Origin of the sequence: Owenweeksia hongkongensis DSM 17368, from assembly GCF_000236705.1 — a bacterium.
GTDB lineage: Bacteria > Bacteroidota > Bacteroidia > Flavobacteriales > Schleiferiaceae > Owenweeksia > Owenweeksia hongkongensis.
In genome coordinates this window covers 173,015-230,685 of sequence record NC_016599.1, presented here as the reverse complement: position 1 = coordinate 230,685, position 57,671 = coordinate 173,015, and the positions used below count along the sequence as shown (strand labels likewise).

Below are 57,671 nucleotides of genomic sequence, written 5' to 3'. Positions count from 1 at the left end.
ACTATCTTGCTTATCGCGAATTTTAGATTCCAATGTATTGAGCAAAGAGAAGTTTACATTACCCTGCACCCCCTCACCAGCAGATCCATAAAGCCCATAATTGTACATGTTTCTCCTTTCAGTATTCCCTAAAGTATCTACCTGTACATCCTGATAATATCCCCAAAATTCTGTAGAAAAATCAGGGCGATAGGAAAGCCCTACTGTAGGTGTCATCACATGCCTTATGGCTTTTACAAATCCTTTATAATTCCATTGTCCATATAGTTTGGTACTTAAGTTGGCATTCACACTAAAGTCACGTACACCATAAAAACCTTTTGTCGTATCAACCACCCGTGCCTGATTCACAGCTCTTCCATCGATTGAGTCTACAAACCCCCATTCTGAACGCTCAAAATACCAGCGCTCCGTATAATTAATACTTGGGTTCAATACAAAGTTTTTAAACACCTTGTAGTTGGCACTAATAGGAATACTGTGGCGAACACCATTACGAGCACTATCAGCAAATACAGTTTCAGTAAAAAATGGCTTACCCATTTTAGTACGGATTTCGTTTTTCCCTGTCACGTTATAAGAATACCCAATTTCTTCAAACCACTTTTTACTACCTACAGCATTTTTTCGCTTGAAAGGAAATTGACGGTTTACCGAAAAGTTTACATCCGGCAAGGTTACCGTCATATCATTGGTAGTATTATTTTGAGAATGATTTAATGTAGCTGTAAGGTTATAAGGCTTACCAACCCAGCTTTTATTTAAACTAATACTTGAATTGGCTGTATTTTGAAGCACCTCGTCTCTATCCGTACTATTTAGTTTGAAATAATTAGCCGAACTCAAGTTTACATTAGCGGAAAAGCGCAAACTTGGATTAGCCTTGGCATCTTGCTGATGACTCCAGTTTACAGCAAACTGAGAATTATCGGCAAAAAACTGGCTCCCGTAATCCAGAAACTCCTCTCTTCCATACCTTACCTTGCTGTAACTCATTCCAAAATTACCCGAGTATTTATAGCGCTTACGATAATTGGTTCGCCCATTTAACCCCCATCCCCCTTGGCTATAGGCATCTCCTGTAAGAGTAAGATCCAAATAATCGTTTATGGCCCAATAATATCCACCATTGGTAAGAAAGTATCCACGGTTTAAGTTTCGCCCATATGCAGGAATTATTATCCCAGACTTTCGAGTTTCGGTGGTTGGAAAAAATCCAAACGGAACAATCAACGGGGTAGGTACGTCCAAAACTTCGAGGTATGCAAACCGGGTAATAATTTTATCTCCCGCTACTACCTTTGCTTTGTTGGTTTTAATTTCAAAATGTGGATGTTCATGACTGCATGTGGTGTAGGCTGCATTTTTTACATAAAATACATTGTCATTAATTTTCTTAACATCCTCACCATGTAAAAAGCCTTCACCCTCTTTAGTGATCACACGCTTAATTTTTGCCTTTTTAGAATCAAAATTATAACGCATGGTATCGGCTCTGTACGACTTTCCCCCTTCTATAAAAATGGGTTTTTGAACTACTGCACCCGAAGTGTCGCGTAAACCTGTGGCGTACACCTCACTATTATCGAAGTTTATTTGAATGTAGCCGGCTGTAATTGTCATATTTTCATAAGACACTTTAGCTTCATTATACAAATAGGCTTCACCAATATCTAGACTACCTACAATACTATCTGAAGCTGTATATTCAACCTTTGATGTTAAGAAACCTCCATCATCTGAAGGACGTGAAACTGGCGTGCTGTAAATAGAATCAGTGCTTAACCTTACCTTGTTTGAGACAGGAGTATCCTGGTAAAGAGAATCCAGAACACCCGTGGCCGTTGTAGAATCCAAAGCTTGTGCAACCGAATCTATAGCCGGTAAACTATCGCTCGGAACTACCTGACCAAAGGAGGGCACAACAAAGCCAACAATGACCGTTAATAAAATGATAAATTTTAGCACCCTTTTGCTCAAGATGACTTATACCTTTGCTTCTTAATTTTTTGGCTCCCAGTTTGAGTGGCCAAAGCTAATCAAAAATCAGTCCATTGAAGAAAAGTATAGTATTTATAATACTTTCGGCCCTAATGTTGACGGGCATCACAGCCTATGCACAACCCTCTCAAAAAGAAGGCGTGCATACCGTAGTAATAGATGCCGGCCATGGTGGCCATGACCCAGGAAACCTTGGCACAAGACGATATAAAACCACAGAAAAGGACATAGCTCTACTTGTTGCACTAAAAGTTGGAGGCTATATTCAAGAAAACTTTAAGGATGTAACAGTGATTTACACCCGTAGTACTGATGTATTCGTTGACTTGCAGGAACGTGCTAAAATAGCCAACCGAGCCGAGGCCGACTTATTTATATCCATTCATTGTGATGCCTTTACCAAATCATCAGTGTCAGGGGCTACATCTTTAGTAATGGGGCAAAATCATGACGATGATAATTTACGGGTAGCTATGCGTGAAAACTCTGTAATTTATTTAGAAGAAAATTACGAAGAAAAATACGAGGGCTTTGACCCGAACAATCCTAGCAGTTATATAGCTTTTAGCGTTTACCAAGGAGCTTTTATGCTCCAAAGCGTAACCTTTGCACAAAAAGTACAGGATCAATTTAGAACCCGAGTAGGTCGTAAAGACCGTGGCGTAAAACAACAACCGCTTATGGTTACCAAAATGGCGGTGATGCCATCCGTGCTTATCGAACTTGGTTTTTTAACCAACCCTACCGAAGAAGATTTTTTAAATTCTGAAAAGGGTCAATCCTATATGGCCAGTGCTATTTATCGTGCTTTTAAAGAATATAAAGAAGAGCGTGAACAATTTCACCTTGAGATAGCCCCAGCTACCCCACCAGTACAAACAAAACCTACCCCTACTCCTGTTCAGCCAAAAATAGGAACGGAAAACAAATCGGTAGAAAAAACTCCTTCTTCTGAACCTACTATTAAACAAGTTGATACAAAAGAGGTTTACTACTGCGTGCAACTTGCTACAAGTGGTATCAAAAAAGAACTTATTCCTCAAAATTTTAAAGGTGTGGAAGGTGTACGTTTTTATGAAGATGGAGGGCTCTACAAGTACATTGTGGGGCAAACCACCAATTTAAAAACAGCAGAAGCATTAAAAATGAAGATGAAGGATGCAGGCTTTAAGGATGCCTTTGTTGTAGCTTTGGCGGATGGTAATAGGATATCAATATCTGAAGCCAGCAAATTGCTTGAATAAAATTTACAATATTTGTTAAACTCAAACATTACACCTCTTGAAAATCAGTAGGGAATTTAAGGTCGGTCTCGTATCCATAATAGCAATGGTGCTCCTTTATTGGGGCTTTAGTTTTTTAAAAGGCCAAGACGTTTTTGAAAATAAAAAAGTACTCTATGCAGTATATGATCGTGTAGAAGGACTTACTCCTGCCAAAGCAATTTTGCTAAATGGCTACAAAATAGGAACCGTTGATAAAGTATATTTCCATCCTGATGGTTCAGGAAACTTGGTTGTAGTACTAAACATCACCAGTGATTTTGATATTCCAAAAAACTCAGTAGCTGCGATTCAAAGTACAGACTTGCTGGGAGATAAGGCTATCAACCTCACACTTGGCAAAAGTCCTGAGTTTGCACAAAGTGGTGATACCTTAAAGTCAAATATTGAGCTGAGCCTTACCGAAGAAGTAAATAAGCAAGTTGCTCCTTTAAAGAATAAGGTTGAAAAGCTTTTTGGATCCATGGATACCGTACTTTTCCTGCTTACCGGTTTTTTGGATGATGATTCTAAAGATGGATTTGAAGCTACTCTTAAATCCTTAAGGCGAAGTTTTACGCATTTAGAAAGTACAATGAGTTCTTTAGATAGAACCGTTACTACTTCGCAAAATGACTTAGTAGGAACTTTCGCCAATCTAAATAAGATAACCACTAATCTTGAAGAAAATAGCGAAGAACTAAGCGGTATTTTCTCTAATCTAAACTCCCTCAGTGATTCACTTTCAAAAGTGAGATTTAAGGAAACTTTTGAAAGCCTAAACAAAACATTGCTAGTAGCGGAAAGTGTACTTTCTAAAATAGATTCTGGTGATGGAAGCATGGCCTTACTGGTAAATGACCCCGAGCTTTATAATAATTTAGAAAGCGCATCAGAGCAGCTCGACCTCCTTCTTTTGGATATTAAATACAATCCGAAAAGGTATATCAAGCTTTTTGGTGGGAGAAAGGATTATGACGAAGAGGAGCTCCTTAAGCAGGAGAAAAAAGATGCAGCCAAAAGAGAGGAACTAAAGGACTAACCAAACAAAAAGACCTATGCATTTCGGTATTCAAAATATCATTTTCATTGTTGTGTTGATTGCGGCATTTGCCCTATTTGGTAGAAGCTTCAGTAAAATATGGCGCAACATAAAACTGGGCCGTGATAAAAATCGATCTGATCGCCCGAGTGAGCGTTGGGCTCTTATGACTCGCGTAGCCTTTGGTCAATCAAAAATGGTAAAAAGACGTGCCGTTGCTGGATTCTTCCACGTAGTTATTTATGCAGGCTTTTTACTTATCAATATTGAAGTAGCCGAAATACTGATTGATGGAATATTTGGAACGCACCGATTATTTGCTGAACCTTTGGGAGGACTTTATGATGTAGCCATTAACTTCTTCGAAATTCTTGCAGTTCTTGTAATAATTGCCTGCCTGGTGTTTCTATATCGTAGAAACGTTAGCGTTGTTCCTCGCTTTAAGGATCTTACTGGTTGGGCCAAAAAAGACGGAAACAATATTCTTATTATAGAATTGGTGTTGATGACCGCACTTTTGCTTCTTGGAGCTGTAGAAGCTAATTTGCCTGATGCTAAAGCTGGCCCATGGTTGGTTAGTGGAATGTTGGCTCCAATGTTTTCAGGTTTTTCTGTAGAATCGTTACATATCATGGAGCGTGTATTTTGGTGGGCGCATATCCTTGGTATACTTGCTTTCCTAAACTACCTCCCCTACTCCAAGCACTTCCATATTATTTTGGCTTTCCCTAATGTGTGGTATTCCAAACTTGAGCCAAAAGGCCAGTTTACCAATATGGAAAGTGTAAAGAAGGAAGTAGAGTTAATGATGGATCCAAATGCCGATCCTTTTGCTGCTCCTCCAGAGGGTGCTGAGGCCGCTGCGCCTGAACGATTTGGTGCAAAAGATGTAATGGACTTAGATTGGGTTCAACTGATGAATTCTTATGCGTGTACCGAGTGTGGACGATGTACTGATTCTTGTCCGGCAAATATTACTGGTAAAAAGCTTAGTCCTCGAAAGATTATGATGGATACCCGCGACAGACTAGAGGAAGTGGGTAAAAATATAGACGCTAACAATGGTGAGTTCAAAGAGGATGGCAAGACCTTAATCGATGACTACATTAGCCGCGAAGAACTATGGGCTTGCACCACGTGCAACGCTTGTACGGTTGCCTGCCCGGTAAATATTGACCCTCTTTCCATTATTATGGATATGCGCAGATATCTGGTAATGGAAGAGTCTGCTGCTAATCAGGCATTAAATGGTATGATGAGCAATGTGGAAAACAACGGAGCTCCATGGGCTTACCCAGCAGCCGATCGCGGAAACTGGATAAATGAAGCATAGTCGGCTCGCCATTTAAAAGCTTTTTTCATGAGAAATACACTATCACTTATCGCGCTACTTTTAGCATTGCAAGCCTGCAATAAGGATAGCTATTTTACTCTTACTCCCACTAATGATATAGTGCAATTTATACCAAATAATACCACAGAAAAGCGCTACAGAAGCAATACCGATGATACCCTTAGCTTTTTGCAAGCTGGTATTGATACCAACTATATAAAGAGTTCACAGGATATTGGCTCTACCGGAAATGTCGGCACCTTAGACTATGTGGAAGTTCGCGAACATACTGCTACTTTAAGAGGTGTAAACAACCCCTATAAAGTAAACTACAGAGTCTATTCACAGTATGATCCTTCATTAGGGTCACGCTCCAGAGATTTTTTGGACATTACCTTTTTCGAAGATAATGTGGAACAAGGTAAGCTGAGCTTTATATACACTGATAGCCTGATCTGTGTAAGTGAAAGATGTGGATTTGAAACCACCCTGAAATTACAAGAAAAGTCTTTTAGCAATGTGTACTTTTTAAAAAGGGATAGCATAAGCCGTCAATCTTTTTATATTAATGCCACTAAAGGTTTTGTAGGCTTTAGAACTACGGATAACAAAATTTTTGAACTGATAGATTAAGATGGAAACCGAAACTATAAAAGTGCCAACCATGGCCGAAATGATGGCCTCCGGAACCAAACCAGACGTACTATTTTGGGTAGGTTGCTCCGGAAGTTTTGATGATCGAGCTAAGAAAATAACCAAGGCTTTTGTAAAAATACTCAACAAGGCCAACGTAAATTTTGCGGTGCTTGGCGCAGAAGAAAGTTGCACAGGAGATCCTGCCAAACGTGCCGGGAACGAGTTTCTATTTATGATGCAAGCCATGGCCAATATTCAGGTGTTGGATGCTTATGAAATCACCCAAATTGTAACCACTTGCCCTCACTGTTTTAATACGATGGCAAACGAGTATCCTGAGCTTGGCGGAAATTATAAAGTGATGCATCACACTACTTTTATCAACAACCTGCTTAAGGATGGGAAAATTTCAATTTCTGGAGGACCTTACAAGGGCAAGCGCATTACATATCATGACCCATGCTACCTTGGTCGTGCTAATGGCATATATGAAGCACCTCGCGAACTAATTCAAAAATTGGATGCAGAGCTTGTAGAAATGCGAAGATGCAAAAGCAATGGTTTGTGCTGCGGTGCTGGTGGTGCTCAAATGTTTAAAGAACCAGAACCAGGTAAAAAAGACATAAATGTAGAACGTACCGAGGAAGCCATCGAAACAAAGCCTGATGTAATTGCAGCTGGTTGCCCATTTTGCAACACAATGATGACAGATGGTGTGAAAAATAGTGAACTTGAAGGATCGCTACCCGTACTTGATTTGGCAGAAATGATTGCCGAAGCCCAAGACCTTTAATCTAATTATACCTATACTTTCTATACTATGTACGCTGACTTTGACAATATGCCTGATAACTCCAGAGTTTGGATCTATCAAGCCACTGACTTTATGCCCTTTGAAATAACTGAAAGGGTGAGTGCTCGAATGATCAACTTTATAGAAAGCTGGCAAGCTCATGGTAAGGATTTAGAAGCCTCTTTTCGTATTTTTTACGATCGCTTTGTAGTAATCATTTTAAGTGAGGATAGCTACCAAGCTACTGGATGCTCCATTGACAAATTGGTGCATCAAATACAAAGCTTAGAAAATGAGCTTAAGATTTCGCTGATGGATCGCACCCAAATTGCATTCCGTGACAGCGAAAATACCATGATCGACACTATGCATATGGTAAATTTCAGAGCGGCATTAGAAAGTGGTGATTTAGATGAAAACACAACTGTGTTCAATAATTTGGTGGAAACCAAAGGGCAATTCAATACCCAGTGGGAAGTACCTGTACGTTTAAGCTGGCATAAACAGTGGCTCCCGATCGCGTAATTTTTTCCTTACCTGCCCCAACTATTTCATACCTTTCATCGTTAGGAAATTAGAAACAAATTAAACTAAACGATGAAGAAACTTTTTGCTCTTCTATTTATCACCTCTTTAGGTTCGGAAATAGTGCAGGCACAATCCTCTAATGAGTCAGAAATGGGTTTTTTACGACTAGAGGCTACGGCAGGCATATACACTACTAAAGATATCTTTACAGATATTGAATATCCCACCAGTGGCGTATGGGGCAAAAATGCCACAGGAACTTACTTTCTGGGAATTTCGTTTTTTAGATACAAGAAACTCGAAGTAGGGGTTTCCGCTGGCTATCAAAAAGCTTATATCTCAAATCCCGTGTATAGTTTTGATTATAATACTGGGATAAACATTGAAGACAATCTGGATGTGACATATCTTACCTTCATTCCCAATGTGCGACTAAATTGGGTCAGCTCGGAGGATAATAAATTTGAAATGTACTCTTCATTTGGATTAGGCCTCACTAATGTTAGGGAAGATTATGAGGTTCAAACCTTTAGAGATGACTCCTATCTTATTCCAGCTTTTGATATTACAGGATTCGGAATTCGTTTAGGAAATAAGTTTGGCGGATTTATGGAAGTGGGCTTTGGTACCAAAGGCCTCATGCGTGCAGGGCTATCCCTTAGATTGTAATTAGCTAACCTCAAAACTATAGTATTATGAAAAAGCTTATCACTCTAGGCATCCTTACTATTTCTGCTTTTCCACTATTTAGTCAAGTTACTGAAATCGGCTTCTTAAGAGCGGAAGTTTCTATTGGAGTCTTTAGTCTCAATGATAAATACATCGTTGGTTTTGAAGATAATCCTAATAATTATTATTACAACCCATCAACTACCACTACTACAATTGGCTGGGAAACTAGTGATAACTCATCTCCAGTATTTTTTGCCGATGTATCCTTTTTTAGATACAAAAAGTTGGAAGTTGGTGTAAACCTTGGTTACCAACAGCTATCTACCAACAAGGCATTTTATGGAAACCCCGACCCTAATACAGGAATTTACCCCCTTGAAACTGTAACCATTGATGTGTTCAGTTTTATGCCAGAGCTAAGAATAAACTGGCTTACTGCTGCCGATGGTAAATTTGAAATGTATTCAGGCGCCAGCTTTGGTTTGAGTTTTCTTAATGAAGAACATTCCGTAAATACCAGTGAAAATGAATCTTACAAACAGCCTACCATTCATGTAAATGGATTGGGTCTTCGCTTTGGAGATAAGTTTGGAGGATTCCTTGAATTAGGTTTTGGTGCTCGAGGCTTTATGAGTTGTGGACTTTCGTACCGATATTAACTTTCTAAATATCGATTGATCAAATCAGATATTTCTTTCGGATTATTCAATACCATTAAATGACCGCCACCTTTTATCAGGGTGGCGTTTTTTATGTTTTTGGCGGGAAGTAATCTTTCAGCCGTACCATGAATGTGCAAATATGGAAAGTCACCTGCACCATCCCAGTTTGCCATTTTATCTATTGACCATCCAAAAACCTTTTTGTCAATTTGAGCAACCATACTTTTAAATTTTACATCTGCATTTTTGCCAGTTAAGGTCAAAATCCGGCTCAAGCTAAATGCCAGTTTCTTGAATACAACATTGGGAACAAGTTTATACAATCCAGTCCTGAAGGCCAATCTAATGCGTAAGGGAAACTCATTTTGATTTTTGACAGTTGAAATCAAAACCAATTTTTCGGGTTTAAGTGTTTTAGTAATTTCCTGAGCGCACACTCCCCCAAAACTTAAACCACCCAAACAAAAATCTTCTGAAGTGTCAATTTTAGAACTAAGTCTTTGGACATAACTTGAAAGAGACTCATTATCTAATGGCATTTTCCAAGAAATGTGGATAACATCGGCATTAAGTTTTAGCCGCTCAAAAACTCGCCTATCAGCACCTAGTCCACTAATTAAATAAAGCTTCATGAATCACCTTGCATGTGTTCACTCACCTCTGTATATAACTCATCAAACATTGCCGAAGAGCAGGCTAAAATTTCACCTCCAAATAGAAAGTTATCTCCTTTGGAATAATCAGTCACTTTGCCACCTGCTTCGGTTACTAGTAGTGCACCTGCCGCTACATCCCATGGACTAAGTCCATATTCAAAAAAGCCATCAAAACGGCCGCAAGCCACATAGGCCAAATCGGTAGCAGCAGAACCTAGTCGCCTTACTCCTCTTGTTTTTGTAAAAAGCTGGCTCAGTAAATTCAGAAAGCTTTTCATTCTGTCAAAATCATAATAAGGAAAACCTGTAGCCAAAAGTGTATCCTTTAGCTCAGCGGTTTTTTTCACCTGAATGGGCTTACCATTTAAGGATGCCCCTCCTCCTTTTGTGGCGCTAAACATTTCCTTTTGGCCTAGCTCGTAAACAACACCAAGCACTACCTCATCACCATCCATTAAAGCTATGGAAATAGCAAAAACAGGAAGATTGTGTAGAAAGTTAGTGGTGCCATCTAGTGGGTCAATCACCCAATTGTAGCGCTTACCGCGAATAGATTCCGTGTCTTCTTCAGCAATAAAACCAGCTTCTGAAATCAATGGCTTTACACCATCCACGATCATTTTTTCGGCAGTTTTATCTACATAACTCACCAAGCTATTCAGGCTTTTAAGCTCCACTTCTTCTGCAGAAACACTATTTCTCTCCTTCAAAATAAAATCACCAGTGCTTCTGGTAATATCTTCTACAGCTTGTAATAGCTCCTTAAGTTGCAACATATGGTTTGGGTTTATTGGCTTAGGCATTCACCATTTCAGGAATAGCTTCCTCAAATCGAACAATACCATCTTCACCAATATCTTTTAGAATTATCTTTTTACGTGTGTTTACCAATTCAGGATCCCAATGTGTTTTTACCTTCACATAGTTTTCAGTAAAACCTGTAATGTAACCATCTTTAAAGTTCCCTTCAAAAAGCACTTCACGACTTGTGCCCAGCTGACTTTCGTAAAATGCTCTTCGCTTTTTGGCCGAAAGTACACGTAGCATTTTGCTTCTTTTTTTGCGAACAGCATAATCTACTGCTCCATCCATTTCTGCGGCAAGCGTATTATCACGCTCGCTGTAGGTAAATACATGAAGGTAGCTTATGTCAAGGTCATTTAGAAAATTATAGGTTTCCATAAAGAGTTCCTCTGTCTCACCAGGAAATCCGGTGATAACATCAACTCCTATGCAGCAATCAGGAATGAAGCTTTTGATTGTAGCCACACGTTCTGAATACAATTCAGACTGATAGCGTCTACGCATTTTTTTAAGCAATTCGTTAGAGCCACTTTGCAGTGGAATATGAAAATGTGGTACAAATCGCTTGGACTGCCCCACAAACCTTATGGTTTCATCCTTTAGAAGATTTGGCTCAATTGATGAAATCCTAAATCTATCTATTCCTTCCACTTCATCCAAAGCTTGAACGAGTTCTAAAAAGGTATGTTCATGGCGTTTATTGCCAAACTCTCCTTTTCCATAGTCACCAATGTTTACTCCAGTAAGTACAATCTCCTTAGCACCTTCTTCTACAATCTTACGAGCGTTTGAAAGTACATTTTCCAAGGTATCACTCCTTGAAATTCCTCTTGCCAACGGTATTGTACAATAGGTACATTTATAATCACAACCATCCTGAACCTTTAGAAAAGCACGGGTACGATCGCCAATAGAATAAGATCCAACATAAAAGTCGGCCTCATCTATTTCGCATGAATGCACCTCGCCCAAATCATTTTTGGTGAGATCATTCAAGTAATCTGTGATTTTGAATTTTTCGGTAGCTCCAAGTACCAAATCCACCCCTTGAATATCCGCAATTTCCTCGGGCTTCAATTGGGCATAGCAGCCAACAATCACTGTAAATGCATCAGGATTTGCCTTCAAAGCTTGCTTTACCCAATGCTTGCATTCTTTGTCAGCATTGTGTGTTACCGAACATGTATTAATCACATAAACATCCGCAGGCTCCGAGAAGTTAACCTCTTCAAAACCATTCGCTTTAAAATCACGCGCTATGGTGCTGGTTTCCGAGAAATTGAGCTTGCAGCCCAAAGTATGAAACGCCACTTTTTTTCCATTCCACTTCATGGCCGCAAAAGTAGGTAGTTTTTAGAGAGTTAAAAAGTCAGCTAATGCTAAAGTGGCGTTTCATAAAGGATATTGATAATCGGGCTTATTTCATTTCATTGCCCTCTTTTGGAGAGAGGTAATTATATACCAACCCTAATGAGTTAAATAATCAATAAAGCGCTGGGCAACACGTAAGGCTTAATAACCTTTTCTCTCCATTCTCTTCACTACCTTTTTTGCAAGGTCTTCTCCCCACTTTCTGCCCACATTCATGGAATCTTCTAATATCCCAGATTGCACCTGTGTCATCTTTTGACCAATATCAGATTTGTAAAATTCAATAAGTGCTAGTATGTCTTCGAGAGTATAATAGTCATCGTAAATAGGCACTATCATATCTACCAAATCATTTGGGTTAACCTCTTGACGAACCTCTTCCCAAAACTCGGTAGGCACATTAGGGTAAATATCTCTAAATGAAACTAGCATTTTATCCAATGCCTGAATGCCTAGCTTGGCAGATCCTGTAAGCTCCAGCAAAGTTCGAATATCTTTTTCCTTGTCTTTCTTTTGTCCAAAACCAATTTGTGAGGTCGCGGTAATCAATAAAATAAAGAGGTATTTTTTCATTTCAGGAATTATATGTTCGTTGATGTTGTGAGCAAATAAACAAAAATGACCCATATTTTTAGGTAAACAATCCCACCACCCAATTCACAAACCATACAAATGCATACACTATCATTACCATTGTAATAATGAAAAGTGCCAAAACGGATAGCCAAATTCCTTTTCCACTTCCCCGATGCTTATCTTCCAGCAAATACTCTTGAGTAAGCCGAAGGTTGCGCTCATTGGCTTTGTAAAAGAAATCCCAAATCTGGCCAATAAGTGGAATGGCCCCAATGGCTGAATCCAAAAGTACATTCAAAATAAGCTTAGCGCGAAGCTCACCGCTAGAGCCATTCCTCAAAAGAGAAACTACCAGCAGAAATTGAAACCCCATGGACACGGCATCACCTAATCCGGGTATGAGTCCAATTATTGGGTCTAGCCCAAAACTAAAATTAGTGCCGGGTATTTTGAAATTCGAATCCAAAATTTGGGCATAACGTCTGGCCCATTTTAGGGAGCTTAGTTCTCTTTTATGTTCCGTCATCAGGACTATTTCCCTTCTGCAAAATTCATAATCTCCTCATCCAAAGGTGAAGTCTTACTACCATAATGCGCCACCCATTTTCCGTTTTCGTCTACCAAAAACTTGTTGAAGTTCCAACTCACCTTGGCATCATCCACTCCATTTTGGTCCTTGTGGGTAAGCCATGAATATACTTCATGTTGGTCATCTCCCTTTACCGGAGTTTTGTCCATCATAGGAAAAGTAACCCCGTAATTTTTTTCGCAAAATGTGGCAATTTCCTCATTGCTTCCCGGCTCCTGCTTTCCAAAATCATTTGATGGAAATCCAATAATGGTGAATTTCTCTCCACCAAACTCTTTATAAAGTTCTTGAAGCTGTTCGTACTGCGGAGTAAAACCGCACTCACTAGCGGTGTTTACAATCAGTACACGCTTACCTTGTAGATTAGAAAAATCAAACTCCTCACCCGTCAGGGTTTTGGTTTTAAAGTCATAAAAACTCATTTCTTCCATCGTGTTTTCAGTGTTTATAGCTAATTCTACAGTTTCCTGACTTGCGCTTGCCGTTGGTTCAGTTCGATTGCAAGCTGTCAAAATTCCAAATCCTGCAAAAGCCAATACTATATTTCTCATGGTCTGTTTTATAAAAGATGTAATGCAAAATAACCGCTTTACGCGGAATATGTTTTGACAATCCAAATCATTATTTCTAACCGACAAGCTACAATCTGGAGAGATTCTAAATAATATCATTATGCCCATCCTAATTTGTAATCTACCTTTGCCCGATGCTGGTACAGATAGTGGAAATATTTAAGCTCAACTTTACGCTGGAATGGCGTAGAAAGCAAAGCTTTTTGGGTGTAGTACTTTATGTGCTTACCACTGTATATCTGGCTTATCTCGTATTTAGCGGTGTTATCACTCCCGAAGTTTGGAATGCTCTTTTTTGGGTGATTTTAATCTTCGCCTCGCTACAAGCGGCCTTCCGTAGTTTTCAAAATGAGGCCGACCGCAGATTCCTACTTTACTTTGGGATGGTAAAGCCTCAAGTACTCATTATTGGCAAAACGCTTTACAACTTCTTTTATATGTTCAGTATTGGCCTGTTGGCCACTTTGGTATTTACCTTTTTGTTGGGAAATCCCATTGCCAGCCCGGGCGCCTTTATTTCGATATTATTGATTGCATCCGCAGGGTTTTCGGCTATCCTCACTTTTGTATCAGGTTTAGCGGCAAAAGCCGGAGATAATCCAGCCTTGCCTGCAATCTTAAGCATACCTCTTTTGTACCCACAAGTACTTACCCTTAGCAAGGTGAGCATACGGGCACTTACAGGTTTTGCATGGGACATTAATGCCCCGCTGTTATTGGTTTTATCGATGTTGGCAGTAGTTACTTGCCTTCTGTCTTATTTGTTATTTGCCTACCTTTGGCGCGACTAAAAAAATGGAATGAAAAAGCACTGGTGGAAAGCCCTTGGCGTCCTTTTAGTACTCTATACAATCGTTTTTGGTTTTACGGGTGAAGTACCCCGTTTACCTATCCTAAACGAAACCATTCGAAACCTTTATTTTCACGTTACCATGTGGTTTTCCATGGTGATTTTGATGACCAGTTCTTTGGTGTACAGCATCAAGTATTTGCGCAATGGAGATTTGTATGCTGACCTAAAAGGAAAAGAATTGGCCATCACTGGTTTTTTTATGGCGTCACTCGGACTGCTCACAGGAGCTGTTTGGGCAAAATTCACTTGGGGAACCTGGTGGACCAATGACCCAAAACTCAATGGTACTGCGGTAACCATGCTGATATATTTGGCCTACTTTGTGCTAAGAGGGTCGGTTGATGATCCTCAAAAAAGAGGGAGACTTTCGGCTGTGTACAACATATTTGCCTACGTAATGATGATTGTATTTATTGGTATCCTCCCAAGGCTTACCGATAGCCTTCATCCTGGCAATGGCGGTAATCCTGGTTTTGGTGGCTATGACCTTGACGGAACCATGCGCATTGTGTTTTATCCGGCAATTATCGGGTGGACACTTATTGGTTTATGGATTACCAGCTTGAAAATCAGATATCAAAAATTACTCTGGAAAAAAGATGTTTAAAATGTCAAAATATTGGTTAGGTTTTTGTGCTATGCTTTTTAGCGGAATGCTGGCTGCACAATCGCAAATGCCCGAAGTAGAAATGGCGGACGCCATGCGTGCAAATGGTAAAATATATGTAGTAGTAGCGGTGCTTTGCGTACTGTTTGTTGGAATTACACTTTACCTCATCAGCATCGATCGCAAATTGAGAAAACTGGAAAAAGAAGCTTAAACATGAAACGTTCACACATTGCCATCATCGTAACTATTGCTGTAGCCATCGGAGCTATTATGGTTACTATTAATGATGCCTCCACTTACGTGGGATTTGCTAAAGCAGATGAAACTCCCGGCACTAAATACACCGTAATCGGCTATCTGGACAAAGAAGCGCCAATGAATTACGATGCTCGTGCCAATAAGTTTGAGTTTACAGCTATTGATAAAGAAGGTAAAAAACGTACTGTGTTTTACTCACAACCTAAGCCTCAGGATTTTGAACGTAGTGAAGAAATTACCATGAAGGGATATTCTACCGATAGCGCCTTTGTGGCTGAAGAAATTTTGATGAAGTGCCCTTCAAAATACAATGAGCAAAATGAGGTAGCCGGATACGGCACTTACTAGGCGAAGACCAATTAAAAGTTGAAGGTTATAAGTTTAAAGTTTTTACAACAGATAACCCCAATAATTTAACGTATTCTTCCCCCTTATTTTTTTAAAAAAAAATTTGAATTTTCCGGTTTAGTGCTTGTTTAGAGTTTAGCATTTCGGATTTAGAATTTCCCCGCCCTTAGAAAATATTACATGGAGTACGTAGGAGAACATTTATTACCCGGTCAGTTAGGACGTCTTTTTGTGAGCCTAGCTTTTGTTGGTGCCGTGGTAGCCGCAATTGCTTATTATTTCTTTATACAAAACAAGCAGAACTCTTTTAAGAAACTAGCACGTGTTAGTTTTCTGGTTCATGTGGGCTCTGTGTTTGGCATCGTTCTTACGCTCTTCTACCTCCTGCTCAGTCACTACTTTGAGTACGATTATGTGTGGAAACACTCCAGTATGGAACTTCCGTTCAAATATGTGTTTAGCGCCTTTTGGGAAGGCCAGGAAGGAAGTTTTATCCTTTGGCTTTTCTGGCATGCTGTATTAGGCACAATCCTAATGTTTACCGCCAAAAAGTGGGAAGCTCCCGCCATGATTGTATTTGCGCTTGTGCAGGCATTTTTGGCCAGCATGATTTTAGGTATCTATCCTTTTGGTTTAAAAATAGGAAGCAGCCCATTTGTGCTTATGCGAAATGTGCCCGAAAACATTGGGTTACCGTGGACAGAAGTTTCGGATTACCTTCTGCGCTTCCCTGGTTTTATGGACGGTACCGGACTTAATCCTTTGCTTCAAAACTATTGGATGACCATCCACCCGCCAACCCTGTTTTTAGGGTTTGCCTCTACCCTTGTGCCGTTCGCCTTTGCAATGGCAGCTTTGTTCAATAAAGAGTACAAAGGATGGGTAAAGCCTGCTATTCCGTGGGCTTATTTTAGTGTACTTATTTTAGGAGTTGGTATTTTGATGGGTGGCGCCTGGGCTTATGAAGCATTGAGCTTTGGTGGATTCTGGGCTTGGGATCCGGTAGAAAACTCATCCCTCGTTCCTTGGATTGTGATGGTAGGTGCCGCTCACCTTTTACTTATCGTAAAAAACAGAAAGACAGGACTGACCAGCGCTTTCTTCATGACCTTGCTGTCTTTCCTATTAATTCTGTACAGTACATTCCTAACCAGAAGCGGTGTTCTTGGGGATTCATCCGTTCATGCTTTTGTGGATTTAGGATTGAGCGGCCAGCTCCTTATTTACCTCCTATTCTTTATCGTTATCGCTTTCGGTATGTTCTTTTACAGATACAAAGGCATTCCAAAAAGCAAGAAAGACGATGAACTGAGCTCTCGTGAATTTTGGATGTTTATCGGTAGCCTTGTGCTTTTAATTGCAGCTTTCCAGATTATCTTCAGTACTTCTATTCCTGTGATAAACCAGCTTATAGGCCCTGAAGGATTAGTACCTATGATGAGTGATAAGATGGCTCCACCTCTTGATGCTATTGACCATTACAACAGCTTTCAGGTTCCTTTTTCTATTGTAATTGCATTGCTTATCGCCTTTGGTCAGTTTTTGAATTACCGCCATACTTCAGCCAAAAAGTTTTGGAAAAATATCAGCCTTTCTATTTTGGTAGGCGCTGGTATTACTGCCCTTTTCGCTACAGCGTATGACTTTTGGCAAGAGCCACTTTACCTTATTCTTCTCTTTACAGGAATATTTGCCACGGTGAGCAATATCGATTATTGGTTGCGCATTGGTCGCGGAAATATGTCCATTGGAGGTGCTAGTATTGCTCACGTTGGTTTTGCGATGATTCTTATTGGCTCTTTGATTTCTAATGCCAAAAAAGAAGTAATTAGTGAGACCAATGTTTTCCTTTCTGAAGATTTACCATCAAATGAAAATGCACTACTTGAGCTTGCTGACACCGTAAAGCTGGGGCAATACATGGCCATTTGGAATGGAATGCGTGATGAAGACAACAAACAGTTTTACGATGTAACCTATTACGATACTCAAGCCGATGGCAGCCTGAAAGAGACTTTTGCCTTGGAGCCTTTCCTGCAAATGAGCGACCAAATGGGGCCTACACCAAACCCCAGCACCAAGCATTATTGGAACAAAGATATTTATACCCACGTTACCTATTCTTCTTACTTAGAGCCCCGCACTGATGATGGCTACTCTGGTGAAGTAGAAGCTGAGTTTAACCGTGGTGATACGGTAATTTATGAGCAGCACTTTATAGTGATGGACAGTTTGCAGGTAAATGCAGCCATGAATGAAGAAACGGGTGAAATGGCCTTCCTTAAGCTTACCGCCAAAATGCGCATCATAAACGTACTTGGCGAAACGTATGAAGTAGCTCCGGAATACATTCTGGATGGAAACATGCTTTCGCATGAAGACGTGTACATGGAGCAACAGGGTTTCAAAATTCGCTTTAGTGATGTAAACACCGAAAACAACAAAATCAAAATCACGCTTTGGACAAAAGTACCGGAAGATGAAAAGCCTTTTATCGTAATGAAAGCCATCGTTTTCCCATTGATTAATTTGCTTTGGGCAGGATGTATCCTAATGGCATTTGGTACAGGTATCGCTATTTGGCAGAGGGTGAAGAGGGAGAAGTAGTTGACTTGTTAATTGGTTGAATAGTTATTCGGTAGCCTGTCTGGCACGGAAAATCTGTAATTAGATTCTAAAAAGATCTGCTCTGTAAGCCTAGTTTTAAAATGGCCTTTTGATTTTTTTTGTAAAAACCAAGTGCAGCGAAACGTAGAAAAATAAGCAGCCGCAGGCCTTTTATTTTTCAGTGAAGCGAAATGTAGGTTTTAGAAAAAATTCAAGCAGCCTAGACCTTTTGGTTCGTTTTGGGGCAATGCCAAAATGAACAAATCATTTCAATCCACCCTCCCCCTGCGGGTACTCCCGCCAGCGGGAGATATTCCTCCGAATTACAATTTCACTATACCCCTACTCCCTACTCTTTTTTCTCTTCCAAGCTTCACTTCTTTTGTATATCCACTCCATTACAAAACAAATCAGCACCACCGAAACAGCCACAATCACCCCCGTTGGGTTATCTCCATATTGCTGAACAATAAGAGCTACCAAAGCAAAACTGCAAAAAAGAAAACCGCTAATTGGAATTACTTTATTTCCATTGATCGCTGAAGCTTTTTTGAACCCCACAAAATTTACCACCGCAAAAATGAGCAGGAAGCCCACACTACCTGCGGTGGAAATACTTTTCAACTCCAGCGTGTTTACGGCTATTAAGGTTACTACTGCTGTAATCATCAAGCCAACCGGCTGATTCCAAAGATTACTCGTGAGTTCATGCGGAAGCTCATCATCCTGGGCTATTTCGAAGCTCACACGGGTGCCGCCATACAAGGATGCATTGATTGCCGAAAAGGTGGAAATAAGCGCGGCTACCGTAATTATTGTAAAACCTACTTGGCCCAAAAGCGGTTTTGCAGCTTCGGCTAAAACGTAATCTTCGGCAGATGCTATTTCGCTAAAAGGCAATGAGCCCACCGTAACTATTGCTATGATGATGTATAGCAAAATCACGAAACCCACCGAGTAATAATACGCTTTGGGAATATTCTTTTTAGGGTTTTCAATATCAGGGGCGGCATTGGCGATAAGCTCAAAACCTTCATAAGCCACAAAAATCACCATTCCGCCTACCAAAAGATTAAAGGGTGCTTCCCAGCTTTCGGGAGACAATTGAGGTAAATTTTCATTGCCCAAAAGGCCATAGGCACCAATCACAACAAAGCCCAGAAGTATCACCAGCTTAATGATTACCGCATAAGATTCGATGGCGCCAACCACCTTTATACTATAATAATTGATTAGTGTAGCAATAATGATAATTGCACTTGAAAATAAGTGTGCATCCAAAGCTCTATCGCCTGTAAGGCTAAGCAGATTGGGCGCATACGAACCAAAAGCCGATGAATACAAAGCCAACATAATGATGTAGCTCACCCACAGTAAGTTGTTGATGGCTCCACTAAAAGTACTTTGCCCAAAACCTTCGTTTACAAACTTCACCGTGCCGCCTCTATCGGAGTAAGCCAAAGAAAGTTTTACATAACTGTAAGAAGTAATCAGCGCAATGAGCCCCGCAAAAAGAAACGCTACCGGAGTGCCTCCTTTAGCAATGGATACCGCCAAACCCAGCACGGCAAAAATACCACCACCTACCATGCCTCCAATGCCGATTGACATGGCTTCGCGCAAACCTATTTTGTCACTCATACTTTAGCTTTAGTTTTCGAATTTAAGATTTTGGGAGATGTTAACTGGTTGAATGGTTAATTCGTTGAAAAGTTATCGTTACGCACTTATAAGATTGTTACGGAATGTATATTTACCTTTAATAAACATCACTGATTTTACTTGGAATTCAATCCCCCTATACAATCCAGATCTACAACTGAGCTAATTAAAATTGCCAATTATCCTGAAGATTGGAATCCCTTAGCGGTGAAATTCGCAAAAAATGAACTGGCGGAAAGAGGCGTAAGTACTGAAGAACAAAGGATAAAAGTTGAAGCTTGGGATAGACAAGCCAAAATTGAACATTACAAGGAACTACAACGAAGGGCTGTTGAAAGCTTCGGAATTTTGAATTTGATCTGGATGGCTCTAAGATGGCCCAAAACCGTATTGTCAGATTGGAGCTTAAAAAAGGAAGGCTATCACCGTAAACACAAAGAGCGGCTTTATGCAATCGGAGCCGGATTGCTATGCACATTAGCATTTATAACATGGCTTAAGCATGAATCAAAAATCTCACAACAGAAATGGAGGAACAAAGTCAACAGCCAAGATATCTACGAATGGGAAAAAAGCCAATATACCGAAGAAGAAATAGTAAACTTCAGAAAAGAAGCCATCGAACAAGCTATAATTTTGATTCAAGAAAATGAAGCTAAAGGCATTACTACTTTCCTTGTTATGGATAATGATACTCTTTCAAACTTGAAAGTTGAAACATTAAAAGAACTAAGCCCGGGTTCGGTCAAGGATATTATTTTCCAAGATCCCGTAGGTTCTAGCTCCACTGCGTGGATAATTATTAAAACGTTTAAGCAAAAATCTACTTAAGGTAAACTCATGGCTCTAGAAACCCTAAAAACTTTTGACAACTCAGTAGAAGCTCACATTCTAAAAACGAAACTGGAAAGTGAGGGCATCCCTTGCTATCTCTTTGATGAACATACGGTATCTATGAATCCGCTGTACAATGTAACGCTGGGTGGAATAAAACTAAAGATCAATTCGTATGACGCGGTTGATGCATTGGAAGTTCTCCAAAGCATAGAATCGAATCCTGTGACTGATGATGACGACAAAACAATTGTGTGCCCTAAATGCGGTTCAGATAATTATTATTCTGGTTTCAAGTCTATGAAAAGTGTTGGCGGCATTTTAATGGCCACTATTTCCTTATTACTTTCAGTATTTCCCATATTTCTGAAGAACGTTCATAAATGTAAAACTTGTGGAACCGAGTTTTAAGCCTCGCTATCCTATAATTATTCTCAACTAATTATTGTTTCTTTTACAAATGAAAAAACCCGTTCCCGCGCGTTTCCGAACGCGTGGTAAATCAAACTAAAAACTCAATGAAAAACCTCCTTACTCTAACTCTTCTATTTGTCTCTCTCCTTGGCTTCAGCCAAAATGGAGCAATTACAATCAGGCACATTGCCAATGCCGGGCTATACATGACGGACGGGGATTTGAATGTGTATTTCGACTTTCCGTACAAACCCGGTGCTTTTGGCTACACCATTTATGATGAGTCAGAACTGGACAGTATTAAAGAAAATTCCCTATTTCTCTTTACACATAAACATGCAGATCATTACTCCAGAAAACTACTTAGGCAACACGAGGGCGAAGTATATGGCCCATGGAAGTTTTCTAAAAAAGAAGGAAATGGTGGAGAAATTATCAATAACCCAGAGCACAGCTTTTCTGTAAAAGCTTATAAAAACAAACACCGCTTTTCGTTGAGCCATTGCTCCTATCTAATTACCTGGCATGGTAAAACAATCTTTGTTTCAGGTGATGCTGAAAGCCCCGAAACTATTGCTAAAATGGAAAACATGGATTGGGCTTTTGTTCCAGAGTGGCTTCTATATTACGCCAAGCTTGGCAATGTAAATATTGATGCAAATAGGATTGGCATTTATCATTTATACCCTAATGATACCGTGGAAGATGACTACGGAAATAATGTGGTAAACCTTCGAGACCATCAGGAAAAGATCACTTTAAAGTTTTAATATGAAAGACCTTCAACACATCACCCCTACCTCATCCCAAGAATGGCACGACTGGCTAGCAGCCAATCACCAGCGCGAAGAGTTTGTTTGGGTAATTTTCTACAAGGTAAGCTCCGATGTTCCGTCCCTCACTTGGAGCGAAGCGGTAGATGAAGCGCTTTGTTTTGGATGGATAGATAGTACCAAAAAAACCATAGACAAGGAGAAGTATAAACAATACTTCAGCAAGCGAAAAGCAAAGAGCAATTGGTCAAAAATCAATAAGGATAAGATAGATAAGCTCATTGCGGAGAACCGAATGATGGAGGCCGGTTTACAAAGCGTTGAAGTTGCTAAGCAAAATGGTTCATGGACAATTTTGGACGAAGTAGAAGCGCTAATAATGCCAAAGGATTTGGAAGCTGAGCTGATAGCGATACCCGATGCAAAAGACTATTTTGAAGGTTTGAGCAAATCTGCAAAGAAGATACTACTACATTGGGTAATGTCTGCCAAGCGCCCCGAAACGCGCCACAAAAGAATCATTGAAATTGCAGAAAATGCAGCTCAAGGCAACAAGCCTAAAGCTTTCAGATAAAAACAACAAATCAATACCTCATTAAAGTGATCGGCCCTTTGTACCTTATTTCACTTCCACATTGCAGAATAAAATAATAAGTACCATCTGATAATTCATTTCCACCTCGGTCTACCCCAGTCCAGTCGTTACCATAATCATCTTCGCGATAAACCTCTGAACCCCATCGGTTCATTATAAAAATTGAGCAATCGCCATCAGGGTTCAGGTCACCCAAGTCCAAATATTCATTCAATCCATCGCCATTGGGCGTCATAAAATTGATGGGGCCATCTTCGCTAAAAACAATTACCGTCATAGAATCCAGGCCTTCACAGCCCAAGGGGTCAGTTACCTTTACGTAAAGTTTCACCGTATCATCACCTTCGGTGAGCAAGGCGGAAGTTGACGCTTTGAACGGATCACTAAAATCCACCGCTCTGTTGGAATACCAATAATAATTAGTTCCACCAGTAGCATTTACATTCACAAATTCACCTTCTCCAATAGTTTGGTCAGGCCCAGCATCTACGCCTACCGATAGGTTACTCAGTTCTAATGAATCCCTTAAAACCTTCACACAGGAGCCATAGGTAAGCGTAAGCGTAATAATGTGTTTTCCCGGAGAAGTCCAGGTAATAGGGGGTGGCGTTTGCAAAAGTGAAGTGGGGAAATTAGCGTCAGCTCCAAAGTTCCAATCAAAAGTGGAGTTGGCAGGATAGTTACCCAAAGTTTTAAAGTACACCTCATTAGCTTCAAAACAGTAAACACCACTATCGCTGAAATTGGGAATGATCTCATATTTCACCGGGAAAACAATATCTAAGGTATCGCCACAAGGCAGACCTGGGTTGGCGATAAGGCGTACTGTATAATTTCCAGGAACAGTGTAGGTGTATGAAGGGTTAGTTTGGGTAGATGTATCGGCCGTAGTTGATGGATCTCCAAAATCCCACAACAAATCGAAGGCCCCCACACTTTCGGAAGTAAACTGAACGGTAAGGCCATCGCACAATATGTTTGGATCTTCAGCTGGAGTAATCATATCGCTCACCACATTAGTAATACAGGAAGTTACGTTGAACTGATAATCTAAACGCGTGGTGCTCATAAATACCCCATTGCGATATTCGCTTACGCAAACCCCAAAAACGTACTGGCCAATTTGATTAGGTGTACCTGTGAGAACTCCAGTTAGTGGATCAACAGCCATAGCTGGCACTGCCGGTATCGGATTACTACTAGTATATGGCGGCAAAAAAGTAACAGGTGTATAAGGTGGCGGACATGGTGGATTTGGAATTGTAGTAGCACAACCAGCACCTCCTACTGACCCTCCTCCTTCTAGTATGTCGCAAAGCTCAAAATACAAAGAATCTCCATCTGCTTCATTTACATCCAGTTTCAAATTTTGAGGTTCATTGATGCACAACACAATCGGAGCCACGCTGGTATATTCAGGTGAACTATTACAAGTGGTATCCATACTGGGTATGGTGGTGGTGTAAGTATTTCCTACCGCAGCCGCATTTATATTACTAATGGAAGCATTGCGACAACAGCGTTGATGCGAAATCGTGTAACCCCCTACTACTGGTGGAAGTGTAGCCGTGGCCACATATTCTGCATATTCGGTACACAGGCCCGGAGGTGGAGTTATACAAGGATTTCCGGTAGAGTTTGCAGGAACAGGAATAGTAGGCCCCTTGGCTGGATTTAATACTACAAATGGTGAAGCCGTATTATTGGTTTCATAGATGGCAAATCTTGCATTGGCATCAAAGGCGGCACCACCACTGGCACAGTCTCTATATATTCTAAGACGTATTTCGTAATTATTACCGCCTAGGCAGGTATAACTTATATGCCCCCCTACCAAGTGGGCGGAATTGGCTTTAAAAGCCATAATACTTAAAAGGACAGTTAAAAAAGCAAAAACATTACTTCTCAAAATGTTGGGCGTTATGGTATTCAATTTATTGCAAACAGTAAAGATATAATTCTTTACATAGCAATAATACCCTGATTATTTGAACCTCCACTTCATTGAGATTTCGAAAAGCCAAAACAGCTACCATCCTATTTATCCTTCTAACTTTGCCCACATGAAAATCATTCATAAAATTGGGATAATAGGTACCGGCAATGTTGGCTCCTATTTACATTCTGTGTTTGTGGCGCATGGCTTTGCAGCCAAATTGTTTGGTAGAAAACTGAACCCACATGCGCTTGAGGAAGTATATCAAAACTCAGGTGAATTTGACCTCATTTTACTTTGTGTGAATGATGAAGCTATTGCCGAAGTGAGCTCACAGATTGAGCCATCGAATACTATTGTAGCGCATGTTTCGGGGGCCACTCCTCTTTCAGCTATAGCTAAAAAGCATACGAATCGCGGTGTTTTTTATCCTCTTATGAGCTTAAAAGGACATAGTGAAATTGATGCTTCTACCATTCCCTTTTGCCTGGAGGCTAATAATGAAACCACACTCGATGCACTCAAAAAAGTAATTGACTTTATGGGTGCAAAGTGGAATTTGGTAAACTCTGAAGAACGTACGCATTTGCACTTGGCAGCTGTTTTGGCTCATAATTTCAGCAACCACTTACATTACCAAGCCCAGGAAGTGATGAATAATGCGGGTTTAGATTTTAGAATACTTTTGCCACTGCTTGAAAATGCGCTGCAAAGTTTACAGCATACTTCAGCGAAAGACATGCAAACTGGCCCCGCCATTCGGCATGATGAATCGACCATAAACCGACATCTGGACTTACTGCAAGACAATACAACTATTGACATTTATAAACTGCTTACCAAAAGCATACAAGATACTTATGACAAAAAATTATAAGGAGCTTCTCCACCATATCAAAGCCTTTGTATTTGACATTGACGGTGTACTCACCAGCGGCATTTTTCAGATTGGCCCTGATGGCGAACCTATTCGCAACTTAAACAGCAAAGACGGCTATGCCATGCAGCTTGCCGCAAAAAAGGGATTTATTGTAGCGGTAATTTCGGGCGGAAAATGTGAAGGTGTAAAAGCTTCTTTGAAGCGCTTGGGACTTACTGACATTTACATGGGCTCCAGCCACAAAATGGACTCGTGGAAAGATTTCCTTGCGGTATATGAGCACACAGGATTGAAGCCTGAAAACATTTTATACATGGGAGATGATATTCCCGATTATCACGTTATGCTTTCGGCAGGAATCGGTGCTGCACCAGCTAATGCCGTTCCTGAAATTCGGGAAATAGCACAGTATGTTTCTCCAAAAAAAGGTGGCGAAGGCTGTGTGCGTGATGTAATAGAGCAGACGCTTAAGCTGCAGGATAATTGGATGTTGGACGAAGATTTTTCATGGTAATGCTGGCCTTTTTCAAAATAATCCGCTGGCCCAATTTGGCCATTATTGCATTGGTGCAATATCTCATTCGGTTTTTTATTATCGAAAGCCTTAATGTGCCTCATGTACTCAATCACACCTACTTTTTTTTGGGCGTATTGTGTAGTATTACTTTGGCTGCAGCCGGGTATGTAATCAATGATATTTATGATGTAGAAGCAGATACCACCAACAAGCCGGAGCGCATGGCTATTGGGAATGGGCTTACGCTGAATGGTGCCTGGACAATTTATGGTGTGCTCAATGTGATTGCCATTATTTCTGGTTATTTGGTGGCCGGAGCAGCTGGTTTTCAAAGCTTATGGATGCTGCCTGTGGTAGCCATTGCATTATTGTACTTGTATGCTATTGATCTAAAAAAGCGTGTGCTGCTTGGCAATATTTTGGTATCGCTACTTACGGCATTACCGGTTTTTCTGGTGGCTCTGTTTGATGTGTTGCCTGCTGCCAATGCCGAAACAGCCGAAATCATTCAGCCTATATTTTACGTGATTAGCGCCTATGCAGGTTTTGCATTCTACACCAATTTTATTCGAGAAATAATAAAGGATGCCGAAGATGTGGAAGGCGATGACCAGGAAGGATATCGCACATTGGCCATTATTGTTGGTCGAAACTATATCCGCTATGTAATTACCCTCCTTCTGGTAGTCTTGCTGTGCTTTACCGGGGCCTTTAACGTTTACCTTTTTCAAAGCGATGTAGTGTCTTCCGCTTACTTATTGTTGTTTGTAAACGTTCCGATCCTGCTCACCATTCTTAGGGTACTTACCGCAAAAACTAAGGTGGACTTTAAAAAAGCCAGCATACTGATGAAGCTCATTATGCTCACCGGAATTGTAAGTATGGTGGTGTTTACACTGGCCCTGAAGGCGCAGTTTTAAGAAAACCTCAACCTTAAAAAAAATATAAAGCCAGCCAAAAGGATGCTCTCTTTCGGCTGGCTTTTCTTATTATTGTGTAGCTTTAAAACTAACTGCCAACCATTGGTGTACTCTCCATTTCTGATTTTAACCCCAAATCGGAAATAACCCCACCCTAACCCTTGGTATCCCCAGTATTTATAAGGCTTAGAGAATAATTATGTAATTGGATATAAACTCATTAATGTTTAGCCCCAAGTTACTCACTGTAAAGTAAAATATGGATTTAAAAGAAATACAAAAGTTAATTCGATATATCGAGGAAAACACAAGGGCTGATAAAGTATCTGGAATCGAGTTTATTGACCCTAGAAATTTCAAATCAAAAATTCATGGTAAACAAAACTATGTTGTTTTTGGAAGAAGAGGTGCTGGTAAAAGTACCCTCTTAAAGACATTACAATCAGAGAATGACAATTTCACTATCTATGTTAATTTAGAGGACTATAAGGATATCACCTTCCCTAATATCATCATTAAAGTACTGATTAGATTTTTTGAAGGTACAATCAGTAAACTTGACAAAGACATTTCATTTTGGTCATTTGGACAATGGTTAAACAAAAGGAAGTTAAATAAAGACCTAAAAAATTTAATTACCGAGCTAAAAAAGAAAATTTCTAGTCCTGATTCTCTTGACGAACAACGGAAATATAAAGAAACCAAACAAGAAGGTGGATCCGCGGGAACTAAAGCAAAAGGCTTGGAAGCAAACCTAAATTATTCGGACACCTCAGAAAGTGAGATAGCGCATCAATGGAAAATTGATAAACTAAACGATTTAAAAACTTCCATAGATGATATAAAAGCTTTAATTGAGCGTGCTTCTGAATTAACTGATAAACAAATAATACTCGTTTTGGATGACTTTTATTTCATCCCAAAGTCAATTCAGCCTTACCTAATTGACTATTTCCACCGTCTATCTAAATCCAATAATTTTTATTTGAAAATTGGTACTGTTAAACATAGAACTAATCTATATGTACAAACAGATCAAAGCTTTATTGGAATGGAGTTAAATGCCGATGTCTATGATATTGACCTCGACTATACTTTAGACAAATGGAATGAGCTAAAAAGATTTAAGAAAGATTTACTTGATGCCGCAATTAACTCTTCAGGTGCAAATATTGATGTAAACGAGATATTTAATGACCAAGCTTTTGAACAATTATGCATTGCCTCAGGTGGTGTCCCTAGAGACTTTCTAGTTTTATTCATTAAGTGTTGCTCAACACTTAATGAAAATTCTAGTCGAATCAATGTTCCAAACGTACGTGAGGTAGCAATTGAAAACTACACAAACAAAAAGAATGCTTTGGAGAAAGACTCAATTGAGGAAAGTAATATTTTAGAAAATACCATGTCAAGTATTAGAGATAGAGTCTTTACTGATAAACGTACAAATGTGTTTCTAATCGAAAATGAAAGTCTTGATAAAGATGAAACGGTTAAAAGAATAATTAAAGAGTTAATTGACCTTCGTTTTATCCATATCATCGATAGCAATACAAGTGCGGCTCCATCTGATGGAAAAAGGCATTCTGCTTATTTACTGGATGTAAGTTTATACACCAATGGTAGACCTCGAAACTTCAAGGAAATTGAACCTGATATTAAGAAAAGAAGAGATGATATTAGGAGTGCTCCTAGAATTTCTGTGCTGAGTTTAAATGAAATAATAACAGGAGGGTAAAACCCCGCCAAAGCTCCGCTTAGACCCCCCGCTGCCGCACGAGTCCTCTCGTGTGGTTTTCCACTTATAACCAATACATCCCCGTTAGCGCGGATTTGCAATCCCTGCTCCACAAACTATTCTGTAAGAATATCCTTATTCCTAACTCTACTCTTATTTTTGCATTACATCTTTAAGAGTCCCTCGTTCCCGTGCGTTTCCAAACACGTGGTTTTTTAACCTTCACCCCTGATGCCTCAAGCATTTCCCAACTCCTCAATCTAAAGCCATGAAACATGTATCATATTTTGTACATATATTTGTACAAAATATGCAAAACCATGATTTCCACAAATATCTCAGACTTCAGGAAGGACATAAAAAGCTATCTAAATAAAGTCACTCAAAACTTTGAAACCTTAATAATCAACAGAGGTAAAGAATCTGGAGTGGTGGTAATCTCACTTGAAGAATACAATTCTCTACAAGCTACGCAACACGAGCTTTCTTCTGCCAAAAATGAACAACGCTTAGATTCGGCTATTGCTAAATTTAGAAATGGACAGTCATTTTCCAAGGAACTGACGGAGGAATGAAACTGTGTTTTGTTGACGAATCCTGGGAAGACTATCTATACTGGCAGAAAACCGATAAGAAAATGGTTTCCCGAATAAATAGGCTCATCAAGGAAATAGCGAGAACCCCGTATGAAGGAATCGGAAAACCCGAACCTCTAAAATTTAAATACCGTGGTTTTTGGTCAAGAAGAATTGATGATGAACACCGAATCATTTACAGAGTAACTGATGATAATGAAATTTGGATTGTTAAATGCAGGTTTCATTATGATTGATCAAATACGTCAGTAATCCCCGTTGCCGCGTTTCCAAACGCGTAGTTTTATAATCCATGCTAACTACTTTTACCCCATGCAATTTTTACCCCCCAACAAAAAACTAATCCTTGCCAGCAAATCGCCACGCAGGCAACAATTATTACGAGACCTTGGCTTCGACTTTGAAGTGCGCACCATGGAGGTAAATGAAGAACATGATGCTTCGCTCAATGGCGTGGAAATAGCAGAACATCTAGCCGAAAAGAAAGCTCTGGCTTTTAAAGACAATCTTTCGGAGGATGAAATTGTACTAACATCCGACACCGTAGTTTGGTGCAAAGGCGAATCATTAGCCAAAGCTGAAAATGAAGAACACGCCCGCGAAATGCTGCAAAAGCTTTCCGGCACCAGCCATGAAGTAATTACCGGAGTTTGTCTGCTTTCAAAAGAAAAGTCAATTGTGTTTAGCGATATCACTAAAGTGTATTTTCAAGAAATCACAATTGAAGAGATAGACTACTACATCAAACATTACCGCCCATTTGATAAAGCCGGAGCTTACGGCATTCAGGAGTGGATTGGTATGTGGGCCATCGAGAAAATTGAAGGATCCTACTTCACGGTAATGGGCTTACCCACTCATTTGATACAACCGAATTTGATGAAGTTTTAAACTCCTCGCTAGTCCTGCCTACTCTATGTTTGGGTAAATCTTTGTAAACTGCGAACATTTTCCAAACAATTATGAAAAAACGCCCCAGCCTATTTATAGCCCTCCTTCCTATCATGTTTCTCATACTCATGCTGAGCATCAATGTTATTGGGGTGTATGGCGATGATGCACTTTCAGGGTCTAATCAGTTTATACTCTTGCTTTCCGGAGCTTTCGCAGCGGTAGTTGGCGTTACTCAGGGCTTCTCTTTTAAGCAAATCCTTGAAGGAATTGAAAAATCGGTAAAGAGTACCACGGGCGCTATCCTTATACTTTTGCTTATCGGCTCCCTTTCGGGAACATGGATGATAAGCGGAGTAGTTCCGGCCATGATATATTATGGCTTGCAAATTTTAAGTCCTGAAATATTCTTACCCGCTGCTGCTATTATCTGTGCCTTGGTATCATTGGCAACCGGAAGCAGCTGGAGTACCACCGCAACCGTAGGAATTGCCCTCGTTGGAATTGGAAAAGCCATTGGCATGTCAGAAGCTATGGTGGCTGGTGCGGTAATTTCTGGAGCTTATTTTGGTGATAAAATCTCTCCACTTTCGGATACTACCAATCTTGCTCCTGCTATGGCTGGTACCGATTTGTTTACGCATATCCGATACATGCTTTATACTACAGTGCCATCATTTCTGGTGGCACTTATCGTTTTTATTATTCTGAGTCTAAACCTTGAGACAAGTGGAAATGTGAATAATATTCAACCTGTGCTCACCGAACTTGAAGGCATGTTTAACCTCACACCTTGGCTATTTTTAGTTCCACTGCTTGTGGTTGGTTTGATTGTTGCCAAAATTCCAGCACTGCCCGCCATCTTAGCCGGCACTTTAGCCGGAGCTCTGTTTGCCCCTATTTTTCAGCACGACCTGCTACTCTCTATTGCAAGCACCGACCAACTTAGCTGGTTACAGACGTACAAGATTATTATGGATTCATTAACCGTGAGCATGAGCTACCCTTCAAAAAACCCTGTGCTTAGTGACTTATTAAGTAGTGGCGGTATGTATGGAATGCTTAGCACCGTATGGTTGATTATTGCCGCTATGGTATTTGGCGGAGTAATGGAAGCTTGCGGATTTTTAGCAGTTATAAGCAGTGCCTTGCTAAAGTTGGCCAAGGGAACCGCTTCATTGATTGCCACCACAGCTGGTACTTGTGTATTTATCAATGTTACCGCCTCCGACCAATATTTGGCCATAGTTGTTCCCGGCCGCATGTATGCTGATGCTTATCGCAAACGTGGCTTGGCGCCCGAAAACCTGAGTCGTACTTTAGAAGATAGTGGCACTGTGACCTCCGTGCTCGTACCTTGGAATACTTGCGGTGCTTACCAAAGTGGAGTACTTGACGTAAGTACTTTTGCTTATTTACCATATGCAGTTTTCAATTATCTAAGTCCACTGATGACATTGGTTTTTGCGATTTTCGACATCAAAATAAGAAGGCTATTAAATAGACCTGAAGAAACTTCGAACACATTGGCCTAAAGCTTGTTATCTTTGCAGCAATTAGATTTATTCACTCTACTTTAAGATGTTCAAATATATTTTACTTACATGCGCGGCAATCTCTTTTGCCGGTGGTCCTACTCACGATCCTGAGGATATTGATTTCAGCAGAGTTAAAGGAAAAAAAGTGGTTAAGCTTCTTCATGGCTATGACTTGGAATCAGCAGCTGATATTGCTGCCTTAGCACCAAGTTGTTACGAAGATAATGACTCTTTAAGCTATCAGTCACACACCAAAGTGATGGAGGTAGATGCTGAAATTGATGAAGTTTGGAGCACTTATAAAAGCATTAGCCCCACCGAGGATAATCAAAACAAAGTGAGGTTTGGTTTACTTTTCTCTCCTGACCCTAATAAGCTTTCCTACTCTGCAGATTCCTATGATGGAATTAAAGAAGGTCAAATTGTATTTTGGAATTTGAAGTTCGTAATGGGTTTAGTAAAAATACCAGTTGGGCAAAAGATAATGGAGGTAAATGATGAAGAGAAGTTTATCAAAATTTGCTACCTAGCTCAAGGCAAATCACATGGTACACAATACATACAGCTTTACCCAGAAGAGGATGGCAAAACTAAAATTATACATTATACAAGATATAAGAGTGCCTCAAAATTTAGAGACAAAAGATTATATCCCATGTTTCACAACAAGGCCATTACTGAGTTTCATGAAGATGTAATTCACAAAGTGATGGAAAAAAATGAAAGTGAAGAAGAGGATAACGAAACCCTCTCTTCAAAATAGCTTTCGAGTTAAACTAGCGTAATCTATCTGCAGCTCTTACCAAAGTTTCATCCTTCATTATTCCACGATTGGCTAAGGTTACAAGAATCACTACCGCCAATGGAATAAATGCTCCAGTACCTATTGCTCCGCCATCTTTGGAGAATGTTTCATAAAACATATACATGAGCATTCCGAAGAAGACAAAGTTGAGAATGATATTGATACGCCCAGAAACCACCTGTTGCTGGCGGTTTTTATATCTAAAGATGCTGAAGATGCTGATAAGGGTAGAAAGCACCGTCATTCCAAAAAAGATAGGATCTTGCAAAATCATATAATTTCCAGCTTTGGATTGAAACAAAGGCAAGAAAAATATAATGATACCTGATGAAACGGCCGCTAAAAGCAGATAAACAGATTGAATACGCTGAATCATTGACTTATTAAATTTGCTGCCAAAGGTCATAATTTTGCTACAAATCAGTTGACATTATTGAAATATTTGTATTATTGCCTTGCATCTGAGGCACTCTAAGCACCAGATTTACAATTCCCCGAAAATCATACTGCACTATATAGGCTCATCCAAAAAGCTATTTGACAGTTTTTAAAATTTTATAACAATCTTTTTTTATCCATGTACGACATCAATGAGTTGAAGGGCAAAAAGCTACCTGAATTAAAGGAAATCGCTGAGGCTCTTACCGTACCAAAATTTAAATCGCTGAACAAACAAGATCTTGTTTACCGCATTTTAGATCACCAAGCTGTAAACCCTAGCCTGGCAAAAGCTCCTGCCGCTGAAAATACTAAGCCAGAATCTAAGCCCAAGCCTGCTCCAAAACCTCAACCAGAGAAAAAAGCAGAAGCTAGTAACGATAAGGCTCCGGATACGAAGCCAAAATCTGATGCGCCTCAAAAGCCAAAAAGAAAGCCGCTTCCTCCACGCCCTGAAAGTGCAAACAAGAATAATCCACTTCCTGACAATAAGGAAAGTAAGGATCGTCCAGACCGCTCGGAGCAAAATAAAGGCGGACAACCACGACACGACAATCGCCCAAAAGGTGATAACAACAATCCGCGTCAGCAACGTAACGATAACAGAAATGACAATCGTAACGACAACCGCAACCAAAATAAAAACGACAATCGCCAAAGTGGAAACGATCATGGAAACAATCGTAACCAAAGAGGCCGTGAATATGAATTTGATGGCATTATAGTAAGTGAAGGTGTGCTGGAAATGATGCCTGATGGCTATGGTTTCCTTCGTTCTTCAGATTATAATTACCTGAATTCTCCAGATGATATTTACCTATCACAATCTCAGGTAAAGTTATTTGGACTAAAAACCGGAGATACTGTACGTGGACAAATTCGCCCACCAAAAGAAGGTGAAAAGTATTTCCCACTTGTAAAAGTTGAAAAAATTAATGGCCGTGAGCCAGACTATGTAAGGGATAGAGTTTCGTTTGAACACCTTACCCCTCTTTTCCCTGAAGAAAAATTTGACCTTACCAGTAAAGGCGGAACGCTTAGCACACGTACTATCGACCTTTTCTCACCAATAGGTAAAGGACAACGTGGTCTTATTGTAGCGCAACCAAAAACGGGTAAAACCACTTTGCTAAAAGAAGTTGCCAATGGCATCGCTGCCAACCACCCTGAAGCTTACATGATCATCCTCTTGATTGACGAACGCCCGGAAGAGGTGACTGATATGGCACGTAGCGTAAATGCTGAAGTTGTTGCTTCTACTTTTGATGAGCCTGCTGAGCGCCACGTGCGCGTTGCCAATATTGTATTGGAAAAAGCAAAACGCATGGTAGAATGTGGCCATGATGTGGTTATCCTTTTGGATAGTATTACACGTCTTGCCCGTGCATACAACACCGTTTCCCCAGCTTCTGGAAAAGTACTTTCTGGTGGTGTGGATGCTAATGCCTTACACAAACCAAAACGTTTCTTTGGTGCTGCCCGTAAAATTGAAAATGGTGGTTCATTAACAATTTTGGCAACTGCACTTATCGATACCGGTTCTAAAATGGACGAAGTAATCTTTGAAGAATTTAAAGGAACTGGTAACATGGAGATGCAATTGGATAGAAAAATTGCCAACCGCAGAATCTGGCCAGCAATTGACCTTGTTTCTTCCGGTACTCGTAAAGAAGACCTTCTTCTTGACAAAGAAACCCTGCAACGCATGTGGATTCTTAGACGTCACCTTTCTGATATGAACGCTGTAGAAGCCATGGAGTTTTTACATGATAGAATGAGCCGAACCAAGGATAATACCGAGTTCCTCATTTCCATGAATGGTTAAAACCTGAGCAACATACTTATAATTCAAGACCCTCTTTGTAGGGTCTTTTTTTTGTGCCGATGTCAGATATATTTTCTGTTGGGTATTGGCATTTAAAAAGCTTAGATTTATCGTTTACCCTATTCTATGAAATCATTTTTTGCGGTTCAATCTAAGTTCAAAATTGCTTTTGTTCTTTTGGTAATGGTCACTATTATTTTAGGAGCGGCTCTGCTAGAGCGTAAATTTTTTACAGATGTGCATATTTCATCTGCTTCCATTTATAATGACAGACTGATTCCCGCCACAGCCCTGTTTCATATTGGTGATAATTGCTACCAAAAAAAGTTGATTATAGAAGATTTGTTTGATACATCTTCTTCCCTTTCCGATGATTCGAAAAAAGAAATTCAGCATTACTCTGATGCCAATGACTCAATTATATTGGCTTTTGAAAATACATACCTTACCGAAAAGGAAGACAAAACATTAAAACGTCTTAAAGCAAATATTATAGAGTATAATAGCCTTGAACAAAGTATTCTCAGCAGTTGGCCCATTCATCAATCTCAAAATTTATATAAGCTTGAAAATTCCTTTGAGAAGATCAGAGCTGAGCTCCGAAACCTTAGTATCATTCAAACACAAGTAGGAAGCAATTTACTTAAAGAGTCAAAAAACAAAGTAAATCGAGCCCATCTCATTACCAACTTTCAAATCGGGGCAGCTCTTTTCATTTGCATTATTTGCCAAATTTTAATTCTTACTTCAAAGTCTATACAGTCACCAATAAAGCAGCGCCATAATCTCAATTAGACCTTTGTCATTGTTTCAATTTTTATACTTTTCAGATGTCGAAATTTATAAAAATAAACATGACCTCTCCTTATTCTAGTATTGACGAAGTACTTGCCGAACTTGATAGTATTATAGATGATGCGCTTTCACAAAATAGCTACTTAGCACTTTTTGCCTATGTGTATAGAAGAACCACAGCGCAGATAAAAGCAGAAATTGAGGCTGGCAACTTTGAAGATCCAAAGAGGATGGAAACCTTCGACATCAACTTTGCTTCTCTCTACATAAATGCCTATCGTAACTACTTTTCCGAAACTCCAGTAACCAAATGCTGGCAGGTATCTTTTGATGCCAGAAATGACAAGATTACCATACTTCAGCATATTCTTTTGGGTATGAATGCGCATATCAATTTAGATTTGGCCATAGCCGCTAGCTCTGTAATGCGTGGACAGGATATTGCTCCTTTGGAAAGAGACTTTAATACAGTAAATGAAGTGCTTGGCAGCCTGGTGGATGAGCTTCAGGGCAAACTGGGAAAAGTATCCTTCCTCATGTTTTTGGTAGATTTTATAGGACGCGAGCATGACGAAAACATTATAAACTTTGGGATGCTACAAGCCCGTGGCCAATCTTGGAAAATAACTACTGAGTTTTGGGAGCTTGATGGTGATGACCTCAAAGCCAAACAAGATGAAGTGGATTATACGGTAAGTTGTATTGCTCAGCACATTCGTCAACCAAAAACTTACATCGCGCGTGGTATTTTTAAGCTTGTAAAAAGGTTTGAAGAAAAAGACCTTAGTAAAATAATAGAAGTGATGCGCAGCTAATATTCATATACCTTACTAGCTTACAGAGCCCTACTACAAATTTCTTCTTTTCTAATCCAAATTGGTTTTTTACATTTAGTGCAATCTTAGGATTTTGCTACAACTAACTAATTCATAATTATGAAAACAAGATTACTATTATGTATGTCGATGCTGGCTTTTTATGGCTATGCACAAAATGTAGCTCCTGAACAGCAGGAAGCGTACGAAAAGCTAAGCCCAGCTGAATTTGAGCAAATCAAAAAAGTGTGGGAAACAAAAAAGGAAAAAGCTGCTCTCAGCAAAAAGGCAGGAGGCCCTGTAAGCCAAAGAATGAGCCATGCAGATGTGGCTTATACACTTTTTCAAGGTGTAATTAATGCAGTTTTCTCTCCCTTTGCACCGGATAGTACTTATCTTCAAGATTTTGGATCCCCAAGCGCTATTGCCGCCCATGGCTATGGTCAAACTTTTGACCCTGCATCGGTTGGATTTGGTGTAATGGGACAAGATTACTTCACTCAAAATAATCCGTATACCATTGATACGATATATGTAGGTGCCAGATATAGAACTTCATCTTCGGTTTCGGGGCTTACAGGAGATACTTTGCAAGTGGCTCTTGTGATGGGTGACACTCTAGACAATAATGTATGGCGCGTAGGTATTGGCTACAATGCAGGTACTTATCCTGGGCAAAACAGACGTATCAATGTGCTTCCGCCTAGATACACGGGGAATTCTGCAGTGGGTACTCCTGGGTCTCTGGATGCTCCAAACCTCATGATTATCAAATACGCGCTTAAGGCAACCGATACTGCCGTTAACTATATTAAGGTAGTTCCGCCTGCACCGATTCAAGTTGCTGGTGGTGATAAAATTGGAATTCTAAATACTTTTATCCCAGGGCAATCATACGATCCCAATACCCAGAAATACTATGTTTCTGGAGGAAGAGGTGATGTAAACAATATCTCTTATTTGAGATATCAGAATACTAGTACGAGTGATAATAACTCCTACTTTCTTGAACCCCTTACACTTGGATCTCCAAGTGCGGGAATTAGTTTTACACTTTTCTCTAACACTCGATATAGTGCCTGGACAGGAAATGATGCTTTCAGAAATGAATACGTTTCCCCAAGTGCTACCCGTGCTTATCTGATTGACTTTTGGGTTACTGGAACTTCTACAGTGGGACTTGATGAAAACGATAAATTTGAGCCATTGAGCATTTATCCCAACCCAAGTACTGGTAAGGTTTCTTTGAAAGTTAGTACAGGCGGAGATTATAACCTACAGCTGATGGATCTTACTGGAAAGTTAGTTCACACAGAAGCGCTTGCAGTAAACTCTTCAGAGGAGTTTATTCGTGACTTTTCGTATCTACCAAAAGGAATTTACCTTGTTACAATTGAATCGGGATCTAGCAAACAAACCTTAAAATTGAGCTTACACTAATATCAAGTACAATATCTAGTTATTATACATAAGCCTTCCTTCATCATTTGAGGGAAGGCTTTTTAATGTTTATCCCTTGTTCCCAAAATCATAAAGAAATCATAAAACTCACCAAATGAAGGGTTAGAACTTCAAAAAGTCGAAATGGTTTTTTAATTTTAAGCATCCTTGAAATTTTGCTGCGTAAACTAAATCTATAAAAATGAAAACTAGTTTATTCGCAGGTATTGTGCTAATGGCCCTTAGCGCAAGTGCACAAAATCTTCCCCAACATCCCCGTATTGATTTCGATAGTTTTACTCCCAAAGAGCAAACTGAATTTGATAAAGAGATTAGCTCAAAACAGAGGCAAAACTTAAATCACAAATCTATCGCAGGTGCTGTCATAAGTCAACGGATGAGTCATTCAGATATAGCCTACTACCTCTTTGGTAGCAGCCTCAGACTTGTTTATTCGCCTTTCGCTCCGGACAGTTCCTACACGCAAGTATTCACCACTCCTAGCAAAATGCAAACTCACGGGTTTGGTCAAGTATTTGATCCCACCTCATCAGGTTTTCCTACCACTGGGCAAGAGTACCTTTCACCTCATGACCCCTATCAAGTTGACACCATTTATGTGGGTGTGCGATACCGCACCTCATCGTCAATATCTGGTTATACGGGCGATACATTGAAACTTGCAGTATTTACTGGCGACACCAGTGATAATGCTACCTGGCGTTTAGGAATTGGATATGGTCCAGGTACATATTATGGACTGGGTAAAAGAGTAGAAGTACTTCCTCCACGCTATACAGGCAGCACGGTGCCAGGTAATCAAGGCTCGATTGATGCACCAAATAAAATGATCATTAAATATGCCCTGACAGCCTCAGATACAAATGCCAATTATATAAAAATTGTACCGCCATCCCCTATTCAAGTTGCAGCTGGGCATAAGATGGGTGTCCATTGCTCTTTTCTTCCTGGACAAACATTTGACCCTAACACGCAAGTATATTATCGCTCAGGTGGACGTGGTGATGTAAATAACATGTCCTGGCTTTACCTTACCTCCCGAACTTCGGCTGATAATATTCCATACTTTTTAGAATCGCATAATTTGACAAACAATAGTACCGCGATAAGTACCGTACTTTATTCCGGTACACGATACCATTCGTGGACAGGTACAAGCGCATTTAGAAACGAGTATGTTTCTCCGACAGCCACCAACGGCAATTTGATAGATTTTTGGGTAACAGGTACTTCCTCCGTTGGCCTGAATGAAGCTTCCAAACCGAGAGATATTTCTCTTTACCCAAATCCCAGCAATGGTATGATAAGCTTTGATTTAGACCTTAGTGGCGATTATACAATTCGTGTAAGTAATGCTGTGGGTGCGACTGTACATCAAGAAGCACTCCATCTGGACACGCCTGCCTCCATTCAGCGTGACTTTAGTAAATTAGCAGCAGGAATTTATACTATTTGGATTCAGCATGCTGATGAAATGTACAATGGCAAATGGAGCAAGCAATGAAACTCTTGAAGCAATAAACATCCATTGCGTAAAATCCCCACCTATGAGTGGGGATTTTTTATATGCATGCATTCCATTCTTTAAAATCCAACTGACATTAATCATTGTTAAAATAAAATTAAGCCTGACCTTTGCAACCTTGAACTATTGGTGCGGTTGTGTGATATAATCGCTTGCTTTGATAAAGGATGAAGAAGATTTTACTTTACCCGCTGTCGGTTATATTTTATGCCTGCTTTATCGGTATTATGTTTTTATTCCACCCACTACAGTGGCTTTGCCTCAAAGTTGGTGGATACAAGGCGCATAAGATTTCGGTGGATTTATTGAACCTTTCTCTTATGTCTTGCTTGTATGTAATAGGGAACAGATGCAGCTATCACAACACGCAAGATTTACCAAATGATAAACCGCTGATAATAGTGTCTAATCATCAAAGTATGTTTGACATTATCGCAATCAGCTGGTTTATGCGAAAGTATCACCCCAAATTTATCTCAAAAGTAGAATTGGGAAAAGGATGGCCAAGTGTATCCTTCAATTTAAGAAATGGAGGATCAGTGCTTATTGACAGACAAAACCCAAGGCAGTCAATACCCGCTCTTACCGAGTTCTCAAAGTACATTGCTAAGCACAAGCGTTCCGCTGTTATTTTTCCGGAAGGAACACGAAGTAAAACCGGTGATTTAAAGCCCTTTAGTACAACAGGACTAAAAATATTATTTAAAAATATTCCTGAAGCGTGGGTAGTACCAGTTACTATCAATAACTCGTGGAAGTTGCTTAAATACGGTTCATTTCCTGTAAATGCAGGAATAAACTTAAGTTTGACGGTTCAAGAGCCCATTGAATTAGGCACCATACCCGAAGATGAACTGCTTGTAGAAATTGAGCAGAGGATAAATAAAGACATTATTTAATACGAAAAATAGAATTTATGGCACTACATAATGTAAGACTGGAAGTAATGCAGTTGCTGGAAAAAAAGATTGACATGTTTGTTGATCGCTTTCTGGTGCCTGTAGAAAAAACCTGGCAGCCAACGGATCTTTTACCTAATTCACAGGACGAAAACTTCTTTGAAGAAGTAAAGGAACTTCGTGAATTGGCTAAGGAACTTCCTTATGATTTTTGGGTAGTACTGGTAGGTGACACCATTACCGAAGAAGCCCTTCCTACATATGAATCATGGTTGATGGAGGTAGATGGAATAAGCCAGCACGAAGGAAATGGCTGGAGCAAATGGATTCGTCACTGGACGGGTGAAGAAAACCGCCATGGTGATACTTTGAGCAAATACCTCTATCTATCTGGCCGTGTAGATATGAAAGAAGTGGAGCGCACCACGCAGCACTTACTTAATGACGGTATCGACATTGGTACGCAGCAAGATCCTTATAAAAACTTTGTGTACACCAGTTTCCAGGAATTGGCTACCAACATTTCGCACAACCGTGTTTCTATTTTGGCAAAAGATTATTCTAATAAAGGATTGGCCAAAATGTGTAAAATGATTGCCGGTGATGAGATGCGCCACTTTACCGCTTATAGCGAATTTGTAAAGGAGATTTTTGTACTCGACCCTAGCGAAATGATGATTGCTTTTAGAGATATGATGAAGCACAAGATTTTGATGCCAGCACACTACTTGCGTGAATCAGGTAACAAAATTGGAACTGCCTTTGAAGAATTTTCAAATACCGCTCAGCGCTTGGGAGTATACACAGCACAGGATTATGTAGATATTCTTCAACGTCTATTAAAGCGTTGGGATATTCCAAATGTAAGTGGACTGAATGATGATGGTGAGCGTGCCCGCGACTTTGTGATGAACCTCCCAGCAAGGCTTGAAAGAATTGGAAAGCGAATGGTTTTACCAGAAGAGTCTTATAAGTTTAAGTGGGTAAATCCTGCTTTGGTAAAGGGATAGAAACCTTTTTTATATAAAATATTGAGGCACTTTAAAAAGCCTCAACTGCCCGTACTTCTCGACTCCGCTCGAAGTGACAAACTGGATATGGTTAGTCACATTGAGCGGAGTCGAAATGTTTTAAAGCATACTACTCTTGTCTGGAGTAGCTTAAACTAAATGCTAAAAGATGTTACAAATTAGAGGGTTATATTTACATTAAAATAAACTTTATTCTTGGTGATAAGAGCTCTAACATTCATACTTACCTACTTTATCATAAGCTCCTGTTTTAACCAATCTGAGGATAAACATGAAATAGAACGGAAAGAAATCACCCCTGATTCTATCATTTCTGAAACAATCCAAACTAAGTTGAGGTCCCAAATTTCAGAACCATTTAAAGTCTCTAATATTGATCGTTTAAATTTCACATCAGGAGGTGGCCACTATGGAAAGCAAAATGAACTTTGCGACAGTTTAGAAAATGACCTCTTTGGTATATACTACCTAATTGATGAGAATTCTTCTTATAACTCAGGTAGCCCTGTTGGAGGGACCATTACAGTTCATATAAATGGCAAAATGACAAGTTGGAGATCAGATGACACAACCCAAACCATTTGGAAAATACACTTAATATCTGATGTCATTTCAGTATGGGATTCCCTTAAAGTTGGATTAACAAAAAATAAGATCGTAAAATTTGGACAAGTAAATAACGGCCTGTGCATTGAGAAGGAAGGTTTTGATTACTTATGTGACTTTGGAAACTTTTCTGCCATCTACAAATTTGAGAATGACACATTAACCGAATTGACTGTAACTAGGAATTGTAAAAATCAGCAAGAATAAAATATTACTGTATTTAATCTCATTAACTAATCTCATAACCCTATGACTCTCAAGCCCACGCTACTCCTACTTACCTTCTTCTTTTCCCTTGCCCTTCAAGCACAAACTAAGTCTGTGCTATTTATTGGCAACAGCTACACCGGTGTAAATAACTTACCGCAGCTAACCAAAGATGTGGCGCTTTCTGTGGGCGATACGCTTTTGTTTGATTCGCATACTCCTGGTGGTGCACAGATGCAGCAACATGCTACTAACGCCACTGCTATTCAAAAGATATTTTCACAACCTTGGGATCATGTGGTGTTGCAAGCGCAAAGTCAGGAGCCATCTTTTGGGCAAGCTCAAGTGCAGCAATCCGTTTATCCTTATGCTGAAATTCTTTGTGATACTATGCGAGCAAACAATAGCTGCACCCGACCAATATTTTACAGAACCTGGGGACGCAAAAATGGTGATGCTGGAAACTGCGCTGTTGCGCCATGGCTTTGTACTTACGAAGGAATGGACAGTGCTTTGGCTTTTAGCTACCGGAAAATGGCAAATGACAATGATGCCTTCCTTTCCCCTGTAGGTGATGTGTGGAAATACATTAGAGCCAACTACCCAAGTATCAATTTGTACGCTCCGGATGAGTCCCATCCCTCATTAGCTGGTTCGTATGCTGCGGCATGTACTTTTTACGCTATTATCTTTCAAAAAGACCCAAGCCTTATCACGCATGATGCAACTTTAAATGCTACTGTAGCCCAAAACATCAGAGCTGCTGCCAAGCTCATTGTTTATGACAGTTTGCTCAATTGGAATGTTGGAAAGTTTAAGCCTGTGGCTTGTTTTACTTATTTTATACAAGGATGCACAGTCAGTTTTGATCCTACATGTAGTCTTAATGACAGTTCTTACTCATGGGATACTGGTGATGGCGTTACTACTAATGGTATGAATATCGTACATACTTATTCTGCTGGTGGAGCTTATGATGTAACTCTATTAGTTAGTCAATGTGGTCAAACTCATGATACAACCATAACTATTTTTCCCTGCACAATTGGCTTAAATGAACTTTCTGCCCAAAAACCAAACTTGATTTATCCCAACCCTGCTCATGATATGCTCAATCTTGAGAATCTTGACAAATGGGATATTACACAGATAAAGGTGGTAGATATTCAAGGCAAAACGATATTGACCTATATAGATGACATACCCAATTCCATTGACATTTCTTCTTTGCCGAAAGGCACTTATTCCGTACAGTTTATCACAAAATATGGAGATTTGTATTCACAAACTTTTGTAAAAGAATGAGCAAAATGAAAGCGTGGAAACTCATCAAGTACGGCAAAGATTTTAAGGCCGGCATGGAAATATTGGAGGTGGACAAGCCCACTCCTGCCGATGATGAAGTGTTGATAGAATGCCATGCCGCAGCGCTCAATCCTGTGGATTACAAAATTGCGGAAGGGCAGCTCAAATTATTTTACAAACAGAAAATGCCTGCCGGATTGGCCTTTGACTGTAGTGGTGTGGTTGCAGAAGTTGGCAAAAACGTGAAGCACCTAAAAGTGGGTGATGAAGTTTTTTGCACCACTCCTACCGATAGTCCCGGGGTGTTGGCTGAGTTTGTTACCGTAAAGGCAGACGTGGTAACGCAAAAACCTAAAAACTTAAGTTATGCAGAAGCTGCTGGTTTTGCGATGGTAGGCCTCACCACCATAAGTTGCATGGAAGTGGTGAACTTAAAAGCGGGAGAAAAAATATTGATACACGCAGGTTCGGGCGGAATTGGGAGTTTTGCCATACAGTATGCCCGGCAGCTTGGCGCAGAAGTATTCACCACCACGAGCACTAGCAATGTGGATTGGGTAGAGGAGCTTGGCGCAAAAGTAATCGACTACAAAAAAGAGGACTATCGCAAAGAAGTACCTCAGCTGGATGTGGTGTATGATACCCTTGGCGGGGATTTTACCACCGATGCTTTTCCACTTTTGAGCCCTGGAGGGCGCGTGGTGAGTATTGCCGGACGAAGGCTAGATGAAGAAACAGCCGAGCAATATGGACTCAACTGGCTTTTTAAATGGTTTATGAAACTACAATTGCGCCCCATCAAAAAGCTTTGTAAAAAGTATGATGCCAGCTACAAGTTTATACTAAATGAGCCCAATATGGAAAGGCTTACCAAGCTCAAAAAAGCATTGGAAACAGGCTATATAAAAACTGTCATCAATCACACCTACTCTTTTGACCAAGTTGTTGAAGCTTTTGAAATGCAACAAAGCGGCCGAAGCAAAGGCAAAAATGTGATTCTTATAAAATAGCATCCCTCGTATTTAAAGCTTTGTATACAGTGCGTCACATTTGTATATTTAGGCTATGGAAGCTATTCTCACTTATTTTGAAACCATCCCCTCGCTGCACCGCAGTTTGATTTTGGTTGGAGGTATTACCCTCTTTTGGATACTTGAAGGGGCTCTCCCACTCTTTAGGTTTAAATACCACAAATGGAAGCACGCAGTTCCAAATATCTTTTTTACCCTTACTACTATAGTTATCAATTTTGCCTTAGCCTTTCTATTGCTGATGTCAGCAGACTGGGTGCGCGACAATAACTTTGGAATAATAAACTGGTTGCCTGAAATGCCGCTATGGCTTTATGTGATTCTTGGCGTAATGCTTCTTGATTTCTTTGGCGCCTACCTGGCTCATTACACAGAGCATAAAATCAAACCACTCTGGATGGTGCACTTGGTGCATCATACCGATCATAATGTAGACATAACCACTGGAAACAGACATCACCCTTTGGAAAGTCTAGTACGTTTTATCTTCACGCTTGTTGGAGTGTTTATTGTAGGCACCCCCATCGCCATTGTGATGATTTATCAATCCTTATCGGTGGTTTTTACACAGCTTACCCACGCCAATATCAGGATGCCTCGCAAGCTGGATAAAATTATGAGCTACATCTTTGTATCGCCTGATATGCATAAGATTCACCACCATTATGTACTGCCCTACACAGACTCTAACTATGGAAATATCTTTTCTATTTGGGATAGATTGTTTGGCACCTATATGAACCTTGACCGTGAAAAAGTGGTGTATGGTGTGGATGTGTTTCCAGATGAAGTGGCCAATGGTAAAATAGGGAATTTACTGACGCAGCCTTTTCAGAAGTATCAGCGGCCCACTATAAATGCTGAAAAAAGTATTGACTGAAACGAGAGAACAATTTCCCACAAAAAAACCCGTCACCTTTTACAGCAACGGGTCTTCAGAATTTAAAAACAAAATCTTAAAATTTACTAGGTATCGATCTTTGCGTACTTAGCATTCTTTTCGATAAACTCACGTCTTGGTGGTACATCATCCCCCATCAGCATTGAGAATATACGGTCTGCTTCGGCCGCGCTATCAATAGTTACCTGGCGCATCATGCGGTTGTTCGGGTCCATAGTGGTTTCCCAAAGCTGCTCAGCATTCATCTCTCCAAGACCTTTGTAGCGTTGCAAAGAAACCCCTGATTTATTCTCTCCACCATACTCGGCAAAAAGCTTATCTCTTTGGTCATCATTCCAGGCATAGTCGCTCTTGGCACCTTTCTTTACTAAGTAAAGGGGTGGTGCAGCAATGTAGATATATCCGTTTTCAATCAGTTCTTTCATGTAGCGGAAGAAGAATGTAAGAATCAAAGTAGCAATGTGGCTACCATCAACATCCGCATCACACATAATCACAATTTTGTGATAGCGCAATTTAGAAAGGTTCAGTGCCTTGCTATCCTCTTCAGTACCCACGCTTACGCCAAGGGCTGTAAACATGTTTTTGATTTCTTCGTTTTCAAAAACCTTGTGTTGCATGGCTTTCTCCACGTTCAAAATCTTACCACGCAATGGAAGAATGGCCTGGAAATTACGGTCACGACCTTGCTTGGCCGTACCACCTGCCGAATCTCCCTCTACCAGAAATATCTCGCAAATTGCAGGATCCGTTTCTGAGCAATCAGAAAGCTTACCAGGTAAGCCACTACCGCTCATCACTGTTTTTCGCTGCACCATTTCGCGGGCTTTCTTAGCCGCCACACGAGCTTTTGCAGCAAGTATTACCTTTTGTACAATGGTTTTGGCTGAGTTCGGATTTTCTTCCAAAAAGTTGGTAAGCATCTCTCCTACCAACTGATCTACCGCACCTGAAACTTCACTGTTACCCAACTTAGTTTTGGTTTGTCCTTCAAACTGTGGCTCCATTACTTTTACGGAAATCACAGCTGTAAGTCCTTCGCGGAAATCATCTCCGGATACTTCTACTTTCTCCTTAGCCAGCATACCACTTTCGTCAGCATACTTTTTAAGGGTACGTGTAAGTGCTCTTCTAAAACCCGAAAGGTGTGTTCCACCTTCATGGGTATTAATATTGTTTACATAAGAATGAAGGTTTTCCGCATACGAAGTATTGTAGTGCATCGCCACTTCTACCGGAATTTCATTCTTTTCGCCTTCCATGTGAATCACTTCTGGCATTAGGGTTTCGCGGTTCATGTCAATAAACTCAACGAATTCCTTCAGTCCACCTTCACTATGAAATTTTTCAGATTTAGGATTATCATCCTCATCCAATTCACGGTAATCGGTGATGGTAATGGTGATTCCTTTATTAAGGAAAGAAAGCTCACGCATACGTGAGGCTAGAATATCATAGTTATACTCCGTTACTTGAAATATATCAGCATCGGGCAAAAAGGTTACTTGAGTACCTCTGGTTTCTGTTGTCCCAATTTCCTTTACAGGGTATTGAGGAACACCAATTTTAAACTCTTGTACATAATGCTTTCCATTTTTAAAAACCTCAGCTTTCAAGTCAGTAGAAAGTGCATTAACACAAGAAACACCTACTCCGTGCAGTCCACCAGAAACCTTATAGGAATCTTTGTCAAACTTACCACCGGCATGGAGTACAGTCATTACTACCTCCAGTGCAGATCGACCTTCTTTTTCGTGCATTTCCACAGGAATACCACGACCATTATCCTTTACGGTAATGGAGTTATCCTCATTAATAAATACATCAATGGTATCGCAATGGCCCGCCAAGGCCTCGTCAATAGAGTTATCAACCACCTCATATACCAAATGATGGAGACCTTTAATGCCTACATCACCAATGTACATGGACGGACGTTTACGTACCGCCTCCAGGCCTTCTAATACCTGGATACTACTGGCTTCATACTCTTTTGGTATTTCGCTCATATTATTAGAGTTAGATCAAATTTTGAAATCTTACAAATATACCCTTATTAGCTATAATTCAACACACCAAACCACCAGCAAAATCAAGGGTTTTCCACATTTTGCTAACAAATCAGACGTTAGAATTGAGATATAAGACTTTAGACCTCAAAATAGAAAAGTCTAACATCAAAAGTCTGAGAATCTGAAGCCTACAATTTATACGTAAATCCCATCAAGAAATTTATGCTTTGTGCTTTGTAGCCTAAGTACATATCATACTTTGAGTTGGTAATGTTTAGCACATTTACGTAAGCCGAAAGACGAGAATTATACAAATACTCTACTTGAAGGTTGGCAAATAAGTAAGCTGGCAATGTACTCTCCACTTCCGGGTTCATACTTTGCTCAAAAGCCTGTCTCTTGCCCACATAGTTCAAATCGGCACCTAGCTTTATTTTTTCTTTAAGTGTATAATCCGCGTCAAGCTGGGCTAGAAAACCTGGTCTATGCCAAGCCTCCTCCTCACCTTGAGTATTATAGCTTCTCAGTTCGCCAGATAAACCAAGCTGAAGGTTATTGTTAACGTTTACACCCAATTCACCACGTGCATAAAAAGTTTGTGAATTGTCATACAATACTTCCAGCGCATTGAATGTACTATCGTATCGGTAAAATGGGTCACGGTAATAAAGTGCCAAATCATTCTGAACAAGAGTACCTCCCGAAATATTGAAGGAAGTAGTGGAACTCAATAAACCCTGCAATCCGATATAGATATCTGTAGTTCGCGTGGGGCGCAAATTCATAGCTGGTATCACATAGGAGTTGTCCGTGGTAAAAGTTCTGTAAGTATTGTGCTGCTGTTGACCTTTCACCCCACCATAAATGGAAAGTACGTCTTCCACAAATGGATACTCAATATTGATTTTCGGGAAAAAGCGCATGGTAAACTTATCGTCTGCTGGAGTAATTGCTTGGTAGCTGTTGGCATAAATATTAAGACCAAAATCAAACACTATTTCGCCCAAGGCAACAGAAACACTCGGGTACGCCTGAACCGTAAAGTAAGCTTGGTCACCAGCAAGAATAGTATCAAAACCTGTTTTGAAATACGTAAAGTTCAAACCTAAATCCAAGCCAATATCACCGGCAGGAAGCTCCCAGTCAGAGCCCAATCGGGTAAAGTTTTCTTTAGCTCCCATCGCATCTGAAAAGTTGTAGTAGCGAAAATCTACTTTCTCTACCATTCCCAAGTCGTTAGCTTTCTTTTCGGTGATACTCGTGTTGATTTCATACTGGCGAAACCAATTTTCCTTTGGGTCCGGTTTCTTGATATCATCCAGTGAGTCACCATAAGCAGTAGGGTATTCATCTATTCCATAATAACTGTACTTATCCCATTTGCCAAAAGCCTGCGTACTCCAGGTTAGGTCTTTATAAAAGTGATTGTAGTACGCTCCAAGCTGGTTATTGCTCAAGCCATTGTCGGCAAATATGGTTTGCTTCACTCCACTATGCGTAGAAAAGTGCTTTCCCCAAAATCCATAACTCTGCTTTGATGAGCGTTTGCTATTCCAGTAACCTTCCACCAATGGGGTACCGTAGAGCCCAAAGCCCACTTTTACCATTCCGTTGTACAATTCGTCTACAGGAACCTTTGCCACACGGGCATGGCTTATAGGATCTGGTTGGTAATGCACCTCTATAGGTTGGCTCGTGATTTTATAATTTACCTGAAGCTTACTGGTCGTGGTGTCCTCAAATTTTGGAAAATCGGTAAACTTTACTGCCTCCCCCACTTTGGCTTTGTACTTATCCGTAACGCTCAGTTCTAGTTGGCCTAAATTTCCTCCTGGCTGTGCATAGGCAAAACCGCTTATCGTCAAAAAGGCCAGTAAAATTATATTCTGTATGGTCTTCATCTTAGTCATCATTTTTTAGCGAAGGCTATCAGCCGGTTCTTGCGATTCATCAATTATCATCAGGCCATCATCCAACATCAAAGAGTCGCTCTGTTTCTGCAACTCCGCTTTTTTCTCTTCTACAGCCTGTCTTTCCATCAAAGCAATTTTGTCTTTCATGCTTTGTGCTTCATTTGTAACCTCTGCACTGTAAGCTTGGCTTATCACAAAATCTAAAGTGTAATTAGCCTGAAAAATATCATCCTGATACCAAAAGTTTTCGGCCAGCAATATCAATCCTTTCATCTTCCATTCCTTGTAATCTGGAAGCTCCTCAATGAGTTGATACACCAGGGTTTTTGAGGTTTCGTAGTTCTTTTGTTTAGTGTTTACCAATGCCAGATTATAAAATGCCTCCGCTTTTACTTCACCTCCGCTAGAAGCTATTAACTCTCGTAAAAGTGGGCGGGCCTCTTCCCACTGCTCATTTTCCACTTTGCCCAAAGCAGCTATTCGTCTGGCTACCTGCACCAGTTCCGCGTTTTGCGTTTCATTCTCTAAAATAAGTTCTGCATATACAGCAGCTTTGTTATAATCTCCCAGCGCAAATGCCGAACGCATGGTTCCTGCCTGTGCTTGAGTAGTAAGCGCTCGGCTATCAGAAACCTGTGCCAATTGATCAAAAAGCTTCAATGCTTCCGGGTAATCCTTTTCGGTAAAAGCCTTGTTGGCCAAATAATGAACAGCTTCCGGAGTGTATTCACTTCTACCCATGGCCACAATTCGCTCATAGGCTTCGGCAGCTTGCTGGGTGTTGTTATTTCTATCAGCACAATCCGCCAGGTAATAGTTTGCCTTTAGGCTAAATAGTCCTTTTGGAAAACGATTTACATAATTGCTCAAGGCTGAAATTGCTCCGGTGCAGTTTCCTGCAGAATACTGATCAAAGGCGGCACTATAGGCTGTGGAGTCTAAAGCAGATTGACTGAAGTTCACAAAGTCTAAATCACTCACCCAGTCAAGATAACCGTCAATATCATTTTGACGGGCATACACCAAGCGAGCTAAACCTACCGCTTCGATAGACTCCTCACTACCAGGATAATCGCTTACCACCTTTTTGTACACTCCAATGGCTTCGTTATTTCTATCCGTGTTGCTGTAAGCCAAACCTTTTTGCAAATAAGCCTTTGGCACCAAATTAGACTGTGGCTTCTCATTTATAAAACCATTTAAACTCGCTAAAGCCTTATCATAATTTTCCATTTGAAGCTCTGTAACCGCAATCTCATATTGTGCATTTTCAGCATAAATGGAGCTTGGGTACTTGTTCAACAGCTGCTGCAACTGTGCAATTTTTTCATCTTTCTTTCTGGCAAGTCCAAGGCATTCGGCTCGCTGAAACAAGGCATAATCTGCTTCTTTAGTTCCTGCTTTAAGGGCACTCTGATAAAACTCTGATGCTACCAAATAACCTCCCGTAAGCAAGTAGCTATCTGCCATACGGAGGTAAGCATCAGGCAAGCGAGGGTCATTTTTCTTTGCTTCCTTCGTGTAGGTTCTAAAATTGGTTGCCGCCTTTTGAAAGTCAAATTTCTTGTAGTAGCAATATCCTGTTTGGTATAGACTTAAATTGTACTCACTCATGTTAAATGAACCTGCTGTACCTCTAAAACTTTCAAACTGGTCCAAAGCCTTGTCATACTCGGCTAGTCTGTAATAGGTTTCTCCTTTCCAATATTTGCTAAGTGCCGTTATCGTTTGATTGATTGGGTACTCTAGCGACTCATTATATTTATTGAGGGCAGCTGTATATTTCAGTGCACCAAACAATTCCGAACCACGGTAAAAGGCTATTTTTTGGTAAGCCTCGCGCATAGCAGGTGAATCCATACCTGTGCGGGAAATGGCTTGCAAGGCACGCTCATAATCTTTGGTAGTAATGTATAGATTGGCCAAATACCTGTTACCTTCTTTTATATAAGGCGAGTTTGGAAACTCGTCCATGAAGCCATTCAATACACTGATGGCATCTGTGTAGGGGTCTGAATTTTCGTACACTAACTTGGCATAATTAAAATATGCATCCTCACGAATGGTAGGTGAAGCCGTAATTTCTGATGCCGCTTTAAAAGCCGTAATAGCACTCTGCTTATTTCCAACTTTCAAATAGCAATCGCCCAAATGGTAATAGGCATTTTGCTGTAAAGCCTCATCGCCTCCGGTTATCTTGTTAAATGAATTTATGGCTTCAGGATACTTTTTCATTTTGTACTGCGCATAGCCCAATTCAAAATGATCACGCTGGCGCATTCTTCCGCCCTTTTCTTTAAAAATCTCTAAGTATTTGGCTGCATTTTCATAATCCTCTCTGGTATAAAAAGCATCCCCCATAAGCTTGGCGATTTCCGGTGCACGGGTAGGTGTCGCATTTTCAATAAGCTCCTCACCCACTTCCAGCAATTTGTCAAAGTCTTTGAGCTCATAATAAATATGCGCTAAATAATAGGGTACCAATGGTCCAAAAGACTGGTCACCTTGCAAGGGTAAGAAGTTGGCCAAAGCCTCAGTGTAGTTACTATCCGTGTAAAGTAAGTGCGCGTAGTAATACTTTGCAGAGCTGGCGTATTTGGAATCTTTGTCCTTCAGTTCAAAAAACAAACTCTTAGCTTGCTTTATCTGTTCTGTTTCCAAAAGCGAATAACCCTTCTTGAAATAATATTCATTGAGCTGCTTTTTGGAAAGTCGGTACTTATCTACTTTTTCGAAGTACTCCGCTGCATCCCTGTATCGCTTTAAGCTAAAGCGGGCATTGGCGTATTCAAAGTACAATCTATTGGAAAGTGGGCTCAATTCAAATTCCCTGGCAAAGGCATCCACTCGTGACTCAGCATCACTATTGTAAAGCTTCATGGCACAAATGGCGGCATAGTAAGCGGCAGAAGCGCGCGTTTCGCGGTCATTATAATATTCTTCCTCGGCCACATCATCCAGCAGTCGTTGCGCATTTCCATACTGTCCTTTTCGGAAAAGTTCAAGACCATTTTCATATTGTGCACCTATATCCTGAGCCGCAGCCGAAGTTTGGCCGGTACTCCACATTGCGCACATCATCAACACACTAAGCCCCAGGGCTTTCATACGATGGTTCACCATAGTACAGTTTTACAGATTTTGAGAGATTAAAAGTAGACCTTTAAACAGGGGCAATGATTTTGTGGTGTGATGATTTTTCAAACGAATTCTGTTAATTATTATTTAGTACTCCTTTCAAAAAAGACTTTTAAAATGCCATAATTCAATTAGTTTTGGCTCTACTTTTTACTTACCCAATCATTATGAGCAACACCCCCATCTTACAATTGCAGGAAGCGTCTATCTTTCAGAGGGAGCATTTGGTGCTCTCTGATGTAAATGTGGAAATATATCACGGCCAGTTTGTGTACCTTATTGGGCAAACAGGAAGCGGAAAATCGAGCTTGCTAAAAACACTTTATGGTGATTTGCCCCTAAAATCTGGTGTTGGAAATATTTGTGGCCATGATTTAAAAAGCCTTAAAGACAAGGATATTCCTTTTTTGAGACGAAAAATGGGTATCGTGTTTCAGGATTTTCAGCTGCTTACCGATAGAACTGTTTCTGATAATCTTCTTTTTGTACTAAAGGCTACTGGCTGGAAAGACAAGAAAAAGATGGAAGCTAAGATTAATGAAGTTTTAGAAAAAGTAGGAATGGCCACCAAAGGTTTTAAGATGCCTTATCAACTTTCGGGCGGTGAGCAGCAGCGTGTGGCTATTGCCCGTGCCTTGCTTAATGACCCCGAACTTATTTTGGCCGATGAGCCAACCGGAAACCTTGACCCCGGTACTTCTGAAGAGATTATGATTTTGCTAAAGCAGATTAGTGAAAATGGTCGCGCCATTTTGATGGCTACCCATGATTATTCATTGATTTTGAAATTCCCAAACCAAACGCTGAAATGTGAAGATGGGAAGGTGTTTATGGCGGTGCAGAGTAGTCTTTAATTTTGTTTTACGAGGATTTACGATTTGTCTTAACCTTCTATTTTATAAATGTTCATTTTGGCATCGCCCCAAAACGAACCAAAAAGTCTAGGCTGATTTCTCTTTTCTTGAAAACTACACAGCTCCTTTTCTTCCGAAATCCAAGCCGCTTTGCTTCAGGATTTCTCCTAAAGCGAAAAGAAGCTGCTTGTTTTCTACCAAAATAGAAATAGGCCAGTCCTAAAAATAAACATATCGGATGGCCCATGAGCATTTTTCAGAACTAGCGGCAAATAAGGCGCAATTGCGTTCTTTGAAAAAGAACAAGCATGAAGCCGGAATTTGTCCGTGGTTTGCGAAGCTTTGCGGAGCAAAAGTTCCTTAAAATGCTCTAGACTTTTGCATACTTTTTGGCAATGAAAAAGTATGAGCCCTGCGGCTTGAGCAAAAGTTATTCCTTTACGATTTTCCTAAAACCACTCTCCCCTCTATTATTCTGTAGTTCCAGCAGATAGACTCCTTTGCTAAATTGACTTAAATCTAAGGAAGCCTTTTCATCATTAAAAGCTTCTTGCAAAAGCAGCTTTCCATTAAGGTTATAAAGTTTTACGGAGCTATGTTTCGGCAAATTCTCTAAGTTCAAAACACCATTGGTAGGGTTTGGATAAATCGCTACACCGACAAAACCTTCTTCACTTAGGCTAATTTCTCCGGCTACTAAGCTGTCACAAACGGTAACTTCTGTACACTCAAAGTAGGCCATAGCACAAACTCTGTATTTCCCTTTAGCAGCATAGCTATGCTGAATGCTATCTCCCCATACCTGGGTGCCATCACCCAAATACCACTTTACACTATCTGCCGGATCACCAGTGTATACAAGATTTATAGTATTCGTAGCATTTATACCGCTCACACTCATGCTGGCCTCCGGTACATCACATTCATATTTGGTGAGGAAAAAGCTCCGCTGGCTACCTACTTTGTACAAAGTGTCTTGGCCTAAAAACATGGACATGCTAAAGTTACCTCCAAGGTAATAGGTGTTTTGTGAGCCGGCTGCTATGGCATTACCATAGCTTGCGCCACCAAAAGGTGTTTCGGTGCGCTCCATAGTAATCAACTCACCATTGCTTTTGTTGAAACGGGCAAGAAAGGCATCAAAGCCTTGGTTAGCAACTCCTGTAACCGTATCCGTTTCATTAGGCCAATTTAGAATTCCTGTATATCCAGTTATAGCCACCTCCGTGTCACTCACAGCAATACCACTTCCTTCAGTGCTGGCTTGGCGCGATATACCCATTAAAGACCATTTGTTATTTCCAGAGGAATCAAAAACTGAAATGTAAGGAGCTCCTTTACCACTTGGGGAGGTAAAAGTATGGCCTCCGAATTCGGTACCTGGCCAAACATCTCCTGTTAAATATACATCTCCATTGTCATCTAAATCCATATCAAGGATTTGCCCCACATCAGTGCCTCCACTTTCCTTTTTCCATAACAGTTGACCATTTGGAGAAAAGGCAGCTAAATACATATTTGAGCTTACAGTATCTCCCCCTAATGACAGGTAAGTGTACTGTTTTGCCTTATTTGTACCGGAGATATAGTAATTGCCATTTAAAGGGTTTCGAGAAAAATGAGTAATTCCTCCCCAAAGAGAAGTTAAATCTATTCCCCTTCCAACGTTTATTTCCAATCGAGTCACATTACTTACCTGACCTTGCAAATCATATTTTAAAATGTAATTGCCTGCTTGTGTTATGGTATTGTTATTTCCCCAGCCAAACACCCCCGATCTCAAGTGACATAACCAAAAAATTTCTCCACTTGAGCTAACATCCAGACGGATAGGAAAACTATTATTAACTAACCCATTTACGTTAGTTACTGTATCAGGCTCAGGCATATGCAACCACTGAAAGGACCCCAATGTATCATACTTTATTAGAAACATTTGTTTTCGGAGCGTATCAGGATTTAAGTAAGTCCACTGTGGAAGTATAGTGTCCATATCAAAATGTACGGGTTGGTATGAGGGATTAAGGTCTACAGCAGGATTAAAGACCCTACCAGTAACAAGAATTCCGTTTCCTCCATCATACTTGATATCGTATGCATAATCATCTCCCCGTCCACCAATTACTTTGGACCACCTATGGCTACCATCAGATTTAAAGCTACTAATAACGATATCTAAAGAATTTGAAGTACCAAAATCAGAATAGGCATTGAGTGGGACTTCGGCAACTTTTAGGCTTGCTCCACCAACCTGTCCTAGTATATAAATGTTTCCCGACTGATCCGTAATTATTCTATTGATGTTATTGTAATCTGTAGTCCTATCCATTGTATTCACAGACCCTCCTCTAATTGCCCACTGCCATTGAGCGACAATAGTAGGAGAAATAAGTAAAAAGGTGATCGTGAGAAAGAGTAGTTTTTTGAGCATAGCACTTTAGTTGAGTCACTAAAGTAAAGAATGTCAAAATACTAAGAACAAGGGGAAATGTTAAAGTTGGTTGGAAACTGGTTAATGGTTTGTAGTCTGTAGTCTGTAGTCTGTAGTCTGTAGTCTGTAGTCTGTAGTCTAAAGTAGAAATTAGCGTTCGAGTTGAGCCGGGGGAATTTTACTTTACTAGATTGATGTAAATACTCCCTCCAAGTTCTGTAGAACCGCAAAGCGAACAGACTTTCACATCATTTTGAAACATGTAGCTAAGCTCATATTCTACCTCACACTTCCTTTCGTAAACAAAAGATACATAGCGCAATACCTCGGTACCCGCTGAATCCAGATGTACGAAAATCTTCTCTTCGTCATTATTAGTCAAGGGAATCATTACCCCTACGCTGCGGTTACTTGCGTTTACATTTGACGTAAGTACTCCCTTCGTTTCATGCTCAAACACGGCTGCATTAGGGTCATAAGTGGCACTGTCACCAAACCACAGGTCGTTACCTTGGGCGTCCAGCAATCTAAACTGTCGGTCAGGGTTTCCTGCATCCTGCACCAGGCTACAGTCATTGCACGAAGTCACAATAAATGTGAGCATCACTGCCATAACTATGGATGTCAATCGTTTCATATTAGAATGTTATTTTGTTAGTATCGGCAAATCTAAGGAGATGCCGTAAGAATTGTTTAAAAATTCCTTAACGTTGAACCACGAAATTAAAACAGCTCGCTTGACTCAAATAAGTATCTGCATACCCATCTATGAGCAGGATATACGGCCTTTAGCCCAATCCCTGCTTTCGCAAAAGGAGAAAATCCGTGGTGTGGAAATTCTATTTTATGATGATGGTTCATCCCAAAAGTGCCGCGAAACCAACCATTGGTTGCACAATGATCCCAATGTAAAGTATGTAGAACTTGGCCAAAATGTAGGGCGTGCCGCTATTAGAAATCGCCTGGCCGCTTCTGCGGAAGGGGAAGCTGTCTTGTTTTTGGATGACGACAGCTTGATTGACAATCCCGATTTCATTAAAAACTACCTAAAGCACAATGATGGCAAAACAGTAATCTGCGGTGGTAGAAAATATACTGAAGACTGCCCTGATGAAGAGCACCGTCTGCACTGGACATATGGCTCACGCATGGAAAGTAAGGATGCCGCTCATCGCAACAAAAGGCCAAATGAAGCATTTCATTCCAACAATTTCCTTATTCCAAAAGAAATATGGAAAGAAGTTCCTTTTGATGAAAACCTAAAGCAATACGGCCACGAAGATACCTTGCTAGGCTATGAGCTTTCGCGCCAAGGCTACCCTATTTTGCACATTGACAATGAAGTAATTCATGGTGATTTGGAGAGCAATGAAATGTTTTTACACAAAACACGCCTTGCCATTCAAAACCTAAAATACCTGTACCTCCGAGGCAATGGTGATTTCAACGCAAGTGTAACCCTCATGCGCACTTTTGATTTTATTTCTAAAATAAAACTCAGCAAGTTTGTGGCTAAAGTTTTTGCCAAGAATCATGAAAAGTGGGAGGAAAAATTAATCACAGCAAAAAGGCCATCACTTAGATTGTTCAGTTTTTACAAGCTTAGCTACCTGAGTTTTCTGCTGCGTAAGGCTCGAGAATCTGCCTCCATATAAGCTGTTCAGTTTCCCAGTTATTTTCTGCTGCCGCTTGTTTTAAGTTGGCAGAATAATAGGCTTTGCCATTTGCTTTTACCTTTAAAATAGCCGTGGCCAAAGTCTGTGGATGGTGATCCATGCACACTTCACCAATCTTATATTGCTCTACTACTTTTCGCACTTCCACCACGCTGGAAACTACCATGGGTATTCCACTTTTTATAAAATCAAAAAGCTTGTTGGGCAAACTAAATTGATAATTTGGACTTAGAGGCTTGTCCAGTGATAATCCACAATCAGCGTTAAGCGTGTATTGCAGCATTTCCAAATAGGGCTGCTTTGGTTTAAAGATCACTCGCTCACTAATTCCTTTTTCGGCCGTCATTTTTTTGAGCCCTGGTACAGCATCACCATTTCCTACTATTAGCAGCACCACTTCCGTGGGAAGTAATTCAAGCGCTTCAATCGCCTCTTCCATTCCGCGATCTACATTGATACCCGCCCCTTGGTTGATAATGATAAATGCATCTTTGGGCAAACTAAGCTCTTCCCTGCTTTTCACCTTTTCAGGTAAA

55 protein-coding genes (2 of these 55 running past the window's edge) are annotated in these 57,671 nt (G+C 40.3%); 39 read left to right on the top strand and 16 right to left on the bottom strand.

The features are described from left to right. A protein-coding gene (locus OWEHO_RS01055; protein WP_223252705.1) for a putative LPS assembly protein LptD crosses the window boundary here: on the bottom strand, positions 1–1,968 show its 5' portion. The gene continues 753 nt to the left of window position 1, outside the view; only the first 1,968 of its 2,721 coding nucleotides appear in the window; it begins with the start codon at positions 1,966–1,968; its stop codon lies off the left edge, out of view. A gap of 86 nt (positions 1,969–2,054) precedes the next feature. Here OWEHO_RS01055 and OWEHO_RS01050 point away from each other — a divergent pair, with 86 nt between their 5' ends. The 8 genes from OWEHO_RS01050 to OWEHO_RS01015 all read left to right on the top strand — a co-directional run bounded on the left by OWEHO_RS01050 (position 2,055) and on the right by OWEHO_RS01015 (position 8,926). After that, on the top strand, positions 2,055–3,245 hold the full coding sequence (locus OWEHO_RS01050) for an N-acetylmuramoyl-L-alanine amidase family protein (RefSeq protein WP_143764438.1): 1,191 nt from the start codon (positions 2,055–2,057) through the stop codon (positions 3,243–3,245). Between the two features lie 37 nt (positions 3,246–3,282). Further along, positions 3,283–4,305, top strand: coding sequence for an MlaD family protein (locus OWEHO_RS01045; RefSeq protein ID WP_014200592.1), 1,023 nt, complete (start codon positions 3,283–3,285; stop codon positions 4,303–4,305). Between the two features lie 16 nt (positions 4,306–4,321). Further along, entirely contained in the window at positions 4,322–5,638 is a 1,317-nt protein-coding gene (locus OWEHO_RS01040) for a (Fe-S)-binding protein (RefSeq protein WP_014200591.1), read from the top strand. Positions 5,639–5,665: 27 nt separating this feature from the next. After that, positions 5,666–6,271, top strand: a complete 606-nt coding sequence (locus OWEHO_RS01035) for a hypothetical protein (protein ID WP_014200590.1) — start codon at positions 5,666–5,668, stop codon at positions 6,269–6,271. A gap of 1 nt (position 6,272) precedes the next feature. After that, positions 6,273–7,067 (top strand): (Fe-S)-binding protein, encoded by a 795-nt coding sequence (locus OWEHO_RS01030; RefSeq protein WP_014200589.1) that lies wholly within the window; start codon positions 6,273–6,275, stop codon positions 7,065–7,067. A gap of 27 nt (positions 7,068–7,094) precedes the next feature. Further along, positions 7,095–7,592 carry a hypothetical protein gene (locus OWEHO_RS01025; protein WP_014200588.1) on the top strand — a complete coding sequence of 166 codons (498 nt, stop codon included), beginning with the start codon at positions 7,095–7,097 and terminating at the stop codon, positions 7,590–7,592. Positions 7,593–7,664: 72 nt separating this feature from the next. Continuing rightward, positions 7,665–8,264 carry a hypothetical protein gene (locus OWEHO_RS01020; RefSeq protein ID WP_014200587.1) on the top strand — a complete coding sequence of 200 codons (600 nt, stop codon included), beginning with the start codon at positions 7,665–7,667 and terminating at the stop codon, positions 8,262–8,264. A gap of 26 nt (positions 8,265–8,290) precedes the next feature. Further along, entirely contained in the window at positions 8,291–8,926 is a 636-nt protein-coding gene (locus OWEHO_RS01015) for a hypothetical protein (RefSeq protein WP_014200586.1), read from the top strand. Here OWEHO_RS01015 and OWEHO_RS01010 read toward each other — a convergent pair. The 6 genes from OWEHO_RS01010 to OWEHO_RS00985 all read right to left on the bottom strand — a co-directional run bounded on the left by OWEHO_RS01010 (position 8,923) and on the right by OWEHO_RS00985 (position 13,476). Further along, positions 8,923–9,561, bottom strand: a complete 639-nt coding sequence (locus OWEHO_RS01010) for an alpha/beta fold hydrolase (RefSeq protein WP_014200585.1) — start codon at positions 9,559–9,561, stop codon at positions 8,923–8,925. The two genes, OWEHO_RS01015 and OWEHO_RS01010, sit on opposite strands and share 4 nt — an antisense overlap. Continuing rightward, positions 9,558–10,361, bottom strand: coding sequence for an inositol monophosphatase family protein (locus tag OWEHO_RS01005; protein WP_041627770.1), 804 nt, complete (start codon positions 10,359–10,361; stop codon positions 9,558–9,560). The genes OWEHO_RS01010 and OWEHO_RS01005 overlap by 4 nt, the downstream gene beginning before the upstream one ends. A 19-nt stretch (positions 10,362–10,380) precedes the next feature. Then, a complete protein-coding gene (gene mtaB, locus OWEHO_RS01000) occupies positions 10,381–11,721 on the bottom strand; it encodes a tRNA (N(6)-L-threonylcarbamoyladenosine(37)-C(2))-methylthiotransferase MtaB (protein ID WP_014200583.1) in 1,341 nt (446 codons plus the stop codon). A 180-nt stretch (positions 11,722–11,901) separates the two neighbouring features. After that, on the bottom strand, positions 11,902–12,333 hold the full coding sequence (locus OWEHO_RS00995) for a DUF2059 domain-containing protein (protein WP_169312746.1): 432 nt from the start codon (positions 12,331–12,333) through the stop codon (positions 11,902–11,904). Positions 12,334–12,391: 58 nt separating this feature from the next. Continuing rightward, positions 12,392–12,862, bottom strand: coding sequence for a DUF4112 domain-containing protein (locus OWEHO_RS00990; RefSeq protein WP_014200581.1), 471 nt, complete (start codon positions 12,860–12,862; stop codon positions 12,392–12,394). A 5-nt stretch (positions 12,863–12,867) separates the two neighbouring features. After that, positions 12,868–13,476 carry a glutathione peroxidase gene (locus OWEHO_RS00985; RefSeq protein ID WP_014200580.1) on the bottom strand — a complete coding sequence of 203 codons (609 nt, stop codon included), beginning with the start codon at positions 13,474–13,476 and terminating at the stop codon, positions 12,868–12,870. A 155-nt stretch (positions 13,477–13,631) separates the two neighbouring features. Between OWEHO_RS00985 and OWEHO_RS00980 the strand changes: the two genes are divergently transcribed. From OWEHO_RS00980 to ccsA (OWEHO_RS00960), 5 genes are all read left to right on the top strand, one after another. Beyond that, the gene (locus OWEHO_RS00980) at positions 13,632–14,288 is read left to right on the top strand and encodes a heme exporter protein CcmB (protein ID WP_014200579.1); all 657 of its coding nucleotides are present in this window, start codon (positions 13,632–13,634) and stop codon (positions 14,286–14,288) included. 9 nt (positions 14,289–14,297) lie between these two features. After that, positions 14,298–14,957: a cytochrome c biogenesis protein CcsA gene (gene ccsA / locus OWEHO_RS00975; protein ID WP_014200578.1), complete on the top strand. Its 660-nt coding sequence runs from the start codon at positions 14,298–14,300 to the stop codon at positions 14,955–14,957. A 1-nt stretch (position 14,958) separates the two neighbouring features. After that, on the top strand, positions 14,959–15,171 hold the full coding sequence (locus OWEHO_RS00970) for a CcmD family protein (RefSeq protein ID WP_014200577.1): 213 nt from the start codon (positions 14,959–14,961) through the stop codon (positions 15,169–15,171). Positions 15,172–15,173: 2 nt separating this feature from the next. Further along, positions 15,174–15,566: a cytochrome c maturation protein CcmE domain-containing protein gene (locus OWEHO_RS00965; protein ID WP_014200576.1), complete on the top strand. Its 393-nt coding sequence runs from the start codon at positions 15,174–15,176 to the stop codon at positions 15,564–15,566. A gap of 180 nt (positions 15,567–15,746) precedes the next feature. Continuing rightward, entirely contained in the window at positions 15,747–18,173 is a 2,427-nt protein-coding gene (gene ccsA, locus OWEHO_RS00960) for a cytochrome c biogenesis protein CcsA (protein ID WP_014200575.1), read from the top strand. A 342-nt stretch (positions 18,174–18,515) separates the two neighbouring features. On the opposite strand, the gene OWEHO_RS00955 is transcribed toward ccsA (OWEHO_RS00960), so the two are convergent. Beyond that, positions 18,516–19,814, bottom strand: coding sequence for an APC family permease (locus OWEHO_RS00955; protein WP_014200574.1), 1,299 nt, complete (start codon positions 19,812–19,814; stop codon positions 18,516–18,518). A gap of 141 nt (positions 19,815–19,955) precedes the next feature. Here OWEHO_RS00955 and OWEHO_RS00950 point away from each other — a divergent pair, with 141 nt between their 5' ends. The 4 genes from OWEHO_RS00950 (at position 19,956) to OWEHO_RS00935 (ending at position 22,430) form a co-directional block, all read left to right on the top strand. After that, the gene (locus tag OWEHO_RS00950; protein ID WP_014200573.1) at positions 19,956–20,666 is read left to right on the top strand and encodes a hypothetical protein; all 711 of its coding nucleotides are present in this window, start codon (positions 19,956–19,958) and stop codon (positions 20,664–20,666) included. Positions 20,667–20,675: 9 nt separating this feature from the next. Beyond that, complete coding sequence (locus tag OWEHO_RS00945) at positions 20,676–21,080, top strand: putative signal transducing protein (RefSeq protein ID WP_014200572.1); 405 nt, start codon at positions 20,676–20,678, stop codon at positions 21,078–21,080. 107 nt (positions 21,081–21,187) lie between these two features. After that, a complete protein-coding gene (locus tag OWEHO_RS00940; protein ID WP_014200571.1) occupies positions 21,188–21,853 on the top strand; it encodes an MBL fold metallo-hydrolase in 666 nt (221 codons plus the stop codon). A gap of 1 nt (position 21,854) precedes the next feature. After that, positions 21,855–22,430 carry a YdeI/OmpD-associated family protein gene (locus OWEHO_RS00935; protein ID WP_014200570.1) on the top strand — a complete coding sequence of 192 codons (576 nt, stop codon included), beginning with the start codon at positions 21,855–21,857 and terminating at the stop codon, positions 22,428–22,430. 10 nt (positions 22,431–22,440) lie between these two features. Here OWEHO_RS00935 and OWEHO_RS00930 read toward each other — a convergent pair whose 3' ends face one another. Next, positions 22,441–24,315, bottom strand: coding sequence for a T9SS type B sorting domain-containing protein (locus OWEHO_RS00930; RefSeq protein ID WP_014200569.1), 1,875 nt, complete (start codon positions 24,313–24,315; stop codon positions 22,441–22,443). A 199-nt stretch (positions 24,316–24,514) separates the two neighbouring features. On the opposite strand from OWEHO_RS00930, the gene OWEHO_RS00925 reads away from it, so the two are divergent. The 9 genes from OWEHO_RS00925 (at position 24,515) to OWEHO_RS00885 (ending at position 32,230) form a co-directional block, all read left to right on the top strand. Then, positions 24,515–25,264: a Rossmann-like and DUF2520 domain-containing protein gene (locus tag OWEHO_RS00925; RefSeq protein WP_014200568.1), complete on the top strand. Its 750-nt coding sequence runs from the start codon at positions 24,515–24,517 to the stop codon at positions 25,262–25,264. Then, positions 25,248–25,781: a KdsC family phosphatase gene (locus tag OWEHO_RS00920; protein ID WP_014200567.1), complete on the top strand. Its 534-nt coding sequence runs from the start codon at positions 25,248–25,250 to the stop codon at positions 25,779–25,781. The genes OWEHO_RS00925 and OWEHO_RS00920 overlap by 17 nt, the downstream gene beginning before the upstream one ends. Continuing rightward, positions 25,781–26,704: a geranylgeranylglycerol-phosphate geranylgeranyltransferase gene (locus tag OWEHO_RS00915; protein WP_014200566.1), complete on the top strand. Its 924-nt coding sequence runs from the start codon at positions 25,781–25,783 to the stop codon at positions 26,702–26,704. Before OWEHO_RS00920 ends, OWEHO_RS00915 begins: the two co-directional genes overlap by 1 nt. 259 nt (positions 26,705–26,963) lie before the next feature. Further along, the gene (locus OWEHO_RS00910) at positions 26,964–28,442 is read left to right on the top strand and encodes a P-loop ATPase, Sll1717 family (protein WP_014200565.1); all 1,479 of its coding nucleotides are present in this window, start codon (positions 26,964–26,966) and stop codon (positions 28,440–28,442) included. Between the two features lie 320 nt (positions 28,443–28,762). Beyond that, the gene (locus OWEHO_RS00905; RefSeq protein ID WP_014200564.1) at positions 28,763–29,017 is read left to right on the top strand and encodes a type II toxin-antitoxin system Phd/YefM family antitoxin; all 255 of its coding nucleotides are present in this window, start codon (positions 28,763–28,765) and stop codon (positions 29,015–29,017) included. Further along, a complete protein-coding gene (locus tag OWEHO_RS00900; RefSeq protein WP_014200563.1) occupies positions 29,014–29,274 on the top strand; it encodes a Txe/YoeB family addiction module toxin in 261 nt (86 codons plus the stop codon). Before OWEHO_RS00905 ends, OWEHO_RS00900 begins: the two co-directional genes overlap by 4 nt. 76 nt (positions 29,275–29,350) lie before the next feature. Continuing rightward, positions 29,351–29,929, top strand: a complete 579-nt coding sequence (locus tag OWEHO_RS00895) for a Maf family nucleotide pyrophosphatase (RefSeq protein ID WP_014200562.1) — start codon at positions 29,351–29,353, stop codon at positions 29,927–29,929. Between the two features lie 71 nt (positions 29,930–30,000). Beyond that, on the top strand, positions 30,001–31,464 hold the full coding sequence (gene nhaC, locus OWEHO_RS00890) for a Na+/H+ antiporter NhaC (protein WP_014200561.1): 1,464 nt from the start codon (positions 30,001–30,003) through the stop codon (positions 31,462–31,464). A gap of 46 nt (positions 31,465–31,510) precedes the next feature. Further along, a complete protein-coding gene (locus OWEHO_RS00885) occupies positions 31,511–32,230 on the top strand; it encodes a hypothetical protein (RefSeq protein WP_014200560.1) in 720 nt (239 codons plus the stop codon). A gap of 13 nt (positions 32,231–32,243) precedes the next feature. On the opposite strand, the gene OWEHO_RS00880 is transcribed toward OWEHO_RS00885, so the two are convergent. Beyond that, complete coding sequence (locus OWEHO_RS00880; RefSeq protein ID WP_014200559.1) at positions 32,244–32,648, bottom strand: DUF4293 domain-containing protein; 405 nt, start codon at positions 32,646–32,648, stop codon at positions 32,244–32,246. A 201-nt stretch (positions 32,649–32,849) separates the two neighbouring features. Here OWEHO_RS00880 and rho point away from each other — a divergent pair, with 201 nt between their 5' ends. From rho to OWEHO_RS00825, 11 genes are all read left to right on the top strand, one after another. After that, positions 32,850–34,535: a transcription termination factor Rho gene (rho, locus tag OWEHO_RS00875; RefSeq protein ID WP_014200558.1), complete on the top strand. Its 1,686-nt coding sequence runs from the start codon at positions 32,850–32,852 to the stop codon at positions 34,533–34,535. A 126-nt stretch (positions 34,536–34,661) separates the two neighbouring features. Next, on the top strand, positions 34,662–35,330 hold the full coding sequence (locus tag OWEHO_RS00870) for an MCP four helix bundle domain-containing protein (RefSeq protein ID WP_014200557.1): 669 nt from the start codon (positions 34,662–34,664) through the stop codon (positions 35,328–35,330). Between the two features lie 35 nt (positions 35,331–35,365). Next, positions 35,366–36,145 (top strand): DUF5995 family protein, encoded by a 780-nt coding sequence (locus OWEHO_RS00865; RefSeq protein WP_143764435.1) that lies wholly within the window; start codon positions 35,366–35,368, stop codon positions 36,143–36,145. Positions 36,146–36,265: 120 nt separating this feature from the next. Continuing rightward, positions 36,266–37,585: a T9SS type A sorting domain-containing protein gene (locus OWEHO_RS00860; protein WP_143764433.1), complete on the top strand. Its 1,320-nt coding sequence runs from the start codon at positions 36,266–36,268 to the stop codon at positions 37,583–37,585. 202 nt (positions 37,586–37,787) lie between these two features. Further along, on the top strand, positions 37,788–39,110 hold the full coding sequence (locus OWEHO_RS00855; protein ID WP_014200554.1) for a T9SS type A sorting domain-containing protein: 1,323 nt from the start codon (positions 37,788–37,790) through the stop codon (positions 39,108–39,110). A gap of 188 nt (positions 39,111–39,298) precedes the next feature. After that, entirely contained in the window at positions 39,299–40,030 is a 732-nt protein-coding gene (locus tag OWEHO_RS00850) for a lysophospholipid acyltransferase family protein (RefSeq protein ID WP_014200553.1), read from the top strand. A 17-nt stretch (positions 40,031–40,047) separates the two neighbouring features. Further along, positions 40,048–41,040 (top strand): acyl-ACP desaturase, encoded by a 993-nt coding sequence (locus OWEHO_RS00845; RefSeq protein ID WP_014200552.1) that lies wholly within the window; start codon positions 40,048–40,050, stop codon positions 41,038–41,040. Between the two features lie 219 nt (positions 41,041–41,259). Then, complete coding sequence (locus OWEHO_RS00840) at positions 41,260–41,874, top strand: hypothetical protein (RefSeq protein ID WP_143764431.1); 615 nt, start codon at positions 41,260–41,262, stop codon at positions 41,872–41,874. Positions 41,875–41,916: 42 nt separating this feature from the next. Then, on the top strand, positions 41,917–43,179 hold the full coding sequence (locus tag OWEHO_RS00835; RefSeq protein WP_014200550.1) for a PKD domain-containing protein: 1,263 nt from the start codon (positions 41,917–41,919) through the stop codon (positions 43,177–43,179). Continuing rightward, positions 43,176–44,189: an NADP-dependent oxidoreductase gene (locus tag OWEHO_RS00830; RefSeq protein ID WP_052301058.1), complete on the top strand. Its 1,014-nt coding sequence runs from the start codon at positions 43,176–43,178 to the stop codon at positions 44,187–44,189. Before OWEHO_RS00835 ends, OWEHO_RS00830 begins: the two co-directional genes overlap by 4 nt. Positions 44,190–44,244: 55 nt before the next feature. Then, entirely contained in the window at positions 44,245–45,090 is an 846-nt protein-coding gene (locus tag OWEHO_RS00825; protein ID WP_014200548.1) for a sterol desaturase family protein, read from the top strand. Positions 45,091–45,176: 86 nt separating this feature from the next. Here OWEHO_RS00825 and gyrB read toward each other — a convergent pair whose 3' ends face one another. The 3 genes from gyrB to OWEHO_RS00810 form a co-directional block, all read right to left on the bottom strand. After that, a complete protein-coding gene (gene gyrB / locus OWEHO_RS00820) occupies positions 45,177–47,120 on the bottom strand; it encodes a DNA topoisomerase (ATP-hydrolyzing) subunit B (RefSeq protein ID WP_014200547.1) in 1,944 nt (647 codons plus the stop codon). 191 nt (positions 47,121–47,311) lie between these two features. After that, entirely contained in the window at positions 47,312–49,024 is a 1,713-nt protein-coding gene (locus OWEHO_RS00815) for a porin family protein (protein ID WP_014200546.1), read from the bottom strand. Positions 49,025–49,039: 15 nt separating this feature from the next. Then, positions 49,040–52,159, bottom strand: a complete 3,120-nt coding sequence (locus tag OWEHO_RS00810) for a tetratricopeptide repeat protein (protein WP_014200545.1) — start codon at positions 52,157–52,159, stop codon at positions 49,040–49,042. Positions 52,160–52,341: 182 nt separating this feature from the next. Here OWEHO_RS00810 and OWEHO_RS00805 point away from each other — a divergent pair, with 182 nt between their 5' ends. Next, positions 52,342–53,028 carry a cell division ATP-binding protein FtsE gene (locus OWEHO_RS00805; RefSeq protein ID WP_014200544.1) on the top strand — a complete coding sequence of 229 codons (687 nt, stop codon included), beginning with the start codon at positions 52,342–52,344 and terminating at the stop codon, positions 53,026–53,028. Between the two features lie 430 nt (positions 53,029–53,458). On the opposite strand, the gene OWEHO_RS00795 is transcribed toward OWEHO_RS00805, so the two are convergent. Both OWEHO_RS00795 and OWEHO_RS00790 read right to left on the bottom strand, forming a co-directional pair. Continuing rightward, complete coding sequence (locus tag OWEHO_RS00795) at positions 53,459–55,459, bottom strand: T9SS type A sorting domain-containing protein (RefSeq protein ID WP_014200543.1); 2,001 nt, start codon at positions 55,457–55,459, stop codon at positions 53,459–53,461. A 178-nt stretch (positions 55,460–55,637) separates the two neighbouring features. After that, the gene (locus OWEHO_RS00790; RefSeq protein ID WP_014200542.1) at positions 55,638–56,096 is read right to left on the bottom strand and encodes a hypothetical protein; all 459 of its coding nucleotides are present in this window, start codon (positions 56,094–56,096) and stop codon (positions 55,638–55,640) included. 100 nt (positions 56,097–56,196) lie between these two features. Between OWEHO_RS00790 and OWEHO_RS00785 the strand changes: the two genes are divergently transcribed. Then, a complete protein-coding gene (locus tag OWEHO_RS00785; protein ID WP_169312745.1) occupies positions 56,197–57,114 on the top strand; it encodes a glycosyltransferase family 2 protein in 918 nt (305 codons plus the stop codon). Here OWEHO_RS00785 and OWEHO_RS00780 read toward each other — a convergent pair. Further along, a protein-coding gene (locus OWEHO_RS00780) for a glycosyltransferase (protein ID WP_014200540.1) crosses the window boundary here: on the bottom strand, positions 57,062–57,671 show its 3' portion. Its footprint extends 518 nt past the window's final position; only the last 610 of its 1,128 coding nucleotides appear in the window; the start codon falls outside the window, past its right edge; it ends in the stop codon at positions 57,062–57,064. The two genes, OWEHO_RS00785 and OWEHO_RS00780, sit on opposite strands and share 53 nt — an antisense overlap.

Coding starts and splice junctions, on each gene's coding strand:
- OWEHO_RS00865 (WP_143764435.1), top strand. CDS start 35,366: ATGTCGAAATTTATAAAAATAAACATGACCTCTCCTTATTCTAGTATT.
- ccsA (WP_014200578.1), top strand. CDS start 14,298: ATGAAAAAGCACTGGTGGAAAGCCCTTGGCGTCCTTTTAGTACTCTAT.
- OWEHO_RS00880 (WP_014200559.1), bottom strand. CDS start 32,648: ATGATTCAGCGTATTCAATCTGTTTATCTGCTTTTAGCGGCCGTTTCA.
- OWEHO_RS00855 (WP_014200554.1), top strand. CDS start 37,788: ATGAAAACTAGTTTATTCGCAGGTATTGTGCTAATGGCCCTTAGCGCA.
- OWEHO_RS00850 (WP_014200553.1), top strand. CDS start 39,299: ATGAAGAAGATTTTACTTTACCCGCTGTCGGTTATATTTTATGCCTGC.
- OWEHO_RS00900 (WP_014200563.1), top strand. CDS start 29,014: ATGAAACTGTGTTTTGTTGACGAATCCTGGGAAGACTATCTATACTGG.
- OWEHO_RS01035 (WP_014200590.1), top strand. CDS start 5,666: ATGAGAAATACACTATCACTTATCGCGCTACTTTTAGCATTGCAAGCC.
- OWEHO_RS00790 (WP_014200542.1), bottom strand. CDS start 56,096: ATGAAACGATTGACATCCATAGTTATGGCAGTGATGCTCACATTTATT.
- OWEHO_RS00925 (WP_014200568.1), top strand. CDS start 24,515: ATGAAAATCATTCATAAAATTGGGATAATAGGTACCGGCAATGTTGGC.
- OWEHO_RS00835 (WP_014200550.1), top strand. CDS start 41,917: ATGACTCTCAAGCCCACGCTACTCCTACTTACCTTCTTCTTTTCCCTT.
- gyrB (WP_014200547.1), bottom strand. CDS start 47,120: ATGAGCGAAATACCAAAAGAGTATGAAGCCAGTAGTATCCAGGTATTA.
- OWEHO_RS00930 (WP_014200569.1), bottom strand. CDS start 24,315: ATGGCTTTTAAAGCCAATTCCGCCCACTTGGTAGGGGGGCATATAAGT.
- OWEHO_RS01015 (WP_014200586.1), top strand. CDS start 8,291: ATGAAAAAGCTTATCACTCTAGGCATCCTTACTATTTCTGCTTTTCCA.
- ccsA (WP_014200575.1), top strand. CDS start 15,747: ATGGAGTACGTAGGAGAACATTTATTACCCGGTCAGTTAGGACGTCTT.
- OWEHO_RS01030 (WP_014200589.1), top strand. CDS start 6,273: ATGGAAACCGAAACTATAAAAGTGCCAACCATGGCCGAAATGATGGCC.
- OWEHO_RS00970 (WP_014200577.1), top strand. CDS start 14,959: ATGTCAAAATATTGGTTAGGTTTTTGTGCTATGCTTTTTAGCGGAATG.
- rho (WP_014200558.1), top strand. CDS start 32,850: ATGTACGACATCAATGAGTTGAAGGGCAAAAAGCTACCTGAATTAAAG.
- OWEHO_RS00885 (WP_014200560.1), top strand. CDS start 31,511: ATGTTCAAATATATTTTACTTACATGCGCGGCAATCTCTTTTGCCGGT.
- OWEHO_RS00795 (WP_014200543.1), bottom strand. CDS start 55,459: ATGCTCAAAAAACTACTCTTTCTCACGATCACCTTTTTACTTATTTCT.
- OWEHO_RS00985 (WP_014200580.1), bottom strand. CDS start 13,476: ATGAGAAATATAGTATTGGCTTTTGCAGGATTTGGAATTTTGACAGCT.
- OWEHO_RS00955 (WP_014200574.1), bottom strand. CDS start 19,814: ATGAGTGACAAAATAGGTTTGCGCGAAGCCATGTCAATCGGCATTGGA.
- OWEHO_RS01025 (WP_014200588.1), top strand. CDS start 7,095: ATGTACGCTGACTTTGACAATATGCCTGATAACTCCAGAGTTTGGATC.
- OWEHO_RS00905 (WP_014200564.1), top strand. CDS start 28,763: ATGATTTCCACAAATATCTCAGACTTCAGGAAGGACATAAAAAGCTAT.
- OWEHO_RS00920 (WP_014200567.1), top strand. CDS start 25,248: ATGACAAAAAATTATAAGGAGCTTCTCCACCATATCAAAGCCTTTGTA.
- OWEHO_RS00895 (WP_014200562.1), top strand. CDS start 29,351: ATGCAATTTTTACCCCCCAACAAAAAACTAATCCTTGCCAGCAAATCG.
- OWEHO_RS00945 (WP_014200572.1), top strand. CDS start 20,676: ATGGCTCTAGAAACCCTAAAAACTTTTGACAACTCAGTAGAAGCTCAC.
- mtaB (WP_014200583.1), bottom strand. CDS start 11,721: ATGAAGTGGAATGGAAAAAAAGTGGCGTTTCATACTTTGGGCTGCAAG.
- OWEHO_RS00915 (WP_014200566.1), top strand. CDS start 25,781: ATGCTGGCCTTTTTCAAAATAATCCGCTGGCCCAATTTGGCCATTATT.
- OWEHO_RS00935 (WP_014200570.1), top strand. CDS start 21,855: ATGAAAGACCTTCAACACATCACCCCTACCTCATCCCAAGAATGGCAC.
- OWEHO_RS00805 (WP_014200544.1), top strand. CDS start 52,342: ATGAGCAACACCCCCATCTTACAATTGCAGGAAGCGTCTATCTTTCAG.
- OWEHO_RS00830 (WP_052301058.1), top strand. CDS start 43,176: ATGAGCAAAATGAAAGCGTGGAAACTCATCAAGTACGGCAAAGATTTT.
- OWEHO_RS00810 (WP_014200545.1), bottom strand. CDS start 52,159: ATGGTGAACCATCGTATGAAAGCCCTGGGGCTTAGTGTGTTGATGATG.
- OWEHO_RS00965 (WP_014200576.1), top strand. CDS start 15,174: ATGAAACGTTCACACATTGCCATCATCGTAACTATTGCTGTAGCCATC.
- OWEHO_RS00940 (WP_014200571.1), top strand. CDS start 21,188: ATGAAAAACCTCCTTACTCTAACTCTTCTATTTGTCTCTCTCCTTGGC.
- OWEHO_RS01040 (WP_014200591.1), top strand. CDS start 4,322: ATGCATTTCGGTATTCAAAATATCATTTTCATTGTTGTGTTGATTGCG.
- OWEHO_RS00870 (WP_014200557.1), top strand. CDS start 34,662: ATGAAATCATTTTTTGCGGTTCAATCTAAGTTCAAAATTGCTTTTGTT.
- OWEHO_RS00825 (WP_014200548.1), top strand. CDS start 44,245: ATGGAAGCTATTCTCACTTATTTTGAAACCATCCCCTCGCTGCACCGC.
- OWEHO_RS00990 (WP_014200581.1), bottom strand. CDS start 12,862: ATGACGGAACATAAAAGAGAACTAAGCTCCCTAAAATGGGCCAGACGT.
- OWEHO_RS00980 (WP_014200579.1), top strand. CDS start 13,632: ATGCTGGTACAGATAGTGGAAATATTTAAGCTCAACTTTACGCTGGAA.
- OWEHO_RS01005 (WP_041627770.1), bottom strand. CDS start 10,361: ATGTTGCAACTTAAGGAGCTATTACAAGCTGTAGAAGATATTACCAGA.
- OWEHO_RS00910 (WP_014200565.1), top strand. CDS start 26,964: ATGGATTTAAAAGAAATACAAAAGTTAATTCGATATATCGAGGAAAAC.
- OWEHO_RS01020 (WP_014200587.1), top strand. CDS start 7,665: ATGAAGAAACTTTTTGCTCTTCTATTTATCACCTCTTTAGGTTCGGAA.
- OWEHO_RS00860 (WP_143764433.1), top strand. CDS start 36,266: ATGAAAACAAGATTACTATTATGTATGTCGATGCTGGCTTTTTATGGC.
- nhaC (WP_014200561.1), top strand. CDS start 30,001: ATGAAAAAACGCCCCAGCCTATTTATAGCCCTCCTTCCTATCATGTTT.
- OWEHO_RS01010 (WP_014200585.1), bottom strand. CDS start 9,561: ATGAAGCTTTATTTAATTAGTGGACTAGGTGCTGATAGGCGAGTTTTT.
- OWEHO_RS00845 (WP_014200552.1), top strand. CDS start 40,048: ATGGCACTACATAATGTAAGACTGGAAGTAATGCAGTTGCTGGAAAAA.
- OWEHO_RS00995 (WP_169312746.1), bottom strand. CDS start 12,333: ATGAAAAAATACCTCTTTATTTTATTGATTACCGCGACCTCACAAATT.
- OWEHO_RS00815 (WP_014200546.1), bottom strand. CDS start 49,024: ATGAAGACCATACAGAATATAATTTTACTGGCCTTTTTGACGATAAGC.